The sequence below is a fragment of the Gilliamella sp. B14384G12 genome (assembly GCF_016101825.1).
GTDB lineage: Bacteria > Pseudomonadota > Gammaproteobacteria > Enterobacterales > Orbaceae > Gilliamella > Gilliamella apicola_N.
This window is the reverse complement of record NZ_JACFPU010000006.1, coordinates 115,344-161,053: the sequence shown is the minus strand read 5'-3', so window position 1 is coordinate 161,053 and position 45,710 is coordinate 115,344. Positions and strand designations below refer to the sequence as shown.

The 45,710-nt window shown below is 34.6% G+C and carries 30 protein-coding genes, 3 tRNA genes and 1 pseudogene (1 of these 34 only partly in view); 14 read left to right on the top strand and 20 right to left on the bottom strand.

Translation table 11 applies throughout. The annotated features are described in order from the left end of the window. Positions 1-559: 559 nt before the first annotated feature. The 7 genes and pseudogenes from H3S73_RS08270 to H3S73_RS08235 all read right to left on the bottom strand — a co-directional run bounded on the left by H3S73_RS08270 (position 560) and on the right by H3S73_RS08235 (position 6,920). Positions 560-961: pseudogene (locus tag H3S73_RS08270) on the bottom strand (carbohydrate porin). After that, positions 958-1,122, bottom strand: a complete 165-nt coding sequence (locus H3S73_RS08260) for a carbohydrate porin (protein ID WP_198236357.1) — start codon at positions 1,120-1,122, stop codon at positions 958-960. Before H3S73_RS08260 ends, H3S73_RS08270 begins: the two are co-directional and overlap by 4 nt. 194 nt (positions 1,123-1,316) lie before the next feature. Next, complete coding sequence (gene scrK, locus H3S73_RS08255; RefSeq protein WP_065602896.1) at positions 1,317-2,177, bottom strand: fructokinase ScrK; 861 nt, start codon at positions 2,175-2,177, stop codon at positions 1,317-1,319. 127 nt (positions 2,178-2,304) lie between these two features. Beyond that, positions 2,305-5,001 (bottom strand): mannosylglycerate hydrolase, encoded by a 2,697-nt coding sequence (mngB, locus tag H3S73_RS08250; RefSeq protein WP_370528796.1) that lies wholly within the window; start codon positions 4,999-5,001, stop codon positions 2,305-2,307. A gap of 26 nt (positions 5,002-5,027) precedes the next feature. Continuing rightward, positions 5,028-6,125, bottom strand: a complete 1,098-nt coding sequence (locus tag H3S73_RS08245) for a PTS fructose transporter subunit IIC (RefSeq protein ID WP_039127226.1) — start codon at positions 6,123-6,125, stop codon at positions 5,028-5,030. Between the two features lie 19 nt (positions 6,126-6,144). Beyond that, a complete protein-coding gene (locus H3S73_RS08240) occupies positions 6,145-6,462 on the bottom strand; it encodes a PTS fructose transporter subunit IIB (protein ID WP_025316764.1) in 318 nt (105 codons plus the stop codon). After that, positions 6,459-6,920, bottom strand: a complete 462-nt coding sequence (locus H3S73_RS08235) for a PTS sugar transporter subunit IIA (protein ID WP_039127231.1) — start codon at positions 6,918-6,920, stop codon at positions 6,459-6,461. The genes H3S73_RS08240 and H3S73_RS08235 overlap by 4 nt, the downstream gene beginning before the upstream one ends. 170 nt (positions 6,921-7,090) lie before the next feature. On the opposite strand from H3S73_RS08235, the gene H3S73_RS08230 reads away from it, so the two are divergent. The 6 genes from H3S73_RS08230 (at position 7,091) to dndE (ending at position 14,843) form a co-directional block, all read left to right on the top strand. After that, on the top strand, positions 7,091-9,019 hold the full coding sequence (locus H3S73_RS08230; protein WP_198236355.1) for a BglG family transcription antiterminator: 1,929 nt from the start codon (positions 7,091-7,093) through the stop codon (positions 9,017-9,019). Positions 9,020-9,075: 56 nt separating this feature from the next. After that, a complete protein-coding gene (locus H3S73_RS08225; RefSeq protein ID WP_198236354.1) occupies positions 9,076-9,330 on the top strand; it encodes a hypothetical protein in 255 nt (84 codons plus the stop codon). 469 nt (positions 9,331-9,799) lie between these two features. Next, on the top strand, positions 9,800-10,882 hold the full coding sequence (gene dndB, locus H3S73_RS08220; RefSeq protein WP_198236353.1) for a DNA sulfur modification protein DndB: 1,083 nt from the start codon (positions 9,800-9,802) through the stop codon (positions 10,880-10,882). A 2-nt stretch (positions 10,883-10,884) separates the two neighbouring features. After that, entirely contained in the window at positions 10,885-12,498 is a 1,614-nt protein-coding gene (gene dndC, locus H3S73_RS08215; protein ID WP_086336135.1) for a DNA phosphorothioation system sulfurtransferase DndC, read from the top strand. Position 12,499: 1 nt separating this feature from the next. Then, complete coding sequence (gene dndD / locus H3S73_RS08210; RefSeq protein WP_198236352.1) at positions 12,500-14,464, top strand: DNA sulfur modification protein DndD; 1,965 nt, start codon at positions 12,500-12,502, stop codon at positions 14,462-14,464. Between the two features lie 22 nt (positions 14,465-14,486). Beyond that, on the top strand, positions 14,487-14,843 hold the full coding sequence (gene dndE, locus H3S73_RS08205) for a DNA sulfur modification protein DndE (RefSeq protein ID WP_086336137.1): 357 nt from the start codon (positions 14,487-14,489) through the stop codon (positions 14,841-14,843). A gap of 67 nt (positions 14,844-14,910) precedes the next feature. On the opposite strand, the gene H3S73_RS08200 is transcribed toward dndE, so the two are convergent. The 3 genes from H3S73_RS08200 to H3S73_RS08190 all read right to left on the bottom strand — a co-directional run bounded on the left by H3S73_RS08200 (position 14,911) and on the right by H3S73_RS08190 (position 18,234). Beyond that, positions 14,911-15,879, bottom strand: coding sequence for an O-methyltransferase (locus H3S73_RS08200; protein WP_198236351.1), 969 nt, complete (start codon positions 15,877-15,879; stop codon positions 14,911-14,913). Continuing rightward, complete coding sequence (locus H3S73_RS08195) at positions 15,872-17,188, bottom strand: ATP-binding protein (protein WP_086336139.1); 1,317 nt, start codon at positions 17,186-17,188, stop codon at positions 15,872-15,874. Before H3S73_RS08195 ends, H3S73_RS08200 begins: the two co-directional genes overlap by 8 nt. 970 nt (positions 17,189-18,158) lie before the next feature. Next, positions 18,159-18,234, bottom strand: a tRNA-Phe gene (locus tag H3S73_RS08190). A gap of 159 nt (positions 18,235-18,393) precedes the next feature. Here H3S73_RS08190 and H3S73_RS08185 point away from each other — a divergent pair. From H3S73_RS08185 to groL, 3 genes are all read left to right on the top strand, one after another. Next, complete coding sequence (locus tag H3S73_RS08185; protein WP_198236350.1) at positions 18,394-18,831, top strand: FxsA family protein; 438 nt, start codon at positions 18,394-18,396, stop codon at positions 18,829-18,831. Positions 18,832-18,977: 146 nt separating this feature from the next. After that, the gene (locus H3S73_RS08180) at positions 18,978-19,271 is read left to right on the top strand and encodes a co-chaperone GroES (RefSeq protein WP_034884480.1); all 294 of its coding nucleotides are present in this window, start codon (positions 18,978-18,980) and stop codon (positions 19,269-19,271) included. Positions 19,272-19,318: 47 nt separating this feature from the next. After that, positions 19,319-20,965, top strand: a complete 1,647-nt coding sequence (gene groL / locus H3S73_RS08175) for a chaperonin GroEL (protein ID WP_039129166.1) — start codon at positions 19,319-19,321, stop codon at positions 20,963-20,965. Positions 20,966-21,052: 87 nt separating this feature from the next. Here the strand turns inward: groL and H3S73_RS08170 are convergent, their stop codons facing one another. Genes H3S73_RS08170 through H3S73_RS08160 form a run of 3 tightly spaced genes read right to left on the bottom strand, consistent with a single transcriptional unit; the run spans position 21,053 to position 23,496 of the window. Beyond that, on the bottom strand, positions 21,053-21,628 hold the full coding sequence (locus H3S73_RS08170; protein WP_198236349.1) for a manganese efflux pump MntP family protein: 576 nt from the start codon (positions 21,626-21,628) through the stop codon (positions 21,053-21,055). 45 nt (positions 21,629-21,673) lie between these two features. Further along, entirely contained in the window at positions 21,674-22,288 is a 615-nt protein-coding gene (locus H3S73_RS08165; RefSeq protein WP_039129176.1) for a tetratricopeptide repeat protein, read from the bottom strand. Between the two features lie 26 nt (positions 22,289-22,314). Beyond that, complete coding sequence (locus H3S73_RS08160; RefSeq protein WP_039129178.1) at positions 22,315-23,496, bottom strand: bifunctional tRNA (adenosine(37)-C2)-methyltransferase TrmG/ribosomal RNA large subunit methyltransferase RlmN; 1,182 nt, start codon at positions 23,494-23,496, stop codon at positions 22,315-22,317. A 181-nt stretch (positions 23,497-23,677) separates the two neighbouring features. Here H3S73_RS08160 and H3S73_RS08155 point away from each other — a divergent pair, with 181 nt between their 5' ends. Beyond that, entirely contained in the window at positions 23,678-24,349 is a 672-nt protein-coding gene (locus H3S73_RS08155; RefSeq protein WP_198248899.1) for a M15 family metallopeptidase, read from the top strand. On the opposite strand, the gene H3S73_RS08150 is transcribed toward H3S73_RS08155, so the two are convergent. Together H3S73_RS08150 and H3S73_RS08145 are read right to left on the bottom strand one after the other, a co-directional pair. After that, positions 24,330-25,661: an ATP-binding protein gene (locus tag H3S73_RS08150; RefSeq protein ID WP_198236347.1), complete on the bottom strand. Its 1,332-nt coding sequence runs from the start codon at positions 25,659-25,661 to the stop codon at positions 24,330-24,332. The genes H3S73_RS08155 and H3S73_RS08150 overlap by 20 nt on opposite strands. A gap of 16 nt (positions 25,662-25,677) precedes the next feature. Then, positions 25,678-26,358: a response regulator transcription factor gene (locus tag H3S73_RS08145; protein ID WP_370528573.1), complete on the bottom strand. Its 681-nt coding sequence runs from the start codon at positions 26,356-26,358 to the stop codon at positions 25,678-25,680. A gap of 284 nt (positions 26,359-26,642) precedes the next feature. Between H3S73_RS08145 and H3S73_RS08140 the strand changes: the two genes are divergently transcribed. From H3S73_RS08140 to H3S73_RS08130, 3 genes are all read left to right on the top strand, one after another. Then, a complete protein-coding gene (locus tag H3S73_RS08140) occupies positions 26,643-27,938 on the top strand; it encodes a serine dehydratase subunit alpha family protein (protein WP_198236346.1) in 1,296 nt (431 codons plus the stop codon). Between the two features lie 124 nt (positions 27,939-28,062). After that, a tRNA-His gene (locus H3S73_RS08135) sits at positions 28,063-28,138 on the top strand. A gap of 21 nt (positions 28,139-28,159) precedes the next feature. Further along, positions 28,160-28,236: transfer RNA gene (locus H3S73_RS08130), tRNA-Pro, on the top strand. Positions 28,237-28,473: 237 nt separating this feature from the next. On the opposite strand, the gene H3S73_RS08125 is transcribed toward H3S73_RS08130, so the two are convergent. Then, a complete protein-coding gene (locus tag H3S73_RS08125) occupies positions 28,474-30,081 on the bottom strand; it encodes a (2,3-dihydroxybenzoyl)adenylate synthase (protein WP_198236345.1) in 1,608 nt (535 codons plus the stop codon). A gap of 153 nt (positions 30,082-30,234) precedes the next feature. Between H3S73_RS08125 and H3S73_RS08120 the strand changes: the two genes are divergently transcribed. Further along, positions 30,235-31,050, top strand: a complete 816-nt coding sequence (locus H3S73_RS08120; RefSeq protein WP_198236344.1) for a class I SAM-dependent methyltransferase — start codon at positions 30,235-30,237, stop codon at positions 31,048-31,050. Here H3S73_RS08120 and H3S73_RS08115 read toward each other — a convergent pair. The 4 genes in view from H3S73_RS08115 to H3S73_RS08100 are tightly spaced (at most 10 nt apart) and all read right to left on the bottom strand, a layout consistent with a single transcriptional unit that may run on beyond the window. Further along, positions 31,047-31,808: a thioesterase II family protein gene (locus tag H3S73_RS08115; protein WP_198236343.1), complete on the bottom strand. Its 762-nt coding sequence runs from the start codon at positions 31,806-31,808 to the stop codon at positions 31,047-31,049. The genes H3S73_RS08120 and H3S73_RS08115 overlap by 4 nt on opposite strands. Continuing rightward, a complete protein-coding gene (locus H3S73_RS08110) occupies positions 31,805-32,869 on the bottom strand; it encodes a Gfo/Idh/MocA family oxidoreductase (protein WP_198236342.1) in 1,065 nt (354 codons plus the stop codon). The genes H3S73_RS08115 and H3S73_RS08110 overlap by 4 nt, the downstream gene beginning before the upstream one ends. Next, on the bottom strand, positions 32,866-42,273 hold the full coding sequence (locus tag H3S73_RS08105) for a type I polyketide synthase (RefSeq protein ID WP_198236341.1): 9,408 nt from the start codon (positions 42,271-42,273) through the stop codon (positions 32,866-32,868). The genes H3S73_RS08110 and H3S73_RS08105 overlap by 4 nt, the downstream gene beginning before the upstream one ends. Positions 42,274-42,283: 10 nt before the next feature. Beyond that, positions 42,284-45,710: the 3' portion of a non-ribosomal peptide synthetase gene (locus H3S73_RS08100; RefSeq protein WP_198236340.1), read on the bottom strand. The gene runs 2,714 nt beyond the window's last position; 3,427 of the gene's 6,141 nt are visible here — the last part of the coding sequence; its start codon lies beyond the right edge, outside the window; its stop codon occupies positions 42,284-42,286.

Here is a 45,710-nt window from a genome sequence, read left to right as displayed (position 1 = left end):
GATGTCTTCAAAAACGTGTTGTTGTCTTTCTAATTTAAGTATGAAGCACCTGACATACGCATTGTAAATGAATAAATAATAAACTTATACATAACCAAAATCACATTATTAATCATTGCGTCATAGCTTAGGCACTTTTATCTTAATCTGGATTGATTTCAGTTGAAGCCAGTTGATAGAAAATAGGAAAAGTAATTCTAATAATTGCTATGGACATAAAAAACCAGCTTTGGGCTGGTGTCTTTTTTGGAATTGGTGCCCGGACGCGAAATCGAAATAAAATTATAATTTATTGATATTAAATAACTTTAATTCAAATAAAAACTATTTGTATCCACTTTTATATTAATAAGTCAACTTGCTTGAATTTAAATATTTTTAACTGCTAAACATACAAATGAATCACCATCTTTTCAAAGTGTTATTATATAAATAAAAGTATTAAATCAATTAATGTCTAAAATAATATAATAAGTAAAAAAACTCTAATTTTGAAATGATTTAATATTTCTATCCTGCTCTAACGAGCTAGGATAAAAATATTAATTATATTAGATAGTTAGAAGAAATATTTAAATCTTACGCGCGCACCATAACGATTATCAGAGCCACCGCCTTGATTCTCATCACGAGATACATGTGACCAGTAAGAACCTAGATAGATATTAAAGTTATCCATATCCATTACATTGGGAATTAAATATGATGCATTAACAGTATGAATCTTATATTTACCTTTACCTAAACTATCTGCACTGTCTAAATTATCGGTTGAAGTCGTTGGTTTGTATTGTTTAATATCATTCGCTGCAAAAATATAACCTAAACCAATTCATTGCCATACTGCATTAACGCCTGCTGAAAAATCTTTTTCTTGATTAGCATCAAGGTAAGCTGTGCTCACGTTAACCACTAGATTATCTAGTGATTGATTCCAATTGCCCGCGGTATTAAAACTCATTGTTGCTCCATAGCCCCATCTAAACCGATGAGTAAACGACCATTAATATCCCAACGTTTATCACGATTAGCATTACTATCTGCCGTTGTTTTTAATGAAGTTGAACTATGTTTTTTGCTTGATGCATCGATATTGAATTCGACATCACCATATAATTTCAAATCACCTTGGCTAGTTTATCACTCAATTTGTGCAAACGTAGGAAAACTGGATAAACAGCATAAAGCAACAAAAAGTTTAGAATATTCCATTACCCGATCTCCGATTAAAGTATTATGTAATCACATAAATAAACTACAATTTTTTCAAATTACGATTAAATATAATGTGTGTACATTAAAAAAATAATGTTGATTTAAGAAAGTAATTTTTTGGCCAGTAAAAAATTACCAATTGTTGCACTACCATTATTTTCTATAGATGGTGTTTTTATATATTCATCCAAATTTTCAATTGTAATATAATTATTCATGAGCAGTTTAAAGTGTGCTTTAACTCTACCTAACATATGATCTTGATACATTACCCCGCCACCAAGAATAATCATTTTAGGTCGTATTATTAATGTTGCATTGAAAATTGCTTGAGCTATATAAAAAGCTTGCACATCCCATACATATGAATCACTGGTTATATTTTCACCCTTAATACCTGTTCTAGCTTCAATACTTGGTCCTGATGCCAATCCCTCTAAGCAATCATGGTGAAATGGGCAAACTCCATTAAAATCCTGATCTAACAGATGTTTTTTTACCATTTGATGTCCCATTTCTAGGTGCCCTACGCCACCTATAAATTGGCCATTTTGAATAACACTACCCCCAACTCCCGTCCCTATTGTGTAATAAATCAAATTATCACATGAATTTAAATACATTTCTCCGTAAGCACTTGAATTAACATCTGTTGTAAAAAATACAGGAATATCTAATTCTTTTTGAATAGGAGAAACTAAATCAACATTAGACCATCCTTGTTTAGGTGTATTTAAAATATATCCGTATTTATCACTATTTTTATTATTATCAATAGGACCGAAACTGCCGATTGCAATTGATGAAACTCTATTCACACTGAAAAAGTGATTAACTTGTTTAATTGTTTGTTCATAGGTTGTGGTTGGGATAACTTCACTCGTAATTATCTCATTTTTCTCATTTCCTACTGCGCAGAGGAATTTCGTTCCACCAGCCTCAATACTACCAAATAAATTCATTTTTGAACCTCTTAAAAATAAATTCAATATCATAAATAAACTTATTATGATTTATATTATTTTAGATAATATATCTATAAATAATTTAGCCAACATCATCCATATTGGCTAAATTTTATTAGCTTTATTAATGAGTTAATTCATTTTCAAATTCGATATAAATCGTAACAAACTTAGCGTGCTCAATACCTTTAATATCAATACTATTATTAAATATATCTATATTATCTAAGCAATGTTCTTGAAGATTAACTTTTTCAGCTAGTTTAATTTTATGCTTAAACTTAATTGTTGAATGACTAATCTGTTTATATTTACCATTATAAAATCTTAAGATATAACCCGGTCTCTCTTCAGCTTTCTTTATAACACTTAAAATTAAATCTCCGCTGGTTTCCATCATACTAAAAGTGACAGGAAGTGTTTTATTTACATCTGATAATGTAAATATTAATCTTGAGTTTAAAAAATCTGCTATTTGGTAAACTTGAACTGGTGATAATATTTGTTTTGTTAACTCCGCAACATTTGAAGAGTTAAATGATTCAGGATAATAAAAAACCGAAAACGAATATGTCATATATTTATGACACTGGGCATCAGGAGTTTTAATAGTTGTTTCACCAGAAGCTCGTCCTGGTCTGTACATTAAATTCTCTTTTCCCATAAAACCATATGTTCTAAATATAGTTAATCGTATAATACTGTAATCATCACCAATGATTTCATATTCTCGAACCCCTTTTGGTACGACTGCAACACCTTTATTTTCATCAGATAAAGTTACAAAAGTTTGGCAAGTTTCGATTGCTATAGGTTGCTCACTCCAAGAGTTTTTATTTTGCTCCCATAAGCTCATTTCTTTTTCAAATAGAACCGGTCTTTTTATTACACCAAATTGATGATCTGCCGTTGAAAATTTAGATGCAATACTTGTATCAAAAGATACACATACTCGATGGCTATCAACTAATGTATTATCTACTTGTAATGAAAAATCAATTACAGGAGAATCTTTTTTAATGGTTAAATTTAATGTGATTGGTAATAAAGTTGTACATTTTCTTTGTGATCTTTCTTGTAGATTTTTAGGTACTAACATTTCAAAATCTATACAAACCATACTAACGATATCTGATTCTTTTATCGTTATCGTAGGTGAAAAATCTGTAGAATAAACGACTAAATCGTTAACCGGAGGTGAATAATTAAAGGAATCCCCATCATCACCATTATCTTCTATAATAGCTTGATTTTTATAGGTTACATTTGATTTTTTATCTAAAATGTCTAAAGAACCATTCTTATTAACAGTAATTGTATAGTAACTATTTTCAATTACATTAGTAGATTTTTGTTTGATTTTTTTATGTGTACTGCCATTCAAATCTAGCGTTAGTTGGTTATAACCTAAGCTAGGTAGATTAGATGATTGTAACGCAATTTTTGCTTTATATACTTTCTTTGGAATATATATTTTTTTACTTGGGTTAAGAATATTTCCTTGATTAAGAACATATTGTGTCTGATCTACTAATTCTAAAATTGTATAGGGAATCTCCATACCTTGCTGATCTAATATTCTAAAATCTTCTTGTGGTAAATAAACATCTGCTTCAATAATTCCACTTCTAGATTTATTAAAAGTATTAAATACAGTTAGAGTGATTTCTTTACCAGAAAAATTATCAATTCTCATCGATATATTTCTCATTGTAAGCTCTATCAAGTTCTCCGAAATATCCCTAATTTGTTTGTAGCGCATATAGATATCTTCATTAGCAGAATCAGATACACACGAACCTATCGAATCATGCGCAGCATTTTCAAACATCAATTTCCATATTTCACGAACTGTTTCTACTGGATATTCGAAACCTAATGACATAGAAATACTTAAAATAGGTTCCATTATATTAACAAGATAGTTTTGAGTTTGTGTATTTAATTGTTTTAAATCTGATCGCGAAGAAAAAATAGTTTTATGAATTCTCATTAATTTTCCATTAATTAACTCACCACTAATTTCTTCTAAGTCCGGGTTTTCATTTTTTATAGCATTTATATAGTTTTCTATAGTAGATATTTCTAATTCAAACTCATCTTTATATAATTCATTCATTCTAGCTATTAATTCTAATAGATTTTCTCTTGGTGGAGCTTGATCAAATCCATTAGGGAAAAAAACATGATTAGTTGAACTTCTTGCCCATGTTTTTCTAAAAGGATCTTGTTTCAAATAAGTTGCTAGTTCTTGCGAATCCTCAGGAATAGCTCCGCCAATGTAATAACCACTAGGAATTTGGAATACATTTACAATTGAACCATCTTCTCCTTTCCATCTATATTCTGTTTTTTTGACTTCATCATCACTAACTCCGCGCCAAAACATTGTATCTTTAATGCCGAATTCTAAGTAAATTTGAGGCATGCTTGATGATTGACCAAATGAATCTGGAACATAACCAACTGGCATATATCCACCAAATTCACTACAAATTCTTATACCATATTGCATATTTCTGATAATACTTTCACCAGATATCACTAACTGATCTGTTTGAGTATACCAAGGACCTATAATTAACTTACCTTTTTTTACTAGTGATTCTATTCTATGTTTATCTTGCGGTCTCCATTTGAGATAATCATCTAAAAGAGATGCTTGACCATCTAATAAAAATGAATCATATCCATTTTCATCTTCTAATAATTCAATGACTCTTTTAAAATCATGCATCAAATATACTTTAGAGCGACTAGTTGTGAAATACCACTCTCTATCCCAATGAGTATGCGGAACTACATGTACTTTTTTCATTATCTTGGCCTATTTAATTTAAATTAAGTTTAATTTTCAATGCTGATCTCAATATCATCAATATCTATTAATTCTTGCTCATCATCTCTTTTAAAGTTAACAAACAATGGCGCAAAAAAACCGATGAAAGCAGCACCAACAAATAGACCGACTAAATATGCCCCGCCATTTCCGACAGTAAAGAAACCATAAACACCGCCAACAGGTGGCATCTTGTCAAACATCCCTAATAAAACACCTAAACCTGATGCTATAGCTCCACCAATAATATTAATTGGTACTAACTTTAATGGGTTTACTAAAGTAAATGGTATTGCACCTTCGGTAATACCAATAAATCCCATCACAAAATTATTCCGGCCTGCATCTAATAATTCAGCATTAAATTTTTTCTTATGGAATAACGTTGCAAAAGCATATCCCATAGGAACAGCACAAATAGCAATATTAACCATGATTGCAGGCATATAAATCTGTTCAATTAATAACACATTTCCTGCCATCCATGCAGCTTTATTAATTGGGCCACCTAAATCAGAAGCGATCATTCCCCCAAGAATAATAGCTAATAATAGTTGGCTGACATCATTCGCTATCATACTTCTGATCCAATTAACTAATCCTGTGTTAATCAAAGCTAGTGGTTCAGATAAAACAGCTCCCATAATGATAGCTACAGATAAAGTAGCAATTAAAGGTAGAATAACCAGTGGCATTACGCCTGAAAATGATGCAGGTAGATGAATTTTATTTTTTGCCCATTTAACTAAATAGCCAGCTAAAAATCCAGCAATCACCGCACCTAAAAATCCAGCATTAGTTGAACTAGCAACAGCTCCACCAATAAATCCAGCACCAATTGCAGCCTTATCACCAATAGAATATGCAATAAAACCAGCTAATACTGTATTTATTAATGCTATACCTACCCAACCCACTTGTTCTATCAAATAAAGAAAGTGCTCAAAACCAGAACTATCTTTAAAAATATCTAGACTAGTAATACCCATAGATAATGCTATCATTTTGGGAATAGCAATTACTAAAGAAGCTCCGATAATTAATGGTAGAACAAAACTAATGCCACTCATCAAATGCCCTTTCAACTCAAACATTATTTTTTTCATATTAATTTCTCTTATTTAGTTATTTTCTACTTTCTATGATATTCACACATTTTTTTAAAACTGCTTCAGGAGCCTTAATACAAGTGGCAATACTAACTTTTAATTGAGGCTTATCTTTAAATCTATCCATATCTATTACTTTTTGATCTGTTGCTAATAAAACAAAATCAGCTTCATCAACTTCAGCTTGTGAAATTTTATTAACTTGCCCTAAAGATCCTTGTTGCTCAATTTTTACATCATAACCTAATTTTTTACCCGCATTCTCTAATGCTTTAGCAGCCATAGGTGTGTGCGCAAGTCCTGCTGGGCAGGCTGAAATACCAACAATTTTCATACTAATACCCCTCTTGTCATTTCCTTACTGATTAGTGATATAATTTTATTTATATCTGTTGAAGCTTTTATTTCATTTTTAAAATCATCTTCCATTAAAGCTGTAGCTAGTTTACTTATCATCATAATATGGGTAGTGCCAGCCTCATTTTTAGGCACAAATAAAGCAAAAACATATTGAACATTACTCTCATCAAATGTTTCCCATTCTATCGGTTTAGCTAATTTTGCAAAAAAAACAGTTGGAGTAATAACAGCGTCATCTTTTGCATGAGGAATTGCAAACCCATCAATCAATCCTGTCGATGATTCTTTTTCTCTATCGATAAATGCTTCCATAGTTTTTTTAATATCATTGACGTAATTATGCTTAAAAGCATTACTTGATAAAAAATCAAATAACTCATCTCTACTTTCTACGTTTAAATTCAAAAAAATATTATTTTCTGAAAGATTCATTACTTTAGTACCTTTAATTAAATAAAATGTATTAATTAATATAATAAGAGATGTTATAAAAAAGCATATCCATACATTTTCATTTTATTTTGGAAAATTAATGTACTATCTTTTTTTCTAGAAGTAATATCATATTGATAGTGATTTTTTAAATGAGGCCTCTTATTACTATGAGTAAATTTTCGTACCAACGGTTAGATGATTTATTTGATTTTTTTTTACTTAAAAAAGAGCCTATATTAATTAAAGATATTGCGTCCACAATTAATGTGTCTGAACGAACTATTCGCACGGACATTTCTAACCTAAATGATTATTTAATTAATAAAAATGCCAAAATAAAATTAATAAGACAAAAAGGTTATATCTTAGATTGTGAAGATGAAAAAAAAATCATCGACTGGTGGGGTAATTTTAATAAAACTGAAGGCTATAGTTTATTAGGCTCTTTAAAAGAACGTCAGAATTATTTATTCGCTTTATTATTGAATGAACTAAAATATTATTCTGTTTATGAATTAATGGAACATTTATGTATAAGTAAAAATACATTATATATGTACTTGAAAAATATACGTGAAACATTATCAAACTATAATTTAAAACTAATTAATAATACAAATACTGGATTTAAAGTTATTGGCACAGAATACGATAAACGAAAAGCTATATTAGATTTATTTTTGATTAACGATTTACAATCTTATTTGGTTGGATTCACGGACTTAGAAAAGTTGTTTTTGACAAATATTGATTTAGATTTATTAAAAACATTAGAATCAAAACACTTATATTCTCTACAATTATTAGACTCTGATTTTTATCATAAAAATATAATATCGACTATTGCATTGGCAATAGCTAGAGTAAAAGAAGGATTAACAATTAATGAAATATCCATTGAAGTTCCAAAGTTAATGGATCATGCATTAGATGCAATATATTTATTTCTTAAAGAAATAGAAAACTCATTCTCAATCACATTACCCATTAATGAAATCAACTATTTTATTCTAACTTTATCCATTAATGTACCTAGATTAATCAAAAACCCTAAAAATCACCCATCTGAATCGTCGATCATCGTTGATGAATTATTAACATCAATATATGAGACATCTAATCTTAATTGGACTAAAGATAAGATCTTATTTGAAGATTTAGTTAACCATATTGAGAATTTTATTAAAATTAGTTCAATAGATAAAGAAAGAAAAAATCCAATACTCAGTACAATAATAAATTCTTTCCCATTTGCCTATAGTTTAAGTTTAACCCATCTAGGCGTAATTGGTAAAAAATACAATATCTTTTTTTCTGAAGATGAAGTCGGATATATAGCACTACACATAGCTGGCGCTATTGAAAGACATAAAGCAAAAACTCAACAGCTTAATGTGATTATCGTCTGTGGTGGTGGCTTTGCAATGAGTAAAATTATAGAGTCAAAAATAAATAAAAAATTCCCAAATAAATTTAATATAAAAAAAACATACTCCTATGCTGAATTTCAATTATCAAATATAAGTGACATAGATCTAACAATTACCACACTTCCATTTACTCAAGAAAACACTCCCACTGTTTACATTGATATGTCAAATATAGATAAAGCAATTGATGATTTAAAATATTATCTAACCGATGATCAAATTAATAATAACGTTATGCAACTTTTTAATCCTGAAAATTTTTATTACTTTGACACTGATAAATTATCTAAAAAAGACTTATTAGTAAAAATGACAGTTGATCTAGAAAAACAAAATATTGTCTCAGAGGATTTTGTGTCTAGTGTGTTAGAAAGAGAGAGCTTACAAACAACATTGATTAATGATGTCATTGCTATACCTCATTCTATGACAATGATTGCAAACAGATCAAGAGTATCAGTTGCTATATTTCCGAATGGGATACAATGGGAGAAAGATAAAAAATGTAATTTTATATTTTTACTTGCAATATCGAAAACTGATAATGAAATTACAGATAATTTATATGATCTAATATTAAATTTAATTGATGATAAAGCCATGACAAAACAATTATTAAAAGCTTATACATTCCATGAATTTAAAAATTTACTAAGTATTTTATAGGTTAATTATAATTCATTGTAAATGGACTTTATTGTAACCATCAACATTTTATTACGATGGGTAAACACGTTGGACTAGATGAAAATCTGACCAGAGGAATATTTATTGAGTTCAAATCGCTCATGCCTAGTGTTATTTCACAGATCAAATCTCAATTACCAAACCATCACCCTTTACATATCAGTGATGCAATTTTTAATGGTCTTGCAAAACAATCTGAAAAGATCCCTGATTTTTTAAAAGAAGTTTTCTATACTAAGAGATACTTTATTTTATCTATTCCCGTATACGGTATAGATAATAAATTTTAACCTATTGTTATAAAATAATTTATCATGAATCAATAAGATATTTGTATCCGGGTTTGTATCCGATTTTGCACTTGATATGGGGTAATCTCAGTTGACGTCAGTGGACAAAGAAAGTTCCTTGAAAGGTAGTTTTGAAAAAGCTTTAGACATAAAAAAACCAGCTTTAAGCTGGTGTCTTTTTTGGAATTGGTGCCCGGACGCGGAATCGAAGATACGGCTTAAAGCATTGGTATTATTGGGCTGGGGGATTTGAGGTTGGGGAATGTATCCGAAGTTGTATCCATAATTGGGTTAAGCATTGTAATCTAAATATTAAAAAAATAACTGTATATTTATACATATTTATGTTATATTTATGTTTACTTTAGTTTAATAAGATACGTAAAAATTTTTACGTAATAATTTATTTACGTATTAAAATCACGTATTATACAGAATTTGATTATTCTTAAAAATATGTAGAATTATTATGAATAATAATCTTGATTCTAATTATTGCTATTCATTTCCTGCTGTAAGAGGAGTCCAGGCTGGTAGACCCTTTTATATAGCTACGTGCCCTTTACGCATTATTCCTAAAATATTTAGTTTTGATGAGAATGATGTTCCCCCTGAATTAAGGGCACAAAGAACATTAAATAAATCAAGAATTCCGGAAATGGTTAAATATTTATTAGATAACCCTAAAGACTATGTATTTTCTGCTTTAACCGCCTCAATTGCAGTTAATGTCGAATTCAAAGAATATTCTGGCTCACAAAATTTAGGTATATTGCTTGTACCGATGGATTCTCAAATATTGATTAATGATGGGCAGCATCGTAGAAAAGCGATTGAGGAAGCAATTAAGGAAAAGCCAGAATTGGGTCTAGATAATATACCTGTTTTATTTTTTGTTGATGAAGGATTAGTAAAAAGCCAACAAATGTTCGCTGATTTGAATAAATATGCTGTAAAACCAAGCCCATCATTAGCAACATTATATGACCATAGAGATCAAGCGTCAGAATTAGCCCGTAAATTAGCTTCTGAAATAAAACCATTTATCGGTTTGACGGAAATGGAAAGGTCTAGTATATCAACATTATCTAATAAATTATTTACTTTAAGTAGTATTAAACAAGCTACGCGAGCTCTTTTAGGTAAGGGGCCAAAAGATAGTTATTCTGATGAAGAAAAAAAAATAGCGACTGAATATTGGTATCAAGTATATCTTCATATGCCTGATTGGAAAATGGCAATAGACAAAGAAGTATCAGCTTCACAGCTTCGCCAAGAATTTATTCATTCACACGGAGTCGGGCTTCAAGCCTTAGGAATGCTTGGTTATTTTTTATTAGAAAATAAAATGTTAAATTGGAAGAAAGAGTTAACAAAGTTGAAGTTAATTAATTGGCGTAAAACAAATCCAGAGTGGATCCGAAGAACCATGTCGCATGGGAAATTGAGTAAATCTACATCTGCTATACAACTAACAACCAACTTTTTAAAAATTACTTTTGAATTGCCTCTCACTGAAGAGGAACAAATACTAGAGCAACAAGTGAATTAACAATGACAAATTTAAAGCAATGTTATGATTTAGATGACTATAAAAATTTTATTAATCAAGAATTATTTTCTGGTCGAGTTCTGGCTGAATATATAGCGGAAGTTCAGAGAATTTATTGCTCAGATAAACGACCTTGGGTTATAGGTTATAGTGGGGGAAAAGATTCTTCAGCGGTTGTAACCCTTGTCTATTTAGCTTTATTAGGTTTAGAACCTCAATACAGAACTAAATCAGTTTTTGTTGTTTCCTCTGATACATTAGTAGAAACACCTGTTGTCGTTGATTTAATTAGTCGAACACTTGAACAAATTGAAAAAGGAGCTAAAAGAGATAAATTACCTTTAACCTGTCATGCTGTTGTTCCTAAAATATATGAAACCTTTTGGGTGAATCTCTTAGGAAAAGGTTATCCTGCTCCGACAAGAAGTTTTCGTTGGTGTACTGAAAGAATGAAAATCAATCCAGTTAGTGACTTTATTAAAGATAAAATTAGTCAGTTTGATGAAGTTATTGTTGTTCTTGGATCTCGTAGTAGTGAAAGTGCATCTCGGGCACAGGTTATAGCCAAACATAAGATCGATGGTTCTCGTTTAGCAAGGCATACGACTTTAGCTAATGCTTTTATTTATACACCTATTGATACATGGGATGTAGAGGATGTCTGGAAATTACTAAGAGGTGCATTTAGATATTCTCCTGATGATATTGAAGAATGGGAATCTCCATGGGGTGGTAATAATAGACCTCTTTGGACTTTATATATGGATTCATCAGATCAGGGGGAATGTCCACTAGTTATTGATGAAAGTACACCTTCTTGTGGTAATTCTCGTTTTGGTTGTTGGACATGTACTGTTGTGAAAAAAGATAGAGCTATGGAAAGTTTAATTAAAAATGGTGAGGAATGGATGTCACCATTGCTAGAGTTTCGTGATCTTTTATCATTAACTACAGATCCAGAACAAAAAGATATTTATCGTAATTATAAACGACGTACAGGAAAAGTAAGTTATCAATATGCTAAAGAAGGTGAAGATGTAAACCAAGAAAGAAAAGTTGTTCCAGGCCCGTATTGGCTTAAATATAGAAAAATATGGTTAAAAGAACTTCTAGAAATGGAAAAGAAATTTAATCAAACTGGTCATAAAATTCAATTAATAACTGAACCAGAATTACATGCTATTCGTCAAGAGTGGCGCATTGATCCAAATGAACCTGATTGGAATGACTCACTGCCTCAAATTTATAACAAAGTTTATGGAAAAGATTTAAATTGGGTCATAGATGATCAATCTCATTTTGATGGTTCAGATGCACAACTATTGCAATTACTTTCATCTGATTATGATATTGCAGCAGAAATGGTTATGAAACTTATACAGCTCGAAGTATCCCTAGAAGGCCTAGGAAACCGCAATCGAGTTTTCAATAAAATAGAATCAATCTTAAAACAAGACTGGGGTACTTTAGCTGATATAAAAGAGAAGCAAGCTCAACTACAAAAACGTCATGAAAAAGATCTTCATCAAGATGAAATTTCTTCTATCGAAAAAGAATTACAAAATATTCAACGAAAATTCATGAAAACAGAGCACTCTTTTGTAGGAACTAACTGATATGATTATAAAAAAATTATTACTAAACAATTTTCGTATTTTTCAAGGTGTTCATCAGATAGAATTAACACCTGAAACTAATAAGCCGATCATATTATTAGGAGGACTTAATGGCTCTGGAAAAACATCTATTCTAACTGCTATCAGACTCGCACTCTATGGTAAAATGGCTTTTGAAAATGTATTTACTCAGCAAGAATACATTAATCAATTATCAGAACTTATTAATAAAAAAACACTCACAAGACACCCCCAAAATGAAACATCAATCGAACTTACATTTACTTATAATAAAGATGGAACAGCTTCAGATTTTACTATTATTCGTAAATGGACTTTTGGAAAAAAAGATAAATTATCTCTCCTCCAAAATGGAACATGTTTAAATGAACTAAACTATGATCAGTGTCAAGGATTCTTAAATGAATTGATTCCACACGGTGTTGCTGATTTATTTTTCTTTGATGGAGAAAAAATTGCTGAATTAGCTGAAGATACAACAGGTAAATTATTAAAATCGGCAATTCGTCGTTTGTTTGGATTAGATCTTATTGATAAGCTCAGCAATGATTTAATTATATATATTAAACGTAATCAGATTCACACTATGAGTGAAAAACATAAATCAAAGCTAAATCAATTAGAAGAAGAAAAAACAATTAATAAGAAAAAAGCAGAAGAATTGAAAAATCAAGCGTATCTTCTTGCAAAGAAAATTGACTCATTAAGTGTTGAAATAAAACAGGATGAAAAATTACTTTTTAGTGAAGGTGCTGCATTTGCAACATCTAAACAAAAAGATGAAATAGAAAAGCAACTACTTCAGCAGGAGAAAGAAAACACTATTAAAGCAATTAAACAAGAGTTTGAGAATACATTACCACTAACTCTAGCACCTTCACTTCTAAAAGCTATGCTAAATCAATTAAAAATGGAAATAGACTTAAAGAAAAAAAATAATTTTTTAATTGAAATAGAATCATTCTTAACCGCTCTGACAAATGATATTAATTCTAAGTCTGATACTACATCTGAAATTTTATCGCAAGCAATACAAAATCAATTATCTAACTATTTAAATACTATACCAAACATACCAATAGTATTTGATATTTCTGAACGAGAATTTGGAAAATATGAACAAATGGTTTTGAGTGAAAGTGTAAAATCTCATGAATGTTTTAAACAAACCAAAAATAAATTAAAAGATATAGAGTTAAAATTAGAACAAATAAAACATAATTCAGAAAGAGCTCCTGATGATGAGCAACTTACAAAAATCTATTCGAAAATAACAACATTAAATGAAGAACGAAGCAAATACATTAATGATTATAATTTATTACTTGAAAAAGCGAAGGAAAAACTATTGATTTCTTTACAGAAAGCTCGCGAAATACAAAAATTTCATGATTTAGCTCGTATACAGTTTGATTCTAATAACGCCTTAGAAAATGCAAATAAAACGGTTAATTTTTTAGATGAATACTCTAAAGCATTGCGTGATTCAAGAATATCAGCACTTGAAGCTAATTTTTTAGCTGCTTACAAACGCCTAAATAGAAAAGAAAATGAGAATTTAAAAGTAAATGTTGATAAAAATAGCTTTAATGTTGAGTTAATAAATCCTGATGGACAAATAGTTAGTAAAAAATCACTATCAGCAGGAGAAAAACAAATATTTGCTATAGCTATTTTAGAAGCTCTTGGTAAAACATCAGGAAAAGAGCTTCCAATTATAATTGATACCCCCCTAGGACGTTTAGATTCAAATCATCGACAGAAATTAATTGAGCATTATTTTCCATGTATAAGTAAACAGGTTATTATATTATCCACAGATACTGAAATTGACAAAAACTATTTTAATTTGTTAAAAAATAAAACTTCTCATTGTTATCGTATTGAATTTAACGACTTAGCAAATTCTTCTGAAATAAAATCAGAGTATTTCTGGAATAAATGAATTGAGATAAAGGGTTACAATTATGCTACCAAATAGAATGCTATTATCAAAAAACACTGAAGATTACTTAAGGCGTTTAAAAAATATAATAGGTATAACTCCAAATATCTCTTCACGCTTAGCTTTTTACCGCTCCATTGAATCAGGCTTTCGATATGAGCAAAATGAAAATGATTCAAAACTTGATGGAACATTAATTCTTGAAAAATCTACATGGTTAGGTGAACTTGAAAGTATCACAGAACTATTACTTAAATTCATTTATCCAAATATAGATGATCCTAAAGAAATGATGAGGGCATGGGCTGCGCATGTTGATGACGGAATAGCATCATTAAGAAATCATAAACAATTAATAGATTTTATTGATGCAATTTGAAACTATTCACCACAATAATAAAATGGGTCATAAAAAAATCTAAGACCCTTTATTATTTTCAAACTGTTTAAAATATTTCTATTTCAGAAAAAGTTGGATAATATTTATAATTTTTACAAAAATTCTCAACATCTTTTTCGGCAATTCCATAATTATTAGAAATCATCCCATTTATTGATGGCATTTCTTCTGATAAATAACGGATCTCTTTTGTTGTTAGATTTGGTACTTCAATCCTATAGCATTCATCGGAATTTTTATAAAAAGGTAACATATTTAGATTACATCTATCTATTTTATTTTTAATTTCATCTGTACCAATGATGAAAGCTAAACTTGACATAAAACTGGTATCAGAATAATCAAAATACATAATTTGCATACATTCAATATTAGGTTCCCGAAGTTTTCTTGTTGTTAAGTCTTTATTTATCTGATTATGTATCGCTTGACGAATAAATTTAGAAAAACTATTTTTATTACTCCATCCCCTTTCGTCAAAGTTTGCCGGAATATTTTCCTTACCAAATATTTCGATAAATTTATCCTTGTAAGGGGTTTTACTGTGGGGATTCTCTTTTTCTAGATCTGTAATTTTATATGGTTGACTATTATATGTTAAACAAATAATTGAACCCGATGGTAAAGAACTAACTAAAGTAGATATATCTCCAAGCATTTCTTGTGAAAATAGCGAATCATAGTCTAACCATACGATAGATTCTTTATCTAGATTTAATCTTGGTAGAACCTCCGATGCACTACCAAATTCAATATCAATACAAGAGTATGGTTTGTTAAATTCATACCGCTTTCTATTATGAACATCATTTTCAATACTTATCATTATATTAATATGTAGAGATTTATGTAATAAAATAAAATCAACAAAATATTTTGAACCAAAGCCGATATATTGGTATTCATAAAATGAAAAGCATGTAGATAACCGCAGTAACATATCTCTAAACATTTTTCGTTCTATATTTTTTGCAGGTCTGATTGAGTAATTAATTTTTCTTCCTGAGTTAGTCATTTTTATCACACTCATATTTTTTATAATAAATAAACGTTCTTTCTCCAACTTCTTTTTGTGTCATAACATCTAATGACTCTCTAACCATTTCATAGTCAATTTGAGAAACTTTATATGATATGGTCATTAATCTGTTTGTAACAGTCAGAGGTGAAGGTGCAGGTCCTGAAAATTTAACTATTTTAGTTTCAGGTATTTCTGTACAAATATCATATGCATTTTTTGCTTTTGCCTCCTTTATTGCTTCGTTTATTATTTTTTTCTGTATTAAATTACCTTTAAAATTTGACTCTTCTTTCTCTCTCTGTTTTAAGAATGCTATTATAGGTTTGAGTGCTAAGTTCATTCTTCCAAGTGCGGTAATGTATACGGAACTATCTTTATCAATACCTGTTTTTGTTGTTGTCCATGGTAATTTACTAGAATCTTCGCTATCAAACTCAACTATTCCTCTAAAAAATGCATAATCGGCATGGTATTTAGGAATACCATTACTTTGCCATCCAGTAATAGAACTTTGCTCAGCGCTTACAACTAATCGACCGTTACAAACAATATACCATCCAGCATCATTAAGATTTCTGTCAGAGATGCCTGCTAATATTTTTATTTTTACATCATTAAAATCAAATTCTTCGTAATGAATATTTATTGAATCTGAAGTCAAAAAAGAAATTTTATATTCATCAATCTGACGAGAGTTGATATAAATCTTGAGGCCTTCATTTATATTTTTAAAATGAGCTGATGAAATATCAAGAGATAGACAATTAATAAATGTATCAAGCGATAATTGCTTAGATATTTGAGGGTACAAAGAATTTACAGTGATTTTGGTTTCGCCATCACCCAATTCTTCATCTTTTAACTCAGTTATATTGAATGTCCATTCATTTCCTTCGATTTTTTTCCATTCATTAACATCAACATCTATTCTGAATCTATCCTTACTTTTATTAGAAATAACGCTAAAACGATTTCCTAATTTGAATAATGTCCTTTTCATACCAACGCCAAATTGACCTACTGAGTGAGGTGTTGGAGGGGAATCTTTTGGACGTCCAAATCTAAAAGCATAATTTTGAGCAGTATCTCTTGAAATACCACCACAATTATCATGTATACAAAACTGTTCGGAATTTAAATCAATTCTAATCCAACTATTTTTCTGTTTGTTATTACTTCTCCAAGCATCAACACTATTGTCAATAAGATCTAATATTGCTCTATCAAGCGCTATATCTCTTGTTAGCATATCTATGAAAAAATCTTTTGTAGGATTAGCATTTATTGTATTGGTGGTGGTCATTATGATTCCTATTTAATAATTATTTTTTACTTAATACTACATGCCTCTTAATAAATTATAAGAGAAGTAATAATTAAATATTACTCTAGTAGTTAAGTTTAATATGAAACAATATATATATCTTAAATTATTTTTGAAAAATAGTTAGCAAAATTTATAAATGACAATGTAAAAAATGGAGAATTCTTTTTGGCTCTTATCTTCCATAATAATCATTGCAAAAATTTTCACTTGTATAATAAAAATAATTACAAGAACAAGATGTACCATTTTGTTTGAGTGTAATAGTAATAACCTTAGTGCTCATGATCAAAATAGTTGGTTAAATTGACTAGCTCTTTTAAACTATAGCAGCTACTTTCTACAATCCAATAAAACCCTAAGTCATATTCATTTTTTACTGTAAAAGGAATAACCTAGTAAGGTCGGTTCTGTCTAATTTTGTGGATAGTTACAAAAAAATAACACTACATATAACATCCCAATATAGCTTGTTTTATCTATATTGGAATGTAACTAATTACTCAGAATAAATTTGTCAAAACACAATACTCTTCAGGAATACTTTTACCATCGTAATCGGAACTAAAACTTTCACCTGCATAATAAATGTAATTACCAGAATAAAATGTGCCATTTTGTTCGAGCGTAATATCATGACCTTAGCGTACATAATCAAAGTAGTTACTTAAATTGTCTAGCTCTTTTAAACTATAGCAGCCACTTTCTGCAATCCAATAAAAACCAAAATAAATTATGGTTTACTTTATTATCAGGTTGATAATACATGGACTTTGAATATTAATTTATAGTACAAGTTAAAAATATTGTCCAAAAATCCATGTGGTTAAATCTATTTTTTAGTTGATTTGCAATAATTTAGTTAAGTAGAAAAAATAACAAGATAGGTTTATTTGAAAAGTCTTTAGACATAAAAAAACCAGCTTTAAGCTGGTGTCTTTTTTGGAATTGGTGCCCGGACGCGGAATCGAACCACGGACACGGGGATTTTCAATCCCCTGCTCTACCGACTGAGCTATCCGGGCAACAATGGAGGTGTATTAAACACGATTCTCGATTATCCGTCAATCCCTTTTATAAGATATTTTTAAAAATATATACTGATTGGTTGAAATTTAACTAATTGCCACTATATTAATAGTTTAGTTAGAATAATATCACTCTATATTTAGAGGAATTTTTATATGCGAGTTTTTGGTTTTATTATTTTTTTTATTTATGCTTATTTTGAACTGAGTTTCTTTATAACAGTTGCTGATTCAATTGGTGTTTTTCTTGCTTTGATTGGGATTATTGCCACTTCAATTATTGGGCTTTCATTAATTAAAAAACAAGGTTTAAGAAATCTAAGTATTATGCAACAAAAAATTGCTCATCAACAAAGTCCTAAAGATGAAATTATTAAGAGCGTATCTTTATTATTTGCTGGCTTTTTATTACTTATTCCAGGTTTTTTAACTGACATTCTTGGTGCCATTATGTTAATTCCGCGGGTTCAAGAATATATTGTTCGCTTTATTATTGGGAAATTACCTTCTAAATTTTATTCATTTTATTCTAACAGCAATACACAAATGAATGATGTTATTGAAGGGGAATTCGAACGAAAGAGTGATGAATAAATAATCAATTGGATTTTTTTTTTATTTTATTCTCTTGAAGAATTTAAAATAATCCCCATGTATTGTGCACTATATAATACATATCATATTTTTATGATTTATTGTTAATAATTATTTAAGTAAAAATTAGTGCTAGGAGATAACTAATGAAAATTCGTCCATTGCATGATCGTGTGATCATTAAACGCAAAGAAGTAGAATCAAAATCAGCTGGCGGTATTGTTTTAACTGGTTCAGCTGCTGGTAAATCAACACGTGGTGAAGTTTTAGCTGTTGGTAATGGTCGCATTTTGGAAAATGGTCAAGTTCAGCCATTAGATGTTAAAGTTGGTGATATCGTAATTTTCAATGAAGGATATGGCGTTAAAACAGAAAAAATCGATAACGAAGAAGTGCTTATCCTATCAGAAACCGATATTTTAGCCATTGTTGAAGCATAACTGGCAAATAATTTAACTTATATACAGAATTTAGGAGAAATACGAAGATGGCAGCTAAAGATGTAAAATTTGGAAATGACGCTCGTGCTAAAATGCTCAAAGGTGTGAATGTATTAGCTGATGCAGTTAAAGTAACTTTAGGTCCAAAAGGACGTAATGTTGTATTAGATAAATCATTTGGTGCCCCAACTATTACTAAAGATGGTGTGTCAGTTGCTCGTGAAATCGAATTAGAAGATAAATTCGAAAACATGGGTGCACAAATGGTTAAAGAAGTTGCTTCAAAAGCAAATGATGCAGCGGGTGACGGTACAACAACAGCAACAGTACTTGCTCAAGCTATCGTTAATGAAGGTTTGAAAGCTGTTGCTGCGGGCATGAATCCAATGGATTTAAAACGTGGTATTGATAAAGCTGTGGTTGCTGCAGTTGAAGAGCTTAAAAAATTATCTTCACCATGTGCTGATTCTAAAGCGATTGCGCAAGTTGGAACTATTTCAGCAAACTCTGATGAAACGGTTGGTACTTTAATTGCTCAAGCAATGGAAAGAGTAGGTAAAGAAGGTGTTATCACTGTTGAAGATGGTACTGGTTTACAAGACGAGCTTGATGTTGTTGAAGGTATGCAGTTTGATCGTGGTTATTTATCACCATATTTCATCAATAAACCAGAAACAGCTACTGTTGAATTAGACAGCCCATATATTTTATTAGCTGATAAAAAAATCTCTAACATCCGTGAATTATTACCAGTATTAGAAGCGGTTGCTAAAGCAGGTAAATCACTATTAATTATCGCTGAAGATGTTGAAGGCGAAGCATTAGCGACTTTAGTTGTGAATACTATGCGTGGTATTGTTAAAGTTGCCGCGGTTAAAGCGCCTGGTTTTGGTGATCGTCGTAAAGCAATGTTACAAGATATTGCTATCTTAACTTCAGGTACAGTTATTTCAGAAGAAATCGGTTTAGAACTTGAAAAAGCAACGCTTGAAGATTTAGGTCAAGCAAAACGCGTTGTAATCAACAAAGATAATACAACTATTATCGATGGCGTTGGTGAAGAATCGTTAATTAATGCACGTGTTGAACAAATTCGTAAACAAATTGAAGAATCAACTTCTGACTACGATAAAGAAAAACTTCAAGAACGTGTTGCTAAATTAGCTGGCGGTGTTGCAGTAATTAAAGTTGGTGCAGCAACTGAAGTTGAAATGAAAGAGAAAAAAGCACGTGTAGAAGATGCATTACATGCGACTCGCGCAGCCGTTGAAGAAGGTGTTGTTGCTGGTGGTGGTGTTGCATTAGTTAGAGCTGCTTCTGCGATTTTAGATCTTAAAGGTGCAAACGAAGATCAAAACGTTGGTATTAAAGTAGCTCTTCGCGCGATGGAAGCACCATTACGTCAAATCGTTACTAACTGTGGTGAAGAAGCTTCTGTTGTTGTTAATGCGGTTAAAGGTGGTAAAGGTAACTATGGCTACAATGCATCAACTGAAGAGTATGGTGATATGATTGCCATGGGTATTTTAGATCCAACTAAAGTAACTCGTAGCGCATTACAATATGCTGCATCAGTAGCAGGTCTTATGATCACAACTGAATGTATGGTTACTGATTTACCTAAAGATGATAAAGCTGATTTAGGTGCTGCTGGTGGTATGGGCGGCATGGGAGGAATGGGCGGAATGATGTAATTTCCCCTATTATTCATCCAATAAAAAACCACTCCAATATGTGAGTGGTTTTTTTTATATCTAAAGCAGTTTTATAAAATATTGAAATTAGGTTGTTAAATGCTGATAAAGTGTGATTACACCGATTGCGATCAGCACTAATCCTCCAAATAGCTCAGCTTTTTTGCCTACAACACACCCTATTTTCTTACCTAATAGCAGACCTGTTGTCACCATCACACAAGTTGCCAGCCCAATCATTGACGCAGTAAAATAGATATTAACATTCGCCATCGCTAAACCTACCCCAACGGCAAATGCATCAATGCTCGTTGATATAGCGGTAAAGATTAACATGAAAAAGGATTTTTTATTTGATGATATCGGTTCTTGTTGGTCATCTTCATCTGATGATTTTAGGCTGCTATAAATCATGTTAATACCTAAAAACAACATGATAGCAAACACGACCCAATGACCCCATTTTTCGATATATTGCAAGGCAATATAACCAATTAACCAACCAAGTAGTGGGGTCATCGCCTCAATAATGCCAAATAAGACACCAATTTTTAACGCACCTAAAAAAGGTGTGGATTTTAATGATATACCACGACACAAAGCGACAGCAAAGGCATCGCTCGACATTGCCAGCGCCAATAACATAATAGTCAATAAACTCATGACACTTACTCTTGCTTCTAGAATATTTATTTTAATTTTTATGATTTATTTTTTTGATACTAAAAATAGATAGTTTGCAATATTTTGATCGCCTTTATTTTCATAAATTTCAGCTGTTTTTATCACACTACTTCGACGACTAGAATCATATTCAAAAAGTTGTTTGAACATAAGATCTGCTATTTTTTTATCTCCATTTTGGATAGCGCAATAACCATATTGCTCATAGGCATCGGCTTTCCAACGATGTTTGTCTAGCTCTAAGCTTTGTTCAAATTGTTTTTGAGCTTCTTGATAACGATCTCTACCACACAGAAAAGAGCCGTAATGAACACGATATAAACCGTTACCTGGTTGCATTAATGTGATACGTTTATAAATCATTTCAGCTTCATCATATTCGCCAACATGTTGATCAAACATTGCCATTGCTAGCATCACTTGTGGATTGTTGGGCGAATATTGAGACGCTAATTTTAGATTATAATGTGCAGCCTTAACATTTTCTTCCGATTCGTTTGCTTTAGCTAAATAGCCTAGTCCTAATCGCATTCTTGCTAATGCCGCGGTCTCTGGGTCAAACTCTTCTCTGTTATTGGTTTGACAACCTGCTAGCATTAGCATGGCAAAACAGCTTAATACTATTAGCGATTTTTTCATTTATCCTTCCTTTTTATATTAGAAGATTATGCTGTTTTCTGAACAAGATTTTGCTTTTTATAAAGGGTTCGTTTCGTGCGATCAACTACTTCACCAGCAAGTTGCCCGCAAGCTGCGTCAATATCATCTCCGCGTGTTTTACGAACAATTACTGTGAAACCATAACCCATTAACGTTTTCATAAATCTATCAATTCTTGTATTTGAACAACGAGAATAAGGTGCTCCAGGGAATGGATTCCATGGAATTAAATTGATTTTACTTGGCACATTTTTCAAGAACTTCGCCAGTTCATGAGCATGCTCAACACTATCATTAATTTGATTCAGTAAAACATATTCAATAGTTACTTTACCGTGATTGGCATTTGATGTTGAAAGATAACGTAAAATTGAATCACGTAGCATTGCCATATTATATTTTTGGTTGATTGGCATAATTTCACTACGGATCTCATCATTGGGAGCATGAAGTGAAATCGCTAATGCAACATCAATCATTCCTGCCAATTTATCTAAAGCGGGTACTACACCAGAGGTTGAAAGTGTTACTCGTCTTTTTGATAAACCATAGCCAAAATCATCTAACATAATTTCCATTGCAGGCGCTACGTTAGATAAATTTAATAAAGGTTCGCCCATCCCCATCATAACAACATTAGTGATAGGTCTGTCAGCTAATTTACCTGTGACACCAATAGCATTGGATGCTCGCCAAACTTGGCCAATAATTTCAGAAACGGTTAAATTGCGATTAAAACCTTGTTGAGCGGTTGAACAGAATTTACATTCCAGCGCACAGCCCACCTGTGATGAAACACATAATGTAGCACGGTCTCGCTCAGGAATATACACAGATTCAATCATCTGATTATTTCCCACATCTAACGCCCATTTAATGGTACCATCAGATGAACGCTGTTCAATAGCAATTTTAGGCGCTTTAATTTCAGCCAAGGTTTTTAACTGTTCACGTAGTTTTTTATTAATATCAGTCATTTGATCGAAGTCATCGATACCAAAATGGTAGATCCATTTCATAACTTGATCGGCTCTAAAGGGTTTTTCCCCAAGCGATATAAAAAAATCACGCAATTGCTGACGCGTAAAATTAAGTAGATTTATTTTTTCTTGTGTTGAATTAACATTGATTGTATTTGCAGCATCTGAATTAGTTACAGACGTGCTGGATGTAGCTGGTTTTAACATAAGGCCTCGTTTTTACACATTATGGCTATTTCAATTTTTAGGGAAAGGATTATACTGGTTTTCACATTATCTGGCTAATAGAATATTATAGAAACTCAAAATGATAATAAAAACAGTAAAATTAAAAGTAATTCTCAATTTTGCATTGATATCAACTCTATTTTTATACTCGACAATTACTATGGCACATTCAATTCCATTAAGTAAACTTACCGGTCAATTTGACGAAAAAAAAGACAGCGATTTTATAGCATTAGATTCGACAGTGTTACCTGTTAATAAAAAAGGAATGTATCTACAAAAAGAGCCAGCAGAACAACTGATCAAAGCTTATAATGATTTTAAAAAGATACATCCAGATATTCCTTTTATTGTAGTCAGTGCAACTCGTAATTACACTTATCAAAATGGCATTTGGCAACGCAAATGGGATGCATTGTTGCAAAAAATGGATGATCCACAAAACATTGCTGCGGAAATTTTAAAATTTTCATCCATGCCTGGCACGTCAAGGCATCATTGGGGAACAGACATTGATATTACTAGCTTGTCATCTGAATTTTTTAAGCAAGATAAAAAAGGCATTATTCTTTATAAATGGTTACAAGAAAATATGCCTAAGTATGGTTTTTGTCAGGCTTTTAACGAAGGCCGTAAAGGTGGATATCTTCCTGAAGAGTGGCATTGGTCATACAAACCTATTGCCAGTCAATATATTGCGAAGTATAAAGCGATATTAGACAGTGATCCTAATAAAGTTATACAAACCCTGAACTTTACAGGGCATGATAAAATTAAATTAACAGAATTGGTTAAAGAGTATGTATTATCTGTTAATAGTGATTGTTACTAGGTGCAAGTGTTTGATATTTACGCCAATAAGGTAAATATATAGTAACAACAAGTCCACCACCTTCTCGATTTGCTGCCTTAATAGTACCGTTGTGCATAACAACGGTCTTTCGAGCAATCGCTAATCCCAGTCCATAACCTTTGCCAAGTTGTGGTGACTGAATACGGACAAATGGTTCAAAAATGCTGGATAATTTATTCCATTCAACACCCGGTCCGCGATCTTTAACTTCTATTTGTAAGTATTTGTTCGTTTCTTTTAATGAGACCTCAATAGCCTGGCCTGCTTCAGAAAAACGAATCGCATTGCGAATAATGTTTTCAATTGCACGACGTATCTGTTCCGAATTGCCTTTAACAATCGAATGATTTATTGTTGAAGGGATAAAATGTACATCAATCTGTTGGTGATTTGCTTCATAATTAGCATCACTGATCACCACACTTAATAAATCTTTCAAGTCAAAATATTCTTCATCATTACGATTGTTCATTTCAGAACGAGAATATTTTAATATTTCGCCAATTAGCTGATCTAATCGTTCAGATTCCAGTTCAATTCTTGCTAAACAAGTATCGATATTTTGTTTATTTTGCTGGGCAAGCCCAATAGCTAACTGTAAACGTGCCAATGGTGTTCTAAGTTCGTGTGATACGTCATGCAACAATGATTGACGATCTGAGATCAAGATATTGAGTTGTTCAACCATCATATCAAAATCTTTACCCACTTCACTTATTTCATCACGCCGATATTCTAGCTTATCAAATAATCGAACCGAAAGATTACCTTGTGATACTTGAAAAAAGGCCTGCCTTAATAATCGCATTGGTTTAGTTAAATTCCAAGCTAAAGTAAGACTTAACGTAAGCCCAACAAAAATTCCCGCTAGTGTAATAGGCATCGGCATATTAAACAGTATATTTTGGAACTGAGTATTTATTTCTTCTTTTTTAAACGAAACAGAATACAGTGTTCCATCAGGGGCAACGGCTGAACGTTGGTACATATAATTCGGAGATTCTAATTCATCGTTTAGAATATTAACTTGATCATTTTGAGGAGAGACCAATTTTATTGACAACAATATACGCTCACGTTCAGGTAAATGTGCAATAAAATTAAGCGTATCTTCTTCACCTGCGACATGCAATAATTGCGCAATCATATCGACTTTAGTCGGCATATGATTGAGAATTTTTTTATTTTTTCCTTCTACATAGACAGAAAATGCAATCCATGTCAATTGAAAGGTAAGAAAAAACATCACACAAAATACAACAAGTATTTTCCAAAATAATCGACGATTCATAGCAAACCTATTGTTATTAACGAATGCGGTAACCTACAGCTCTAATGGTTTCAATTGTCACGTCATTTTGGGCAACTTGAAATAATTTCTGACGAATATTACTAATATGTACATCAACACTACGATCATAAAGTTCTCGAGCGCGGCCAAGTCCAACTTCAGATAATTCTTCTTTAGTCACAACACGTTCGCTATTTTTTACCAATAAGACTAATAAATTGAATTCGGTCGATGTTAAGTCAATAACCTGCCCATTCCATGTACATAACCGTTGTGGTAAATCTAATGTTAAACCATTAAAATGGTATTTTTTATCATCCACCAATTCAACTGGTCGTTCATCAAAACGGCGTAGAACTGCACGTAATCGGGCTAATAATTCACGAGGATAACATGGTTTAGGGATGTAATCATCAGCACCTAATTCTAAACCTAACACACGATCGATATTGTCACCTTTAGCGGTTAACATAATAACGGGCATATTACAGTGTTGACGTATACTTTTAAGAACGTCAATACCATTAATATCTGGTAACATTACATCTAGAATTGCAGCACGATATTTTCCCGATAATGCTTCATCAATAGCATCTTTACCCAAATAAACACTTTTAATATTAAAACCTTCATTGGTTAGATATTCACTAAGCATTTGTGATAATTCGACATCATCATCAATTAACAAAATATTTATCATACATAGCCATTATTATTTAATTTTATAGTAATTACATTATTACAATAATAAAAAAAAGTCAGGTAATTTTACTAAAATATTACATATTTTGAACAATTCCTGATTATTTAATTCACGGTTTAACCAAATAAAAAGTTTAGATTAACATTAAATTGCAACATATTTAATTATTTACTTTGCAATCTTAACATTAAAATTTAAACTAAATATTATGGTTATCTTTTATTAAATGTTTCACCATCTAGCACTATTTATTATAGGCACTAATATGGAGATAAAAAATGGAACAACAAGTAGTGTGGCAAGAGTTAATTCAATTGGTGAAACATGAAGTTTTACCTGCATTAGGCTGTACAGAGCCTATATCTCTTGCTTTAGCGTCAGCTGTTGCGACTAAATATATTGATAAAAATAGTATCAGCCACATTGATGCTTATGTCTCACCAAACTTAATGAAAAATGGTATGGCAGTTACTGTTCCAGGGACCGGGATGGTGGGTTTACCAATTGCAGCAGCGATTGGCGCAATAGGCGGTGATGCCGAAGCAGGTCTTGAAGTACTAAAAAAAATTACACCGAAACAAATTAACCAAGCTAAAGCTCTACTTAAAGAACAAAAAGTGAATGTACAAATTGCTAATAATAATACGGCAATTTATTCTGAAGCCAATATTTATGCTAAAGACGATCATGTTAGAGTATGTATTGAAAGCTCACACACCAACATAATATTAATAGAAAAAAATGGTGAAGTAATTTTCAAAGCAGATAATAAAACACAAAAGGAGTCTAAAAAAGAATCAGTCATAACTCGTATGTCAGTTAAACAGATATATGAGTTTGCAACACAATCTAATTTTGATGATATCAAATTTATTTTACATTCTGCTGAATTAAACGATGCATTATCTCAAGAAGGATTAAGGCGAGAATATGGCTTAAGTATTGCGGCTACCCTACATGAACAAACAAAAACTGGTTTATTGGCTGATGACCTATTATCTAAAGTGATTATTCGCACAACAGCAGCATCAGATGCCAGAATGGGTGGTGCAACTTTACCTGCGATGAGTAATTCAGGTTCGGGCAATCAAGGTATTACCGCAACGATGCCTGTGGTCGTAGTTGCCGATCACTTAAAATCAACAACAGAGCAACTAGCTAGAGCACTCATTTTATCTCATACTATTGCAATTTATATACATAGTAAATTTCCGCCATTATCAGCACTTTGTGCTGCATCCACAGCCGCAATGGGATCTGCGGCGGGTATGGCATGGTTACTTGGTGAAGGCCAATATGAACCTGTTGATATGGCTATTTGTAGTATGATTGGTGATTTATCGGGCATTATTTGTGATGGGGCTTCAAACAGCTGCGCTATGAAAGTATCAACTTCGGTCTCTTCGAGTTTTAAAGCTGTTTTAATGGCATTAAATCGTATTCGAGTGACTGGTAAAGAAGGTATAGTTGGTGATAGCGTTGAAATTTCAATTAATAATCTTGGAGCCATTGTTAGCAATAGTATGAAAGCAACTGACACGCAAATTATTGATATTATGTCACATAAAGCTTAAAAATATCATCTAATGGTAAAATATTGAGCTTTTAACGCTTTTAATATAAGCAATCAGCACATTTTTGAAAAAATATACTGGACAATGTTATTTTTTATGCGTAATATTTCGTCCTACTTCTATGGTGGCTATAGCTCAGTTGGTAGAGCCCTGGATTGTGATTCCAGTTGTCGTGGGTTCGAATCCCATTAGCCACCCCATTTTATAGAGCAGAAATCTAACGGCGAGTAGCGCAGCTTGGTAGCGCAACTGGTTTGGGACCAGTGGGTCGGAGGTTCGAATCCTCTCTCGCCGACCAATTTTAAATAAAATAGCCTACTCAATTAGTAGGCTTTTTTATTATCTGCATTTTGAGAGGGTGAGAATACCCTGCCATATTTAGGGCTATTTGAGCACAATATCGTTCGGCCAAAAACTCAGAATACGTTTTACTTTTACAAATATCTCACCTAGAATAAAAAAAGCATAGTAATAGCCATGCTTTTCAGCCTTCATAACATAAGTTGAATATACAGTTATACCATTTAAGTTAAAATCACACTTTATCATTAGTGTCTCTATTACACAGAACCATACGAACTAGTTGTTGCTTATCCACTTTACCAATTTTCGTAAGTGGAAATTGTGCAATATATTCAACTCGGTCTGGCCATTTGTATCGTGCAATACCTTGCAATTTAAAATGTTGGTGCAGTTCTGCTAAAGTTAATCTTTGATCAGCGATTAACATCGCGCAGCTTTGCTCTCCCAATATGTCATCAGGGAGAGCAAGTAATGCGGCATCATGAACATGAGGAACCTTGCATAAGATATCTTCAATTTCCGCTGTAGCAATTTTTTCACCAGCACGATTGATTTGCTCTTTTATTCGTCCCTCTACCACCAGATAGCCCTGTGGTGTTAATCGGACTAAATCACCGGAACAGTAATAACCATCATCGGTAAAACTATGCAGTGTATGCTCTGGCGCCTGATAATACTGTCTAATGGTATAAGGACCTCTGACTAACAATTCTCCAATTTCTCCCATTGCTACATTTTGCCCTTGAGGATCAACGATCTTAATTTCATCATGTATAGATAAGGGATAACCTTGTGATTGATAAATCACCTCATCAGTATCATCAAGCGATGTGAGGCAAACTAAGCCTTCCGCCATACCAAACACCTGCTGTAATTTACAATTAAATGCTCGTGGAATTTGCTCTGCAACTAAGGGATTTAGCCTTGCTCCGCCAATTTGAAGGACTGAAAGAGAAGTAAAATGATGGGGGTGGTAATTAAGCTCAGTTAACCAAAAACTAACAATGGCAGGAACTAAGGATGTGATAGTTACTCGATGTTTTTCAATCAGATCAAAACAGAGCACGCTATCCGGCGTTTCTGCCAATACGACACAACCACCAACAGAAAGCGTCCCTAATATCCCCGGACAACCTAATGTAAAATTATGTGAAGCCGGTAATACGGCAAGATACACACTGTCTTCATTTAACCGGCATACTGTTGCAGCGGTCATCGAAAAATAAGCATAATCAGTATGTGTTCGGGGAATTAATTTTGGCGCTCCCGTCGTACCACCTGATAATAATAAAAACGCGATATCGCGATAGTTAGGGGCTGAATAAGCCGTAGCGGATATGGGCTCTGCGATCGAATCTAAACTGTTCCCAGAAGGCAATACTCTATCAATAATGAGAAATTGAATAGATTGATGTTTCTCCGCTAAATCCTGCGCCATTTTGGCATGATTAAATCCCATAAATGTTTTGGTTGTAATAATCCCTTGAGGTTGTCCCTGTTGACATATTGACTCTAAATCATGTTGTCGATGTGCCATAGTTGTTAAAATAGGGATCACGCCAAGGCGAAATAAGGCGAAGCAAATTACAATAAAGGTTCTGTTATTAGGTAGTTGAACTAAAACACGATCTCCTTTGCGAAGACCTAAGTGATATAAATGACTTACATAGTTATCTACATTCTGATTAAACTCATGATAAGTTAACACTCCTTGTTTATCGATTAAAGCTTTATTGTGACTAAACCGAGTGGCCCATTGTCTTAACCGGTCTCCAAAATTATAGGGTTGCCAATATCCCAATTCTTCATATTTTTGTTCTCTTGCCTCTTGATTGTTCATAAATGCTCCTCTTTTCATGTTTTAAATAACATTTAAGTAAAAATGATAATCACTATCTGTCAGTGTTTTATCAGAATTGTTCTAATAATTTCATTCAGTTTTGACTTCCGAGTATTACCAATGGCAACGATCTACCCTATAAGGAGGGGCCTCATGAAACAAAAAAAACTCATTTTTAACGATCCTATTGCCGACACATTACTAATACCATTGTTTATGAAGGCTGAAGAAAGCCAAAGATCAGACCGTTTATTCGAAGACAAAGATGCTAAAAATGTTATTAAGCAGCTTCCTTTTGATTTTTCTCCTTTCAAAAATAAAAGAATGAGCCAAACGGGTACGGCTATTCGGGTCAGTTTATTTGACAACATTGCCCGTCAATGTCTCAATCAGGCAGAAAACCCGGTCTTAGTTCATCTTGGTTGCGGCCTAGATAATCGATTTAACAGAACCGATACAGGTAATGGAATACACATTAAAATTGATTTGCCAGAAGTTATCGAATGGCGGAATCAACTATATTCTTCACAAAATGAGCGTAATATTTCATTTTCTGGCTCAATACTAGAGACAGATTGGATATATAAACTCCTTGAACAATACCCCGATCACGCATTTTCATTTTTTATTGAAGGTGTCCTTATCTATTTTCCAGAAACACAAGTTAAACAGTTTTTTAATAATCTAATGTCTCACTTTAGCAATGTGTTGGTCTATTTTGACAGTTGTACTAACTGGATTGTTAAACATTGTGACCAACACGACACTGTTCGCATGATGAGAGCTAACTTTAAATGGGGCATCGATAATCCCAAACTATTGGAGAGTTGGAGTCCTCGCTTAAAGCACATTAAAACAATCTCATTATTAAAACAGCATCCCAAAAGATGGGGATTTCGCTCTGTATTTCGTCTATTTCCTCCTGTTGCCAAAGGTTGCAATATTTTGATTTATCAGATTACTGATTAATTTATTGTTAATTGTGCAAACAGAAAATTTTGTATAACGGCTAAAAATTGCTGTGGTCTCAGAGTGACGTGGAAATGATCTCCAGAGACCACAATATGTTCTTTGACACCACCTAACCATGATTTCCAAGCCAGAATATCGTCAAGGGACACTTCTTTATCTTGATCTGCATGAATAAGTAATGTAGGAGTCATGATTTTAAACGCATTTGCCTGCTGTCGTTGGTACAGTTCCGTGGCCATAAAATCCGCTCTTAACATTGGCATAAACAGAGCAAGTAAGTCTTTATCTTGTAAAACTTCTGGGCTCCCCCCACCAATTTCCATTAATTGCTGAACAAATTGCTCATCATTAAGATGGGTTAAATGACGTAATCCAGTTAAGTGAGGGGCATGACATCCCGACAAAATGAGTGCTGAAACTGTTACACCTTGTTGTTCCAGTACTCGGCATGTTTCAAATGCGACCTGAGAGCCCATACTATGCCCACCAAGTATTATCTTTTTTTGTGACCATTCGGTAGATTGAATCGTCTCAGCTAATTCATTAGCTAATGATGCGATATCCGTTTTATACGCCTCTTTCATTCGCAAATCATGACCAGGATAAAGATAACAATACATATTCATCCATCTATTTTCGATGTTGTTCCATGAGTGAAATACATGGCTGACAGCACCAGCAAAAGGGCAAAAAATAAAGATATAATCATTGTGTTCAAAAATAGGCTGTAGAGGATATAGATTATTCTTTTTCATAAGCCCTCCTGTTGTAGAAGCTGGTTACTGACTCGTTTTGGTGCAACGCCAGTGATACTTTTTTCTCGTCCCACTGCCTGTAATATTCGTTGCCATAGTTCAGCCACTTTCAATTGATGTTCTGGTTGTAAATCAACAGGTATTTTTTCTCCGGTGATAACAGAGCGTAGTGATTGCAACACATAAATAATTCCTTGCACTCCCTCTTGCTCAAAAGTATCACGCCAATTTTGCGGTGCAGTAATCAATACCTGAGAAATGGGTTCGTTAATATCAATTTCGTCACGACGCTGTGATAGGCTTTTCTCATTATTGTGTTCAAAATAAAATGTCGGTTGCCAAGTTATTGCTCCATAACTGGATTCCAAACACAATGTTCCGTCCGGCCAAACAATAATTTGTTTATGCATGATAAAACTATGGAGATCCGGTTGCAGTTGATCCAGAGTACTTTGCAGAAAAATAATGGCGGTCTCACTTTGCCACTTGAGTAATACCATATTGAAGTTTTGATCAGCAGAGGGTAAAACGCTGACATGAATATCTATTGCTCGACTAGATAATAAAAAAAGCGCTAAAGAAGAGTAAAGTAATTGACGACTAGTATACATATGATAGAGAACAGGGGAGCGTTGCAATAACTGTTCACGAAGGAGGCGCACATTCTGTATCCAACACTGCCCAGCAGCCGTATAGGGATAAAAGCTATTAACCCAATAATGAACACCTTGTTGTAATGCTAAATGCTGTAGAGCAGAAATATCATCGGGATGAACGGGATGCTCTTGTATAACATGACATCCTCGCTGCAAAAAGTGTTTAGCTAAGTGAGTCCCTGCACCGCCAACCACAGTAGAACGAACAATAATACAGACAATATCAATATCCGCTGGTACTTGCTTAATATCGGTATACAAAGGTACAGCAAAATCATGTGCTAAATGCTGTGAACTTACACTTCCGGTTGATAGAATACCGGCCAGAGTCAAACCTTCCTGATGTTCAAAAAAAGCATTTAAATAGACTTCACCGAATCGACTCCCTACAATCAAAACTTTCATATATTTTCCTTATTCGTTAAATATTGGTTTATTTTATTGGCGATCAGTGAACAAACAGGAGCATCATTAATCCATTCCCAGTGATCAGAATCAAACTGACAACAATCAGCTTCTTTCAGCCAGCCTTGCCACTCTTCATCGAGAGAGTGCCATTGTACAGGTCGATATTTTGCTTCGAACAATAAACAGTTAATCTCTGTTATCGGTTGAATAAGTGAGTAATCAGATAAAAATGAAAGTAGTCGTTCGGCTTTAAGTTTTTGAGTGTGATTAGTCTCAGCGATATTATCAGCAAGCTCGACCAGCAAGTCATCCATAGGACGATCGGCGAAATCAATACGACAAACTGGATCAATCAATATTAACGTAACATCCTCTCCAGACTGACTTAACAGTGTCGCGGCATGTGCAGCTAAGAATGTCCCATAAGACCAGCCAATAAGATGATAAGGACCTGCTGGTCTAAACTGCCTGATTACCCTCACATAATGCCCAACTAAATCTGGTAAAGAACAGATGCCTTCTTCCATGAAATCATAATTGAGTCCATAAGCAGGAACATTATTTAGCATTTTCAATAGCGGTAGATAAACACTGCAATCACCATCAGATACGGGAAAGACAAACAAAGGAGTATGCTGTGATGAAGTTATTGTCAATGGAACTAAATGCGATAATTCAGCTTTTGGCGAGGTTATTCCCTTGCAAAAATTTTGTAATACAGGGTTTTCAAAAAGCTTTTGTAGGCTAACACCTCGATAACCCATTTTATGTAGACGAGAGACCATTCGTGTTGCAATTAAACTATCTCCTCCCGACTGGAAAAAGTGACTATTAAGAGTAATGCCATCACCTAAAAATGTTTTCCAACATTGCCAAACAGCATCAATAACTAATTGATCCGCTAATATTTCAGTAGTAGGTAGGCTTTGGTTCAATAAAGATGTTTGTAATTTTGGTTTTTCCAGTAAATGCTCGGTTTGTTGCCAATCTATAGATATTTGAGCCAACTCAGGAGATATCTGTAAAAGATGGTTAGCCAACAGTTGTGGATCGGTTCTTGCCATTAATGTTGGTGTTGCAATAAATAGATGTTGCCGTAAAGTTGTTTGATCATTAGGCCATTGTATTAAGGTGGTAAACCCGGCTTCACTCAGCACTTCATGCCATCTATTCGTATCTAACATCGGTTTATCATCAAATAGACGAAAATCGCGGTAGCCATTCAGACTCTCGATAAAACTGATCGTTGCAGCTTGTAATGCGCTATGACGTTCAGTGGCTTCGATCAAAAGCAATTTCCCCGTAGGTGAAAGAAGCCTGCGCAAACGAATAAGTGACTGAACAATATGATTGGCATCATGTAATACATTAGTTGCGACAATAAGATCATAACCTGATGCATGATGTTGCTGAAAATCAACCGGTAAATTAATATCTAATAACCCAGTATTGAAACAAGCGTAATGGGAAAATTGTTCTTTTGCCCGCGATAAAAATAGAGGCGATACATCTGTAAAACGATATTCGGCTAGGGAGTCAGATAACTCTGGTAATAAATATTCAGTCGTTGATCCAGTACCAGCACCGACTTCAAGTATTCTAAAGTCAGAACGCCCTTGAGATAACTGTTTTGCCAGATGTAGCGCTTGTTGATGCAGGCTGAACATCATTGGATTATCACGATAAAGAGCCTGAGTGATGCGTTCATCTTCAGTAAAGAGCAGCGAAAGCGCATTACATCTGCCGGTTAATAGCTCGGTGTGATGCTGAACACTGGTATCTAAATAGTAGTCAAGAATGTGACACCATTCAAAATGAGGTTTGATTAATTGGGTTTTGCAGTGAACAAACGCATTTAGCGCGGTATAAACGTGATCTTGCAGTTTTAACCAACCTCGTTCACACAGTAAATTCAACCACTGTTTAAGCGCTATTTTAGCACTGTCTACCACTTGTAATTGTTGCTGTATCGCAGTTAATGATAGGCAGTCACCAACGTGTTGAAAAAGTTGATACTGTGATAATGTACTGACAATCCCCATTAGCGCCTTATCATCTAAATAAGACCAACACTGTTCAACTTCATCAAGCAACTGCGTTTCGTTATCCAATATCTTATAAGTTAATGTCGGTGTATCGGGTACAACGGGCAAGTTATCTTCAGCAACCCAACGAACAACATAACGACCATCAATAGAGTCACTGGCTTCAACCATACGTACCGCTGGATGCTGATATAAAACGCTTTCTATTAAACGGCTATCATTATCATTGACGGTTAACTTAAGATCTTTGAATATAGGTATATTATTTGTCGACCAGACTGCTAATTTTTCTGGTTCACTAGCCACGGTGTGTAATAGGGTTTGATAAGCATCAAAACAGCGTTGAGCTATATTGGGTCCTAAGACATCATCCATACAATACCAGTGCCAAATGAGTTCACCATCTATTTCCATGACTTGATGATCCAACCAAACTTGTGGCGTTTGAGTGAAAACATAAGCGGGATCGCCAAAAAAGCGTGACATTGCTTGATCAATCTCTAAGCCATTCAGTGACATCCCTAACATACTGGTAAAAACAACCGGCATTAATGGAGTGTGAGGGAGCCCCAATAATCGTCCCCAATCACGGAGTAATTCGACACCATTAACCTGACTATGTGCTAACCGTTGCCAAAGCAACGTTTGTGTTTTTTCAATAAACTGACGCAATAAAACAGGTTTTTTCAGATCAACATCTATCAAAAGTACTGAGGTAAAATCTCCAATAATTTTTTGTACGTCATCATGGTAAGAACGGCGGTCAAAAAAAGTTAAATTTAACGTAAATGCTGGATGGCGACAAAATGACGCTAAACTCACTGCATACAATGCTAATAATGCGGCGGAAGGAGTCACCCCCCATGATTGCCATTGGATTTTAAGATTTTGCCATTCCTCCTTATTTAATCGCCCTTGACGAGTCACCACTTGATGAGCCGATTTATCATGTACAGTGGCTAAAGGTAAATTGGGGGCTGGGGGAAGTGTTGGTAAGATATTTTGCCAGTAGAGCCAGCTTGTTTGCCAATTTTTATCAGATCTTTCACCTAGCTCAGTTATTACATAATCACGAAATGTAATGCTTGGACTAATAATATTATTACCATAATAGGCCGCCATAAAATCATCGAACATGATCTTGAAACTCTGTACATCAAACATGAGTAAATCAAGATCCATATGTAAACGGAACTGCCGTTCGCTAAGTCGGCTAACTTCTATGGTAAATAATGGCCATTTATCCGTTTTTGCCACCCGTTCAGATAAATCCTTTCGGAGTTTAGTTAATGCCACCTCCTGTTCATCCATTGTATAATGACGTAAATCGTGATCAACAAAATGATAGAAAGGAGTTTGGGGTAATACAATTTGTAGCCCTTCATCATTAACAACCATTCTTAACATATCATGATTTTTTACTACTTTATCCCACGCTTGTTCTAATTTCTGCACATCAAAGTTATCTGTTAATAAATCCCACTCAAATAGTACATGGCAGGCAACCCCGCCATAATCAATCATATCAGTACGGCCAAGCCAATAAGCATGTTGAATAGCGGTTAAAGGAAAAGCATCATAACGATGGACAGCATCGTGTGTTATAAACGGTAAGGCCGATTGTTGTTGGTACTGTTCGTAAATCTGCGAGGCCAATCCAGATAAAGTTAAATCCTGATAAGCTTTTTGTACATCGAGGCGAATAGCAAATTGTTTATTGATCTCGCTGCTTAACTCAAGGAATAGAAGTGAATCCAGACCCAGACGTAATAAATCTTGCGTTGATGTAACGATTTCAGGGTTTTCTATACGCAATTGTGTAATCACTAGCGCTTTTAACCATTGAATTAAATGTTCTATATCTTGTCGCATATCCCCAGTTAATATAGGGGCTTGAATAAATTCCGATGGCCTAATTTTATCAGTGACAGAAAGAGGATTAGTTGATATTAATTGTTCTTGTAATCGTCTTTGAATTAACAGTTGTGGCTCGACTCTCATTGCCACGTAGTTTGTATTACCCCGCATTAGTGCTTGCTCTAAATGCCAACGACCTTCACGAGGATTAATCGTTGCCATGCCTCCTGCTTTAAGTTGTTGTTGTACGGTTTTTGATGCAGCAAGCCCAATCTCTGACCAAGCTCCCCAATTGATAGACACAGTAACTGGACATGATTGTTTTTGGCTTGCCGCTAGCCCATCAATGTAGCCACAGGCAAAGGCGTGGGCTGATTGTCCTGATGTACCTAGCACTGAAGCTGCAGAAGAAAATAACAACAGATAATCAGCATGAAATGTTCTTAATTGTGAGAGTAATGTCGCAGCAGCCTCTGCTTTTACTGCGAATGTTTCAATTAATGTATTATCGGAAAGTTGCGTGATTAGTTCATCTTTCAAAACGCCAGCAGCATGAATTGCTCCACTAATAGGTCGTTCTTTTTGTAATTGAATTAAACAGTCAGTTAATAATTCATTATCACTACAATCCAGTTCTACCCATCGTAAATCAGCAGAATAAATTTCTTCCAGTTGTTTTAGCTCATTAAATTTTTCCTCACTTAATCTTGGAGCAAGTAATGCTATATAACGAACCCCTTGTGATAACAGCCATTGCACACTAAACCAGCCTAATCCACCAAAGGCTCCGGTAATAATATGCCAGCCTGACCGATTAAAAGTTGAGAGTGGTAGCGGCGAGGCTTCGCCATTTGACAAAATAAGTCGCTGGGTCAACAATTTATTTTCTCGCCATGCAAACCACCGTTCTCCCATTTGGCAGCCTGAAATTACCTGAGAGAGCATATCTGGTGTAAGATCGTCCAAATGAACAAGGTCAATTACAGCTATATGTTGTTGAAACTGCTCAACAGCAATCACTTTAATCATTCCCCAAATAGCACGTTGTTCCGGGGTGACCATTTCATTTCCACTAATGGACCAAGCATTCAAAGTGACAAACAATATGTCTTCATTTGGATGTGAGTGCAGGATTTTTTTGAGCCAGATCGCTTGTTGTACAGGGCTTAAATTAGGTATACAAACTAATAGAGAGGAAGTGCTCATTTCATTTAATCGGGTCGATAACCTCATAACGCCGGGTTCATCCGTATCCATATATTTACCAAATGAGCTATCTTGTTCAACCACAGAACAGGGTTGCCATTGCCAATAATATTGGCTATCTATGGCACTCAATGGCTCAATAAACTGTTTTATCCGATCGGAAGAGAAATAAGGTGAGCCATGAAAAAGTGTTAACCATTGCTCTTGTTGTTGTACTTCTATTAAAACATTGGCTTCAGCAATCCGGTACGCAGACCAATATATCCTGATATGACTTAAATCAGCAGGTATATCTCCGTTAAAGGTATGTAGGTATGGCGATGCTCCTTCACGCCCATGTCGTTGAATAAGATTAGAAATAGTCTGATTAATGTATTCCTGTAACCGAGCTTTATCATTCTGACACATTGACCAGTTGGCCTGATATACTCCTCGAGTATCTAAACAAACGCCCAAAATTGGGTGACTAATTGGATTAGGTTCAACAACAGAGACTGTTCGCCTAATGCCTTTATCATGGCAACTGGCTAAAAGAATATGCTCGCTGATGGTAGATGTTTCAGTATTTGGTCCTGGTAACCAATGAAACTGTTTAAAATTATTATCTCGGCAGACTCTTTCCCAGCCTTCGACCGTCAAAAAGAGTTCCCCCTGTCTCAGTTCTTCATCATGAAATGGTAGCACCAGTGGACCAAACACAAAATCAAACAAAGACATAGGCTGTGTGATCTCTCGTAGTAATAAGTGGCCATCTGCTTTCAGTACACGACGAATATTCTGTAATGTTTGCGCGATATTTTGAGTTGCATGAATGACATTCGCTGCAATCACTAAATCAAAGCTTTCAGGCTCTATGTTTTGGGATAGAAGATCGCGTTGTAAATCTAATTCCTGATAACGCACAAACGGATAAGCGGCAAATTTTTGCATAGCTCGACGCGTGAAGAGTGGTGTGATATCAGAAAAAACATATTCAACCGGTGTGCCCATTTGTACCAGAACAGGCAATAACCAAGCAGTTGTTCCGCCAGTTCCTCCTCCAACTTCCAGAATTCTTAATGTTCGTCCCTGCTGCTGATAAACCCTAATTAGATCTCTTAAAATGCCCGCTGCAATCAGGTTAAAATAACGACCAAAACTAAACTCCTGGTATAATACTTCAACCCCACTTGAGCTTCCTTGTGGGAAAATTACCTCCACGGGGTCAATACTACCTTGTAACATTTCAGTAAGGTGTTGACTTGCTCTGCCGATTGTTTCTGCTATAGCATCATGTCCTTCGCAATACTCGGTTAACTCTTCAAGTAAAACAACCTCCCGATCACTAGAAACTTCGTCTATTCGCTGATAAAGATCATCTTTTTTAACTAAATACCCCTGTTTCACTCCAGTATTTAACAAACGTTGTAGCAACTGCCGGTAACGAGGTAAAATTTTCCCTTGACGAAGGATTTGCGCGATTGTTAATCCCTTATCAATCTTAGAACCAACACATTGATTAAGTAATCGATTAACTGCAATAGTATGTAGTTGATTTGTGCAATCATAGAATAACTCTAATCGCTTAAGTTCTAATCTCTGAGCCTCTTCTCTGGCAACTTTATCACCTTCGATCAATTTTAATGGTATCGTTGATAAAAGCGGTACTTCCTGTACCGGTTCTCGCCAGTAATGCTGCTCATCAAAAGGATAAAGTGGAGCAGGTATACATCGACCATGTGGATTAAGCTGTTTAAGGTAAGGTAAATCAATACCTGCAGTATAAAGCCGTAGGGTAGTAGTGAGCAAAGCATTGGGTTCCAGCTCCGGCCTTGTAACACAAGCAATCCATGTAGCTGAATTATCAGCGATAGGTTTACCTAATGAAGTTAACTGAGCATCGGCCCCCATTTCAATAAACAAAGTACCGCCTTGATTTAATGCTTCTAGTATTGCTTGATAATACTTAACTGGTTGCCGTAAATGCCGACACCAATAGTCACTCTGTTGTTCTTGCGTGAAAGTAATGGTTTGCGCCGTTAGGGTTGAAATAAATTTAAAATAACCGGTATGACAAGGCAGGTTTGCCATCTTTTCAGCAAAAGACGCGAGAATTGGCTCCATCATAACAGAGTGAGCTGCACCATGAACATTTAATCGACGATAAGGAATATTCTTGCCATCCAGACAAGTAATAAGCTGAGCAATACTGCTTTCTGCACCAGAAAGAACATGACGTTGCTCATTGTTATAGGCAGCAATATCTAAATGATACTCATGAGCGTACATTTCAGTTTGTTCTGCATCAATCATCACAGCAAGCATAGCTCCGCCAGAAGCTTGCTGCTGCATTAGTTTTCCGCGCCAATAAATTAAGGGTAATAAATCTTCTGGCGTATAGTATCCGGCAACCAATGCCGCGGTATATTCACCGATGGAATGACCAATCACACATTCGGGTTGTAATCCTTGAGCTAGCCAATGACTGGCTAAGGCAAATTCATAACTAACAATAGCTGGCTGAACATATTCCATTTGCTGTAATAACGGATGATCATCACTAAACATAACCGTTAACAGCGGTTCTTCCAGTAGCTTGGATAAAATTTTCTGGCAACGTTTTAAGGTATCAGCAAAGACCGTTGACTGTTCAAATAGAGATTTACCCATCCCAGACCACTGACTTCCTTGCCCCGTAAATAACCAGACCTGTTTTTGACGAGCAGTATTGTTGCCATAATATCCACTGTGGAGTGGTTGATTTTCTGCAAATTCCGTCAGGGAAGTCACTGTTTGATGATCTAATGGAATTGCTAAACGATGGGATAAGTCCACCTGTCGACCATGTAAGGCTGTATAAGCTAGATCAGAAGCAGTTTTATTTGTCCAAACCTGTGCATAATTTCTAGCAAGTTGACGTAATGAAAACAACGAATTTGCACTGAGTAATAGCGCCCGATTGTTAGCATAAGGTGTATCTGACAAGCTACGTTGAGGCAATTCAGGCATTGATGAAACAATCATATGGCAGTTTGTCCCACCAAAACCAAAGGCTGATATACCGGCATTGCGCGTTGTCTCTGACCAAATCGTCATTTGAGTCGGAATATAAAATGGTGAATCAGCGAGTTTAATCGCCTGATTGGCTTTTTTAAAATGCAGGTTCGGAGGGATATAACCATGATAAACGGATAGTACTGTTTTTATCAGACTGGCAATTCCAGCTGCGGTATCCGTATGACCTATATTCCCTTTGACAGAGCCCAATGCGCAATATTGTTTATTACTACTATGACCAAAAGCTTCACATAATGATTGAAACTCAATCGGATCCCCAAGAGGGGTTCCTGTTCCATGGGCCTCAATCATACCGATATCCTGTGGTGTGATATCGGCCATATTTAATGCGTCCTGAATAACGTTTCGCTGTCCTTGTACCGATGGGGCCGTATAGCCCACTTTATGCCGACCGTCGTTATTAATTGCACTGCCTCGAATAACTGCCAAAATAGTGTCATTACCATCTAATGCATCTTGCAAACGACGTAACACGACAATACCAACCCCATTGCCAGGAAAAGTACCCTGAGCATCATCATCAAATGGGCGACAATGGCCATCGGGAGAAAAAATCATGCCGGGCTGATAGAGATACCCTGCCAATTGAGGAAACGAGATCGCAGCGCCCCCTGCTAAAGCAATATTACACTCTCCAGCACGCAGGCTTTCACACGCTAAATGTACTGCCACAAGTGAACTTGAACAAGCGGTTTGTACTGTGATTGCTGGTCCAGTCAAACCCATTTTATAAGCTGTTCGTGTCGCAATGTAATCTTTATCATTACCGAGAAGGGATTGAATCTTATTAACTTGTGCCAGTTCAGTTATCTTGATAGCTTCCTGACCAGGATAGCTACTAATTCTTGCTGCGCCAAATACTGCTGTTTTATTATCGCTACTTAGTGGGGGATAACCCGCATCTTCTAAAGCGTGCCAGACTGTTTGTAAGAATAAACGTTGTTGCGGATCAATTAACTCGGCTTCTTGACGCGAATAACCAAATAGCGCAGCATCAAACTGTGTCGCTCCTTCTATCACCGCAGAACGGTTAACATAATTAGGAGCATCAAGGGTCTCAATAGGAATACCAGCAGCAATTAATTCATCACGAGAAAAAGGACCAGAACAACCCTCTTGCCCAGCTAATAAGTTCTGCCAAAATTCGTGTGCATTTTTTGCATTCGGGAAACGGCAAGCAAGCCCAATGACAGCTATTGGATCACTATTGCCAAAAATATCTTCAATATTAAACATTATTTTCTCCTTAGTTGCCATTCTCGGTATGTGTTTTTTGTAAGCGACGTTGTTGACGTCGTTTAGATAGTGTTAAGCGGGATTGTTGTTGATTACTCTGGGTTTGTGGCGAAAATACTAACTTCTCAGCTAATTTTTGCGGTGACGGATACACAAACAGATCCGTAACAACCAGATCCATATCATGATGAGAAGTCAGTTCAATATGTAATTTAACCAGTTGTAATGATGAAGCACCGGCATCAAAAAAGTTTTGTTTAGCAGTGATAGAAGATCCTACAACTTGCTTAAATGTCTGGATAATTAATTCAATCAGTGCCCCATCATCGTTAGTGGTCTTGTTGGGTAAGAACAATCGCTCAGGAACAGATGTAACCAAAGGAATTTGCCTAACAAGCAAAGATTCTAAAGGTAATGACCAAGCATTTGGGTCGTCGCTCAATTTTTCCAATATACCAACGTATTGATCAAACATCAGTTGTAATTGTTGAGGCTGAAAGAGTGCTTCGACGGCATCCCAATGAATGCGTAAACAATTTTCAGACTCATAGACTTGATTATCAAGCCATATTTGTGGTGTTTGTGATATCCCTCTTTCATAATGTAACCAGCCCTCACTTGCCAGAAAATTACCTTTCCCTGAACCTATTGCACTGGTAAATACGATAGGCATGGATACAGGATATCCTTTCATTTCAGAAAGTTGATGCAACAACGTTATTGCAGAGACATCACGATGATCTAAATCATTTGCCATACGATATTGTAAGGTTTTAGCACTCTCTAACCAGGTTTTATCTGGATACCAAGCCAGTAATAATAGGGTAGTAAAATCGCCAATAACCCGATCAATATCATCATGAATAGGTAAGCGATCAAACAATGTCAAATTAATCGTAAGTTCAGCTTGTCGACTCCACATTGATAGAACTAAGGCATAAGAATTAAGTAAAACAATGGACGGCGTAAGGTTATTATTCATGGCATAAGTTTTAAGATTTTGCCAACGTTCAGCCGTCAGCATTGCATGACGGCGGGTAAACCGAGGTTCAGTAATTGTTTGTGGCGATTGAACAAGTTCAAGCTGCGGAGCTAGAGGCAGTGACGGCAAAGATTTTCGCCAATATTCTACAGACTCAGGTAAACAACTATTTTGTGCAGTTTGGCTAAGATAACGTTGAAATGTTATATTAAGCGATGATAATGGTTTATCGGGATATTTATAAAGTTTTTCCAGATCAACAAAGAACGTCTGCATACTCATCCCATCCAAAAATAGGTTATCTAAACTGAACCAAAGTAACGTTTTATGACTACCATCTTGAATGGCAATGATAGAAAAAACAGGGTATTGAGTTGGTATTGGAACACGGTTAGATATTAAATCACGTAATACCTGCACCTGTTCTGTGTCATATGACGTTACTAAATGCGTTTCTAATGTAAAGTTAGGTACCGAGGATAAGGTTCTTTGTTGTTCCTCTTCGATGATAGTACGGAGCATCGGATGACGCTCTACCAGTTGATCAACCGCATTTTCAAACCGAGAAACATCTAAATCATATACAGTAAACTCTGCAAAAAAATGAGAACCAACGCCACCAAGGATCAAAGCTTTTTCTCGTCCCAAAAGGTAAGCTCGTTGGACGGGAGTGAGCGCAAAAGGTTGTCCTTCCTGAGCGTCTTGGGAAGGAAATATAATATTGCTTGCGATATCATCAGAATTTATAACGCTCAGTGTAGCGGCAAATTCAGATAGTTTAGGTGAAATAAATAAGTTACTGAGACTCGCGGTATAACCATGATTTGCTAATAAACTGATAAGTCGAGTGGCCAGTAAGCTATCACCCCCTAACTGGAAAAAATCACTCTGACGATGAAAGTTTCTTTCCGGTAATAACTCTTGCCAACATTGAGCGACAAGACGCTCAGCATCCGTCGATAATGGAGTATACTCGGGTTTTACTATTTCTTCTGCTATCAGGCCTAGCAAGGCTTTATGATCAATTTTTCCGTTTGCACTTAACGGGAAGCAATTTACCAAAAATAATCGGGAAGGCACCATATAGTATGGTAACTGCTTGCCAAGCAATTCTTTTAGCTGGTTGGTATCAACGCTTTGTTGTAAATAATTAGATTGAGAGAGGATAAATCGTTGCATTACACCAAATTGTTCGTGACTTTGGCAAAGTAAACCCTGTTTTTTAAATGTAGAGAGCCAAAACTCTTCCGATGCTAATCGATGTGATAACGGTATTTTTTCTAGCACCGCAGCAGACAATAAAGATAGGCAAGGTGCTTGCGCTAACTCATAAACAATGATAATTGACTGTTTAGAAATACCCTGACAAATTGCGCTCAAACTATTATTAATAGATGTTTGCTGATGCAATTGATTATTGATGAGAACTAAATCAGCATTAAAATCTTGTTGTGATAAATGCTCCAGCCGTTGCCAATCAACTGTAGCATGAGAATAATTTTTTAAATATTGCTGAGTGTGAAGAACCCGATCTTTAAGATTATCAATCCCCAGATAGTGAACTTTTGTGCTACTTAGCTTTGCCAATATTTTATTGGCAAAAATCCCCATACCAGCACCGATCTCTAGCATATTAACGGGTCGATTAAATTTAGCCGCAAGCTTTTCCACCATCTCAACCACTTGATCTACCATTGCGTCTAATTCAGGTAAGTATGCAAGTAACACTTCCGGCGCTAACTCGGGATCAAGTAGTAGTGTGATCGCATCATCTTGCCCAGAAATAATCTGTTTTAACCGACTAGAGTGATTAACTAATGCCGTTGAAAGAGGCCGCAGCTTAGGTGAAAAAGTATGAGAAACAGAATATAAAGGCCCCTGAACATATTGACCACACTGATAATCCAGCACTTGCCTATCAACTAAAACATCTAACCATTGTTGTAATAATTGCTGATAATCATTTTTTGCACCATATTGACTAATTATTTGTTCCAGACTAAGTGGTGTGACGAATTCGATGCCACTATCAGCAAAATGTTTTCTCAAAAACTGAGACACCAAGGTGAGGGCATCATCCTCGAACCCAGTTTCTATTTTACCCAGTATATCAATCATAAAGTCAGAACTATCGTTGCTCTGCAAACTAGCGTTAGCTTTATCCTCAACTTCAAGTTTGATGAAGGCTATCAATGTTTTTTCTTTATCACCAATTGTCATCGCAATAGATTGATTAACGAAAGGAAGATGATTAATAATCGATTCCACTTCACCTAATTCAATCCTAAAACCATTAATTTTAACCTGTCGGTCCTGTCGTCCTAGAAATTCTAAACGTCCGTCAGGCCAATAACGTCCCATATCGCCGGTGCGGTACCAACGTTGCCCCAAATTATCAGTGATAAATTGTTTAGCAGTTCTTTCTGAATCAGCAAAATATCCTTGTGCGACACCG

Excerpts from the sequence above, each read along its gene's own strand:
- H3S73_RS08120 (WP_198236344.1), top strand. The coding sequence starts at position 30,235 with ATGAAACAAAAAAAACTCATTTTTAACGATCCTATTGCCGACACATTA.
- H3S73_RS08170 (WP_198236349.1), bottom strand. The coding sequence starts at position 21,628 with ATGAGTTTATTGACTATTATGTTATTGGCGCTGGCAATGTCGAGCGAT.
- H3S73_RS08230 (WP_198236355.1), top strand. The coding sequence starts at position 7,091 with ATGAGTAAATTTTCGTACCAACGGTTAGATGATTTATTTGATTTTTTT.
- H3S73_RS08200 (WP_198236351.1), bottom strand. The coding sequence starts at position 15,879 with ATGACTAACTCAGGAAGAAAAATTAATTACTCAATCAGACCTGCAAAA.
- dndC (WP_086336135.1), top strand. The coding sequence starts at position 10,885 with ATGACAAATTTAAAGCAATGTTATGATTTAGATGACTATAAAAATTTT.
- H3S73_RS08225 (WP_198236354.1), top strand. The coding sequence starts at position 9,076 with ATGGGTAAACACGTTGGACTAGATGAAAATCTGACCAGAGGAATATTT.
- H3S73_RS08125 (WP_198236345.1), bottom strand. The coding sequence starts at position 30,081 with ATGAACAATCAAGAGGCAAGAGAACAAAAATATGAAGAATTGGGATAT.
- H3S73_RS08235 (WP_039127231.1), bottom strand. The coding sequence starts at position 6,920 with ATGAATCTTTCAGAAAATAATATTTTTTTGAATTTAAACGTAGAAAGT.
- dndB (WP_198236353.1), top strand. The coding sequence starts at position 9,800 with ATGAATAATAATCTTGATTCTAATTATTGCTATTCATTTCCTGCTGTA.
- dndD (WP_198236352.1), top strand. The coding sequence starts at position 12,500 with ATGATTATAAAAAAATTATTACTAAACAATTTTCGTATTTTTCAAGGT.
- H3S73_RS08105 (WP_198236341.1), bottom strand. The coding sequence starts at position 42,273 with ATGTTTAATATTGAAGATATTTTTGGCAATAGTGATCCAATAGCTGTC.
- H3S73_RS08240 (WP_025316764.1), bottom strand. The coding sequence starts at position 6,462 with ATGAAAATTGTTGGTATTTCAGCCTGCCCAGCAGGACTTGCGCACACA.
- H3S73_RS08155 (WP_198248899.1), top strand. The coding sequence starts at position 23,678 with ATGGCACATTCAATTCCATTAAGTAAACTTACCGGTCAATTTGACGAA.
- H3S73_RS08110 (WP_198236342.1), bottom strand. The coding sequence starts at position 32,869 with ATGAAAGTTTTGATTGTAGGGAGTCGATTCGGTGAAGTCTATTTAAAT.
- H3S73_RS08160 (WP_039129178.1), bottom strand. The coding sequence starts at position 23,496 with ATGTTAAAACCAGCTACATCCAGCACGTCTGTAACTAATTCAGATGCT.
- H3S73_RS08115 (WP_198236343.1), bottom strand. The coding sequence starts at position 31,808 with ATGAAAAAGAATAATCTATATCCTCTACAGCCTATTTTTGAACACAAT.
- H3S73_RS08180 (WP_034884480.1), top strand. The coding sequence starts at position 18,978 with ATGAAAATTCGTCCATTGCATGATCGTGTGATCATTAAACGCAAAGAA.
- groL (WP_039129166.1), top strand. The coding sequence starts at position 19,319 with ATGGCAGCTAAAGATGTAAAATTTGGAAATGACGCTCGTGCTAAAATG.
- scrK (WP_065602896.1), bottom strand. The coding sequence starts at position 2,177 with ATGAATTTATTTGGTAGTATTGAGGCTGGTGGAACGAAATTCCTCTGC.
- H3S73_RS08140 (WP_198236346.1), top strand. The coding sequence starts at position 26,643 with ATGGAACAACAAGTAGTGTGGCAAGAGTTAATTCAATTGGTGAAACAT.
- H3S73_RS08195 (WP_086336139.1), bottom strand. The coding sequence starts at position 17,188 with ATGACCACCACCAATACAATAAATGCTAATCCTACAAAAGATTTTTTC.
- H3S73_RS08245 (WP_039127226.1), bottom strand. The coding sequence starts at position 6,125 with ATGAAAAAAATAATGTTTGAGTTGAAAGGGCATTTGATGAGTGGCATT.
- dndE (WP_086336137.1), top strand. The coding sequence starts at position 14,487 with ATGCTACCAAATAGAATGCTATTATCAAAAAACACTGAAGATTACTTA.
- H3S73_RS08185 (WP_198236350.1), top strand. The coding sequence starts at position 18,394 with ATGCGAGTTTTTGGTTTTATTATTTTTTTTATTTATGCTTATTTTGAA.
- H3S73_RS08150 (WP_198236347.1), bottom strand. The coding sequence starts at position 25,661 with ATGAATCGTCGATTATTTTGGAAAATACTTGTTGTATTTTGTGTGATG.
- H3S73_RS08165 (WP_039129176.1), bottom strand. The coding sequence starts at position 22,288 with ATGAAAAAATCGCTAATAGTATTAAGCTGTTTTGCCATGCTAATGCTA.